Consider the following 57671-nt stretch of genomic DNA (forward strand, 5'->3'; position numbering starts at 1 on the left):
CAGGCTCCTATCAGGTCACAAACCCCGCGCCCGGTGAGGCACAGCGGGGTCACCGGACCGGCCGACAGATCATTGGCCAGACACCACGGTCGGTGGCGTTCCGAGTCAAACCGGACCGGTGACCTCGCCCCCACATCCTCACAGTGGCGTTCGGTGCGTCCAGCGCACCCAATGTGGCGTTCGGTGCGTTGGACGCAACCAACGCCACATTGGGGCGCGTGACCTCAGCCTCGCGGCCAATGTCACGCGGAAGAAACCCGCTGGTCCCAGTAGTCTCCTCATGGAGACATGATGAGAAACAGCCGATCGCCGGAAACCCTCGTCGGGCGGCGAACCGAATGTGAAGCCCTCGACGACCTCCTGGCCGGTGTCCGGGGCGGCCGGAGCGCGGCCGTCCTGGTGCACGGCGAGGCCGGCATCGGCAAGACGGCGCTGCTGGAGTACGTGCGGCGGAACGCGACCGGCTGCGGGATCGGGCGGGCCGCCGGCGTCGAGTCCGAGATGGAGCTCGCCTTCGGCGGGCTGCACCAGCTGTGCGCGCCGTTCCTGGAGCACGCCGACCGGCTGCCCGACCCGCAGCGCGAGGCACTCGGGACGGTGTTCGGCATGACCGCGGCGCCGCCGCCGGACCGGTTCCTGGTCGGGCTGGCGGTACTGAGCCTGCTCGCCGAAGCGGCCGAGGAACGACCGCTCGTCTGCCTCGTCGACGACGCCCAGTGGCTGGACCAGGTCTCGGCCCAGATCCTCGTCTTCGTCGCGCGCCGCCTCCTCGCCGAGCGGGTGGCGCTGGTGTTCGCGATGCGGGACCCGGGCGCCGGTCACGCGCTGACGACCCTGCCGCGGCTCGAGGTGGCGGGTCTGAGCGGCTATGACGCCGGGGTGCTGCTGGACTCGGCGGCCCGGGGACCGCTCGACGAGCGGATCCGGGGCCGGATCCTGGCCGAGGCCCGCGGCAACCCCCTCGCCCTCCTGGAACTGCCGCGGACCCTGACCGCGGCGGAGCTGGCCGGCGGGTTCGGCAGTCCCGACGCCCGGCCCCTCGCCGGCCGGCTGGAGGAGGGATTTCTCCGCCGTGTCCGGTCGTTGCCGGCGGAGACCCAGCGGGTGCTGCTCATCGCCGCCGCCGAGCCGGGCGGCGACGTCACGTTGGTGCGGCGGGCCGCGCAGCGCCTCGGGCTCGCGGCGGACGACGCGGCGGCCCCCGCGGAAGCAGCCGGACTCCTCACTTTGGACACCTGGGTCCGGTTCCGGCACCCCCTGGTCCGGTCGGCGGCCTACCGCGCGGCGCCCACCCGTGACCGCCAGGCCGTGCACCGGGCGCTGTCGGAGGCGACCGACGCCCGGGCCGACCCGGACCGCCGGGCCTGGCACCTGGCCTGCGCCACCCCGGGCCTCGACGAGTCCGTCGCCGCCGAACTGGAACGGTCGGCGGACCAGGCGCGGGCACGCGGCGGCGTCGCGGCCGCGGCGGCATTCCTCGCCCGCGCCGCCCAGCTCACCCCCGACCCGGCCCGCCGGGGTGCCCGATCGCTGGCGGCGGCACAGGCCAAGCACCAGGCCGGGGCCTTCGGCGAGGCGCTCGCGTTGCTCGACGCGGCCGAGCTGAGCCCCCTCGACGACCTCGCCCGCGCCCAGTCGACCTTGCTGCGCGGCCAGGTCGTGTTCGCCTCCCGCAGCGCCAGCGCCGGCCTGCCGGTGCTGCTCGACGCGGCGAAACAGTTCGAACCGCTCGACGCCGGCCTGGCCAGGGAGACCTACCGCGACGCGATCTACGCGGCGCTCACCGCGGGCCGGATGCCGGGCGACGAAGCCATCGAGAAGGTCGCCAGGGCCACGCTCACCATGGCGCCCGCGTTGGACGCGACGCGAACCGGCCTGCTCCTCGAAGGCCTGGCCCGGATGACCGTCGACGGCTACCCGATCGGTGTGCCGCTGGTGCAGGAGGCATTGGCGGCTATCCGCGACGCCGAACTCGCCGACGACGAGGCGCTGGGCTGGCTCCCTCTCGCCTGCCGCCTGGCGCACGCCGCCTGGGAGTTCGACACCTGGTCCGTTCTCTCCGCCAGGCTGGTCGAGTTGGCCCGCGACACGAGTGCGTTGTCCGTGCTGCCGTCAGCGCTGCTGCTGCGGCTGTCGAACCGGGTCTACGCCGGGGATCTCGCCGAGGCGGCCGCGCTCGTGGCCGAAGCCACGGCGATCGGTGAGGCGACCGGCAGCGGTTTCTTCGCCCACTACGGCGTGCTGGTGCTCGAACCGTGGCGCGGCGGCGAAGCCGAGACCCGCCGGGTGATCGACGTCATCACCCACGACATGCTCCTGCGTGGCGAGGGAAAGGTGCTGACCGCGACCGGCTGGGCGGCCGCGGTCCTGCACAACAGCATGGGACATCACGAGGAGGCGTACGCCGCCGCCGGACGCGGTTCGGCGTACCCGCAGGAGCTGGGGCTGTCCATCGGGTCGACGGTCGAGCTGGTCGAGGCCGCGGCACGGACCGGCAGGCCGGCGGACGCGGCCGCGGCGGCCGCCCGGATCGACTTGCTGGCCCGGGCGAGCGGCACGGACTGGGCGCTGGGCACCGCGGCGGGGGTGGCCGCGCAGGTGCGCGACGGGCGCGAGGCCGACGAGCTGTACCGCGAGGCGGTCGAACGGCTCGACCGGGCCGGGGTGCGGATGGAGGCCGCCCGGTTCCGCCTGCTCCACGGCGAGTGGCTGCGTCGCGCGGGCCGCAACCTCGACGCGCGGGAACAGCTCGGCCTCGCCCACGAGCTGCTGAGCGAGATCGGAGCCGAGGCGTTCGCCGAGCGCGCACGACGTGAGTACGAGACGACCGGGGCGACCGTGCGCAAGCCGGCCACCCGGGCGCCGGCGAGCCTGACGCCTCAAGAAGCCCAGATCGCCCGCCTGGCCGGCGAAGGGCTGACCAACCCGGAAATCGGGGCACGGCTGTTCATCAGCCCCCGCACGGTCGAATGGCACCTGAGCACCGTGTTCGCCAAGCTGGGCATCACGTCGCGCCGGCAGTTGCGCACGGCGAACCGGGTCAGCTGACGTCCCGCGCGGTCCAGCCGAGCACGGCCCAGGTCGCGAAAACCACGCCGGTCAGCAGCAGCACCGCGTCGCCCACGACGACGCCGAGCAGCAGCAGCGGCCCCGCCGCCCACCCGGCGTACCGGTGCAGCCGTCTCACCGCGACGCCCCCGAAGGAACCAAGCAGTTCGGCCAGCTCCGGGTCGTCGGCCTCCACGTTCTTCTCGATGGCCCGCAGCGCCCGGTGCTCCTGGCGGTTCAGCGCACTCATCGCAGTGTCCTTTCCGGACGGACGACGGCGACCGGGCAGGGTGCGTGGTGCAGCACTGACTGACTGACCGAGCCGAGCGCGGTCGCGCCGCCCCGGCCGTGCGATCCGACGACCACCAGCCGGGCCGCGGCGGCGGTGGCCTGCTCGATCACCGCGTGGGCGGGCCGGTCCCGCACCACGACCCGCTGCACCACGACATCGGGGTACTTCTCACTCCAGCCCGCCAGCCATTCGGCGAGCAGCGGGTGCTCGCCGGTTTCGACGTCGTCCCAGCTCAGCAACGGCACCAGGCCGCCGTCGAGCGCGCTGCTGGACCAGGCGTGCACCGCGATCAACAGTGCTTCACGCAGATCCGCTGCCTCGAAGGCGAACGCCAGTGCCGCCTCGCTGAGCTGCGAGCCGTCGACGCCGACCACCACCGGGCCGTCGTTGCCGGACGGCTGCTCCCCGCGCACGACGACGACCGGGCACTCCGCGTGCGCGGTCAGTCCGGCGACTCTGCCGAGGCCGCGGTCACTGACGACGAGCAGCGCGGCGCGGCGCGACGCGGCGATCAGCAGCGGTACCGCTTCATGAGCGCGGGTCATCACCTCCAGCGGGGCGCCGCGGCGCGCGGCTTCGCGTGCGGCCCACCGGGCGGCGCCGGCGGCCGATGACGATCCGTCGACGCCGACGACGATAGGCGGGTTTTCTTCTGGCCGATGTCTCATCTCACGCTCCTGTCCCGAGTCGACAACCAGGACCGGACCGAGGACCGGGTTTGTGACATCAGCGGCTGGCAGCCGCCTCGCGGAGTTGCTTGCGCGAGTCGACGCCGAGCTTGGTGAACACCTTGCGCAGGTGCCATTCGACGGTGCGGGGGCTGATGAACAGCTCGGCGCCGATCTCCGCGTTCGTCTTCCCCGCTCCGGCGAGGCGGGCGATCTGGGTTTCCTGTGCCGTGAGGACGACCCGCGCCTCGGCCGTGCGCCGGTGCACCGACTCGCCGGTGGCCAGGAGTTCGCGGCGAGCGCGTTCGGCGAAGGCCTCGGCGCCGAATCGGCGCAGCATCTCGTGGGCGGTGTGCAGGTGTTCGCGCGCGTCGCGGCGCCGGTTCTCGCGCCGGAGCCACTCGCCGTACACCAGGTGGGTGCGCGCGAGATCGACGGCGACCCGGCTGTGGCCGAGGCGCTCGATGGACTCGCGGTAGAGCCGGTCCGCGGTTGCGCCGTCGCTCAGCAGCGCTCTCGACCGGGCCAGCACGCCGAGAGCCCAGTCGGTGCCGCTCGCGGTGGCGCGTTCCTCTAGCCGGTCGAGCGCGGCCGCGGCCGCTTCCGGGGCATCGGCACGGCTGCCCGCTTCGACCAGTTCGGCGAGGGAGAACCCGAAGATCCCCAGGTCTTCGTGCTCACACGCCTGTTCAGCGCTGGACAGGGCGGCCTGGTACTGACCGAAACTGTTGTACAGCAACGCGTTGAAGTAGTGCCGGGCGGCGATCGTTCGCCCCTCTTTCCAGGTGCTCGCCCACTCGACTCCGGCCTTGAGCACCGCCGGGTTCCCCGCATCGCCACGCCACGCTGCGAGCAGAAGCCGGGCGTAGGCGAGGTACGAGTTGCCGGTCACCTTCAGGATCGCGTTGTTCTCCTCGACGAGAGCCGCGGCCGCCTCGAACTCTCCGGCGTGCACATGCACGACCCCGCGGTAGTTGAGGGCCAGGGGCAGGAAGTTGAGCGCGCCGTTTTCGCGTGCCCCGCGGACGGCGTGGGTGGCCAGTTCGTGCCACGTCTCGTCGTCCCACATGTCCGCGGCCGCCAGCCAGGCCAGCCAGTGCCAGCGCATGGTCTCGTCCGGTTGGTTCCCGGCCTCCCGCCGGAACGTCACCAGGGCGCGGTGCACGGACGGAGCACCCTGGACGTAGCCCTCGACGAGCCGCGCGGCCAGGCCGTCGAGCAGGGTGTCCACCAGCCGAGGTGGCGGCGGTCCCGGCGGAATGGCCCGGGCGGCCTCCGCGATCTTCCGCAGTGCTCCGGGTTCGCCCAGCCGGCCGGCGGAAACCGCTGATCCGATGGCTTCGAGGTACGCCTCACGCGCTCGTCCGTCGTCGACCCCGGCCAGCTGCCCGGCCGCGTCGAGCAACAGCGGCATGGCTTCGCCACCGCGTCGGCGCGCGAACGCGATCCGGCCGCGGAGCCAAGCCAGCAAGCCGTGCTGGAGCTCGTCCAGCGGTCCGAGCTCCGCGGCGGCGATGAGCTCCAGAGCCGCGTCGGGATCACCGGCCTCGAAGGTGGCCTCGGCCGCGGCCACCGCTCTCGCCCCGCGCCTGGCCGGATCGGGCGTCAGGCCCGTCGCGCGCCGCAGGAACGCGGCTGCCGCCGCCACCCCGCCGCGAGCCTGGGCCTGGCCGGCGCACCGCTCCAGCTCCTCCGCCAACTCCTCGTCCGGCTCGGCCGCCGCCTGGGCGCGGTGCCAGGCCCGGCGTTCCGCGTCGGATCCGGGATCGGTCGCCTCGGCGAGCGCGCGATGCACCTCTCGGCGTTCGAAGGGGTCCGCCGCGCGGTACACCGCCGAGCGGACCAGCGGATGCCGGAACCGCACCCGCCTTCCGAATTCGATCAGCCCGGTCGCCTCGGCCGCTCCTGCCGCGTCCGCGCCGACGGCGAGCCGCTCGGCCGCCCGCCGCAGCAGCGCCACGTCGCCCACCGGCTCGGCGGCCGCCGCCAGCAGCAGCCGTCGCGTCTCAGCCGGAAGCGACACGACGCGGCGCAGGAAGCTCTGCTCGATCTGGCTCGCCAGCGGCCCCGCGTCCGGGCGCCCGAACCCGCCGGCCAGCTCCCCCGCCGTCAACCCGCGCGGCAGCTCCAGCAGGGCCAGCGGATTGCCGCGGGCCTCGGCGACGATCCGGTCCCGGACACGCTCGTCGACCCGGCCCAGGAGGACCGAGTCCAGCAGCGCCCGCGCGTCGTCGTCGCGCAGGCCCCCGACCACCAACTCTCGCAACCCGACCAGCGGATCGTCGCCGGGGCCGAGCGTCTGTGCGCGGACCGCGAACACCATCGTCACCCGCTCGGCCAGCAGCCGGCGCGCGACGAAGGCCAGCGTCTGCGCGGACACCCGGTCGAGCCACTGGGCGTCGTCCACCACGCAGACGAGGGGTTCGTCCTCCGCGACCTCGGCCAGCAGGCTGAGCACCGCCAACCCGACCAGGAACCGGTCCGGCGCGCTTCCCGAGCTCAGTCCGAACGCGACCGAGAGCGCGGCCCGCTGCGCGGCCGGAAGCCGATCGAGCACCTCCAGCATCGGCGCACACAGCTGGTGTACCCCGGCGAACGCCAGCTCCATCTGCGACTCGACGCCGGCGGCGCGCGCGATCCGGCAGCCGGCCGCGTTCTCCACGAGGTGGTCCACCAGCGCGGACTTGCCGATTCCCGCCTCGCCACGCAGGACGAGCACCTGGCTCCGGCCCGACCGGGCGTCCGCGAGCAGCCGATCCAGCACCGCACACTCGTCACGCCGCCCACGCAGCCCGCGCCGGGGATCGCCGCTCGACATCACCACCAGGCGAACTGTAATGCCCTGACGGGCCTTGATCAGGGGGCCGGGAAACTCACCCGGTACAGATCGTGGAGGTCGACCATCCCGACCAGCCCGTAATCGTCGACGACCGGCAGGTGGTGGACCCCCTGGGACACCATCAGCCTGGCCGCGTCCTCGGCGGCGGCATCGGCTCGCACGGGCACCAGCTTCCTCCTGGCGACCTCGCTGACCCGGGTGTTCTCCAGGTCCCGGCGGTGCGCTACCGCCCTGGTGATCTCGGCGTCGGTGATCATGGCGACCGGCTCGTGGGTGTCGTCCGACACCACCACGAGCGCGGGGTCGTGCCGGTGTTCGATCACGTAGGCGGCCGCGGCGAGGTGGGCGCCCGGTTCGATCGTCGTCGGCGGCCTCATGACTTGCCCCACGGTCTGGAGCCGGGTGTGCGTGCTCATGACGAGTCCGATCCTTGGCGGTGGAGGGGGTCACGGGGAGGACCGGCGAGCGACCGGATTCGTGACACGCACCCTGGTCGTGCTACCCCCGGGACTCACCCGGGGCGGAGATCGAGGCCGCCGGCGCGAACGTGTGCTTCTACCCGGGAGGTGACCATCCGCTTCCCGACCCGCCGACGCCGGTCGGGCTGGTGGCGGCGCTCGCCGGCGCGACCGTCGAGCTGCTGCCCGCTGTGCTCGCCGACCTGAGCCGCGTCCGGCCCCAGCTGATCGTCCACGACAGCGCCTGCCCGTGGGGCGCGGTCGCCGCCCGCGAACTCGGGGTGCCGGCGGCGTCGTCGTTCACCACCTTCGCGTTCAACCGGCAGGTACCCAGCCCCACCCGCGGCTCGTGGGACCTGCTGGCGCAGGCCCGGCCCCGCATCCTCGAAAGCTACCTGCGGGCACGCGCCGAGTTGCGCCGTGGTCGAGGTCAAGAAACTGTTCAACCTGGCCACCCGGGATTGGCACTCAACCGAGCACTACCTGTACTGGTCATGGTGGCGCCGCCGTCATCAAGGCCGCGCCCGCTGGTACCACCACCGAGCCAGGCTCACCTGATCAAATCTCGAAGAACGGCTGCCCTGGCAGCCGGGCGGTTCGTGGTGCTCGCAGATGCTTGCTCAGCTTCTCCCTGCTTCGGTCGCCCCGGAACGTGCGTGCGCTTGCGGTAGCGAGACATCATATGTCTTGTAACCGGAGAGATGCCCGGGCTGCATCCTTGCCATCGAATGCCGGTCAGTTATGAGCTGTTCGGCGGCATTTGGTCCCGCCCGCGATTCCGGGTATGGACACCGGCGAGGTCAACAGTCGAAAATCCATCACATGTTCTGATCCTCCTGCGGTCAGGACATGACGAAGTGCGACGAGGGACAGCCGGCGGACAAAGGAGTTTGCGTGATGGACCTGCCCGTCGACCGCAGGCGCTTCCTCACCGCCGCCGCGCTGACCGCCGGGGCCGCCGCACTGCCCCGAGGATTGCTGTCCGGCGCGGCAGCGGCGGCCGTACCGCCACAGATCACCCTGCCCGAGCGAGGCATCTACGACACCAGCCCCGCCACGTCATGGACGGACGGTTTCCTGACCGGCAACGGCGAGTACGGCGCCACCCTGTACGGCGTGCCGACGCTGGAGAAGGTGATCTTCAATTACCACCGGCTCGTCCTGCCCAACGGCTCCCGATCGCTGACCCCGCCGGTGATTTCGGGACGTCTGCAGGGTGTCCGGGACAAGGCGCTCGCCGGTGACTACGCCGGGGCGAACCGGGACTTCGCGGCCGGCTGGTCGCTGCGCTGGACCCAGACCTACCACCCGGCGTACGAGCTCCGGATCGCGACGCCGGCCATGACCACGGCCAACGACTACAGCCGCGTGACCGACTTCCGCACCGGCGAGGTCACCGCCGGCTGGACCGACGGCAACGGCACGTGGACCCGCCGGGCGTTCGTCTCCCGCGCCGACCGCGTGATCGTCCACGAACTGACGCCGGCGCCCGGCCGGACGATCGACGCGACGCTGAGCGTCAACACCGCGTTGGACGGAGTGCCCGGCAGCGTGGGCTTCACGACCCGGGCCACCGTCAGCAACGGTTCCGGCTACCTGAACCTGCGCGGCACCTACCCCGCCGGGCAAGGCGCGTTCGGCTACGAAGGCGTCACGCGCGTCGTCCCGGCCGGGGGCACCGTCTCCGCAAGTGGGGCCACCATTGTCGTGTCCGGAGCGACGCGGCTGCTGCTGCTCACCAAGCTCGACCGGTACGAGACACCGAACGCGTGGGATTCCCAGCCGCTGCACGCGGCGCTGGCCGCGGTCGGCACCGACTACGCCGCGCTGCTTGCCCGGCACACCGTGATCCACACCGCCTGGTACGACCGCTCCCGGCTGGACCTCAACGTCTCCGCCGCCGACCGGGCACTGCCGGTCAGCCAGCTGATCACCCGGCAGAACAACAACCGGAGCGTCATCGACATCGCGCTGCTGGAGCGGCTCTACGACTCGGGGCGGTACCTGTTCATCAGTTCCAGTGGGGTCCTGCCGCCGCGGCTGACGGGGATCTGGACCGGCACGTGGACCGGCGCCTGGGCCGACGACTTCACCACCGACGCCAACATCAACCTCCAGGTGGCCGGCGGCAACATCCTGGACACCCCGGAGGCCATGCAGGGCTACTTCACCCTCATCCTCGGTCAGCTCGCCCAGTGGCGCACCAACGCGCGAAACCTTTATGGCGCCCGCGGTTTCCTCGCCCCGTCCCGTACCGACGGCGAGTACGGGCACATGCTCCACTTCGACAGCGGCTTCCCCGGCCAGACTTGGACCGGCGGCGCCGACTGGCTGCTCTACCCGCTCGTCGAGTACTGGGAGGTCGCCGGCGACCAGGCGTTCCTGCGGGACAAGCTGGGCCCCGCGCTGATGGAACTGGCACTGTTCTATGAGGACTTCCTGACCCGGACCGACGGAGGCGGCAAAGTCGTGTTCGTCCCGTCGTTCTCGATGGAGAACGCGCCCGGCAACACCGGCGTGCTGCTGTCCATCAACGCCACCGGCGACATCATGGCCGGCAAGCACGCTCTCCAAGCCGCCATTTCCGCGGCCAACGCGCTCGGCGTGGAGCAGGGCAGCGGCCAGGGCGTCCAGCGCTGGACGGCGTTGCTCGGGAAACTGCCCGCGTACCGGATCAACGGGGACAACGCCCTGGCGGAGTGGTCCTGGCCGAGCCTCAACGACAACTACAACCACCGGCACGTCCAGCACCTGTACGGCGCCTGGCCGCTGCACGAGATCAACCCCGAGACCCGGCCCGAGCTGGTCGCACCCGCGCTGCGGGCGCTGGAACTGCGCGGCGACGAGAACCTTTCCGCGCACGGGAGCCTGCACAGGGCGCTGGCCGCCGCCCGGCTGAAGGACGGCGGGAAGGTCTACGCGAACCTCCGCAAGATCATCGGCAACACCATGATCTTCCGGTCGCTGATGACGTCGCACAACCCGAACCTGCAGACCTACAACGCCGACGCCGCCCACGCGATACCCGGTGTGCTGGCCGAGGCGTTGCTCTACTCCCGGCCGGGCGTGCTGGAGATCCTCCCGGCCCTGCCCGGGCAACTGGCCAAGGGCTCGATCACCGGCGTGCGGGCGCGTGGCCGGATCCGGGTCCACAGTCTCGGCTGGGACCTGTCCGCCCGGGCGGCCACGCTGTCCGTGACGTCGGCGATCGACCAGGACGTCACGCTGATCAGCCGCCGGGGCATGGCGTCCGTGACGACGACGGCGCCCGTCGCCACATCGCCGCTGGGCGTCAACGCAAGAGTTGTTTCCCTGACCGCGAACCAGCACACCGACATCACCGTCTCCCTCTCCCAGCCCCAGCAAAGCGGGTACGTGCGGCTGGTCAACCGGCGCAGCGGCAAGGTTCTCGACGTCACCGGCAGCGGAACGGCCGACGGCGTCAAAGTCGTCCAGTGGACCTGGTCCGGTGGCGCCAACCAGCAGTGGCAGCGTCTGTCCAATCCGGACGGCTCGGTCCGCCTGGTCAACCGCAACAGCGGCCGGCTCCTCGACAGCCCGGCCGGAGCCGGGCAGGGCACCCAGCTGGACCAGTCGCAGGACACCGGCAGCGACAACCAGTGGTGGAAGCTCGCCGACACCGGTGACGGCTACTACCGGCTCGTCAACGTCCGCACCGGCCTCTGCGCGGACGTGGACGGCGGCTCGGCCGGCGACGGCGCCCGCGTGATCGCCTGGGCCGTCAACACGGGCACCAACCAGCAGTGGCAGATCGTCGACGCCTAACCCGGTCACCCTTTCCCGCCAGACCGGACAAGAAGCCCACCATGCACGCATCGCCACGCCGCATCCGGCGGTCGGGCATCGTCGCCGCGACGGCGATGATCCTGCTCGGCGGCGTCGCGGCGGTCACCACCACCGCGGCCGTCGCCGCCACCGTCGACACCAGCGCCTGGTCCATGTCGTGGACCGACACTGCCGCCTAGCCGGTTCGCCGAATCGTGCACGGATTCGCGCGCTGCGGGCACCCCTCAGCCGTTGCGCGCAGCCGGCCGCCGGTCCCGGACGGACAGCCGGCCGTCGAAGCCGCGTGGCAGCGGGACCGGGCCGATCGCCATCGTCGGCGTGGCCGCCTCCGGCAGTTCGATCCGGAAGGTGGTACACAACAGGCGGCACAGCAGCACCAGTTGGCACAGGCCGAGCCCGGCGCCAACGCAGGCGGTCGGCGCCCAGCCGAACGGCACGTAATGCCGGCCGTGGGGTGCGCCGGACAGCCACCGGTCAGGGTCGAACACGTCCGGATCCCGCCAGTGTCTCGGGTCCTGGTGCACCATCGCGGGACTGAGCACGAAGTGCTGGCCGACCGCGAGGTCGTGCCCCGCCACCCGGATCGGGGTGCGGACGCTGCGGGTCAGCATCGTCGGGGAGGTCCAGCGCCGCAGCACTTCCTTCACGAAGCGGTGGGCCACCGGCGCGCACCGGGTACCGGAGCGGTACAGCTCGGCGGTGCGCACCGAGGCGAACTCGGCGGCGAGGCGGTCTGCCCAGTCCGGCCGGTTGACCAGTTCGTACATCACGCAGCCCGCGGCCGCGCCAGGCGGGCCGGCGATCGCGGTCAGCACGGCGGTGACGGCGTCGACGGCCCGGTCCATGCCGAGCTCGCCGAGCAGGCCGGCGGTGATCGGCTGCGTGAGGTCCGCCCGCGCCGCACCGGCGTCTCGGGCCCGGCGGCGCAGTTCGCGGCGGACCACCAGCCCGGCCTTGACCTGGATCGACACGGGCCGCCAGGATCGCCACCACGGCGGGTCCTCCTCGGCCTCCCCCATCAGCCTGGCGAGTTTCGCGATCGCGTCCTCGCTGATCTTCGCGCGGTCTGCCGGAGAGAGGCCGTCGAGCACGATCGGGAGCAGAGAACGGAAACTGACCTCGTGCGCGAGCCATGGCAGGTTCAGCGACACTCCGGTCCGCGCGCGCAGCAGCGAGTCCATCCGGGCGTCCAGTGCCGCCAGGCCGTCTTCGCCGGAGAGCGTGCGCAGCTGCGCCAGCCAGGCCGACCGCACGCGCTTCCAGGAAACCGGGGTGCTCGGCCGGCGCAGCACCAGGTCACGCAGGCGGTCGGGCAAGGTGAGGTCGGCGTAGTTGTCGGCGTTGGCCTGCGCGGCGGCATCGGCGTCGAACACCATGAGCTGCCGCTCGGTCTGCCAGAACACCCCGCCCGCGGCCGCGCTCGGCCCGCGCAGGTCGCGCAGCACATCCGTGTCCATCGGTACTCCGGGTCGCTGTGGACGGGGAGCGGGCCGGACGCGGCCCGCTCCCGCCGGCCGGTCAGATGTTGTGGTAGAAGTACCAGCGATACTTGCTGTCGGACCTGCGGATGTTCAGCGCGGACAGGGCGGCGCGGAAGATCTTCGACACTGGGTTCACCTCCCCTCGGGCCGGGCAACCGGATCCAGCCGCAGGTGGAACCGCGGTGGCGCGAGCGCCGCCGAGACCTGGGGCCGAGGCGATGGGGCGGCGACGCCGAGCCGGTAGGCCGAGGTGATCAGCCCGACCAGCGTCTCGGTCACCTGCGTCGCGACACCGGCGCCGGCGCAGGCGTGCGGTCCCCAGCCGAACGGGATGAACGCCTCCTGGCCCGCGCCCGAAGCCCACCGATCCGGCCGGAACTCGTCCGGTTCGCTCCAATACGCGGGCTCCCGGTGCACGAGATAGCTGCAAACAACGACCTCGTCGGCCGGCTTCGCGGTGACCGCGGCGAGCCGGTGCTCCCGGCTGGCGATCCGGCCGAACTGCCACGCCACCGGCCAGAGCCGCAGAGCTTCGCGCACCACCCACGCGGGGTGCGCCGGCCCGGTGCCCGCCGTACCCACGAGGTAGAGCGACCAGCCGAGCAGGAAACCGACCGAACCGGCGACCGCGAACAGGCAGGAGAGGAACACCTCGGCGAGGTCGGCAGCCCGGGTGCGCCAGGTGGCCGCGTAGGCGACGACGTCCAGCAGGTCGGCGGGCTCACCCAGGCGACGGGCCCGCCGGGCAACGAGTTCCGCGCCCAGGATCCGGGCGACGCGGACGCGGTACCGGTGGCGGGCGAGCCGGGAGTAACGGTCGCGCGCCCCGGCCAGCACCGCGCGTTCGACGACCTGGTCCACTGTCTCGCGCAACGCGGCCGAAGGGGTGGCACCGATCAGTGCCGGGCGGAAATGTTCGTACACAAGGCGGTTTCCCGCGTCCGGCCAGACACTCCCCGATGCCAGACCGGCGACGAGCGCGGGGAGTTCGTCCGCGTGGTCGCGGGTGTACCGCCGCAGCAGCACCCGTGCCGCCCGCCCGATTTCGACCTGCGCGGACCGCGGTGCGAACGTTCCCGTCCTGATCCGGAAGAAATCGGAATGTTCCAGGAAATGTCCTTTGTCGTTCGCCAGTATTGCTTTCGCGAGAACCGGATCGGAAACATAGATCTCACCCCGGCGCCTGATGAACACCGCGCCGCGATCGCGACGGAGTTTCCCGATTGTGGCGAGCGGATCAGCATCCGGACCGAGCGCTGTCATGCGCACTCTCCTCGAAGAAACCCAGCGGGAGACAGCCTAGCTAACCGCCGCCGCGAAGAGGCTGTCAATACTCCGTCGCGGTGGCTGCCGAACGGCCTCCGAGCACATTCCGGCATTCAGTTGCGGTTATTCTCGGCCGAATGGCAGGAGCCGCGGACCTGCGCGACACCCGCGCCCAAGGCGGTCATCCCGACGTCCAGCAGGCCCCGTCGACATCGCCGCGATCAGTTTGCGCTGAATCTTCATCTCGTCCGCCTTTCCGGGTTGCCACTCGCACGACTGCTCGGTGGTCCGAGGCGGCGGCAACGACCAAGTGACGCTTCTTCCCGCTCACCCGCGCCTCCACGCCGGCTGTTTCGGCGATGCGGGCGAGGGTGATGCGGCTGACGCACGGCCTCGCAACATTGTCTGAGCCGGCCAGTCCCCGAAGCTCCTCAGACCCCGTCCCGAACTGCCGGGCCGCCAGACGTGGAGTTGCGTCCGTTCACTGCAGGATTCCGGCGGTGGGGTCCTGGTCGTCGAGAAGCGCCTGTCGCAACGGCTCGCGCCAGGCGGCGAGCTCCAGGTCGAAGGCGCCGAAGTCCGTGCCGAACTCCCAGTAGGCCCAGCTCATGCCGAGGCGCTCGGCTTCGGCTCGTACGAAGGCCGTCCACCGCGCGCGGGACGACATGTCAGCCTCGGAGAAGGCGCCGAACTCGCCGATGAACAGGGGAAGCCGCTGTTTCCGTCCCCACGCCGCGACCTTGGCCAGATCATCGCGTACGGCGTTCTCGTCGGCGGTGTCCCCCCACGTGCGGCCGAGCCATCGCTCCGCCCCCGGAACCCATCCGGCGCCCTGATGGGTGAACTCGAACGGTGCGTAATAGTGGATCGTGGCGATCAGGTGGTCGTCGTCGGGCACGGCGAGTGCGGGCAGCGCGTCGGGGCTGTTCATCTCGGCAGGCCCGATGATCACGGTGCGCTCGGGGTCGGCATCACGCACGACGGCGAGTGCCTCCGCCAGGACGGCGTTCCATCGGTCCGCCGTGAGGTGACCGCGTGGCTCGTTGAGCAATTCGAAGCAGAGCCGTCCGGAGTGGCCGGCGTAGCGTGACGCGATTTGCCGCCAGAGCGCGAGGAAGCGTGGCAGGTGCTCGTCCGGCGCGGTGCAGAGCTCGTGGTAGTGGTGGACGTTCACCACCACCTGCAGACCACGGCCGAGTGCCGCGCCCACGCCCGCGTCGACGCGCTGGAAGAACGCCGGATCGATCGAATACGGCGTGGCGGCCTCCGCGTGTGCCGACCACCGGACCGGCAGGCGGACGGTGTCGAAACCGGCCTTGGCCACCTCGTCGAAGTGCCGCTCATCGAGCGCCAGCTCCGGACCGTCACCCAACGCGTCGAGCGCGTTGCCGAAATTGATTCCTCGCCCGAGCCACCCGTTCACCATGCCTCCCGGCGTCACTTGAGACGATAGGCCCGGATGATCGTCTGGTCCACGGTGTTGCCCGCCGTGCCGAGCGCGCGGCGTCGTGTTGCCGGGCGCGACGCTCTGGCTGCTGATGACCCGCCTGGCGCCCGCTCGGCCTGCTGCTCGCACTCAACGGTGCGGTGCAGTTCCTCGACGCGACCATCGGGGTGGCGCACCACCAACTCGCGCAGACGGTAGGCCCGCTCTGTTTCGCGATCGCGAAACTGGTCGCCGCACGATCCATCATTTCCCATGGATCCCGGCTCACCGATCCGGCAGCGGGCCGACGGTGAGTTCCGAACTTCCGCTCATGCCGCTTTGGTCGCGCACGGTAGCGTCATCCGCTCATCGGCGTAAGGCGTTCTGTGTCAAGCTGTTCGGCCCAGTCCGCCCACTGCCGGGTCATCTGTGCCAGTCCGACCCGGTATGCCTGGGTCAGGCCGACGATGTGCGCCCGGTCGGGGTAGGGCTCGCCGCCGGTCGTGTAGTCGTGGGTGATCATGGCGGCGCCATTTCGTAGGGCGTGTGCGGGCGCAGACCCAGGATGCCGTAGGACACCGTGGTGAGTTTCTTGGTCCGGTCGGCCAAATCCGCCTCCTCCCACCTTGCCAGATACTCCGTTTCGGAGTAAAGGCATACTCTGAAACGGAGTATCTACTGCGAGGTGTCCCCATGTCTCAGACACCACCCATCCCCGCCACCGAGTGGTCTTCCCTGGGCCGACCCGCCCTGGTCCTGTCGATGATCGCCGCCGCGGTGTTCGGCCTGCTGGCCGGCTGCGGCGCGGGGTTACGCGGGTTCAGACTCGGCGAACCCTTCCACTTCGGTGAGGCGTTCACCGCCCTGGCTTGGATATCCAGCACCCTCGCACCCGCACTGGCCGGGATCTTCATCGGCCTTGTCGTGCTCGTGGGCGGCATCGCCCTCATCGCCCCGAGAATCCGGTCGGCCCCCCCGGCCCCTCGAGTCCATCCTCAAGGCCGTCATGGTCATCGCGTTGTACGCACTGGCCCCCGTCGTGCTGCTGTCCATCGGGCCGTTCGTGGCCTGGCCGATCTTCTGGTTCGAGTCGGGGTTCGGCACCTGTGTCCCTCCCACCTGCGGAGCCGTTCAGGCTGTCCCCTGACACGGCCGGAACCACGGCAGATCCTGACATGCCGATGAGCGTGCGCCTGTACCATTGCTTCCCTTGAGTCAAGGGGGAAGCCGATGGATCTCACGGGTCGGCGGGCAGCAGTCACGACGCTCTTCGAGACCCACAGCAAGGCGACGTTTCCGAGCCGGTGGCGGGGTTTCGACGTGGAAGGCTTCGACATGGTGATGCTTGATGCGGACCCAGCCGGTTGTGTCTCCGTCTGGCTGGAGCAACAAGGTCTCCTGGACGACGGGAGATGGGACGTCCTCGCCGAATGCGAACAGCGACTCATTCGGGTTATCCCCGAGCTGGACGCCTGTGGTCGCGAGTACTACCAACGACTTCTGGACATGACGGTATTGATGCTGGAGTCGAACCCCTCACAGCGGCGACGCCGGTGACCTCACCATCGCTCGGCGTCGCAGGACCCATTCGCGGTCAGTCGAACGCCCGTTCATGCCGCGATGTCCTCCGTGAACAGGCAGCCCGGCTGCTCACTATCGAGGACCACGAGACTGGCCCCGCTTCGGGCGCTGATGATGCCCACGGCGGTGATGCCTCCTCGACCGTCGTAGGCGAACACCGGGCCGCCGCCGTCACCAGGGTTGCACGCGGGGCCGCCGCCGTCGGCAGGTGTCGCCGTCCACATCCCGCACGTCCTGACATTTTCCAAGTTCGTCACACAACCCGGGTGCCCGTTGATCGTCACCAGCCGCTTCCCGGTGAACGAGCCATCGACCCACACAACCCACACCTCGCACCCGACGCACGAGTTCTGCGCGTCGTGGACGGGCAACACCTCGGCGGGTCCGCCCGCAGGGTGGCGTCGACCCAGACCACGCCGTCGTAGTCCTGGACGTCGCTGCCCACCAACTCGTTTGTCCAGTGCGTTGTTCTCGTACCGTCGGAACTTCACCTGACCGAAATCGGCGTATCCCGTACCGGCGTTGTCGGTGCCGGGGAACCACCGGGTTACCGACACCCCTGCGCCGTCGGCGAAACAGTGCCCTGCGGTGATGCCGTACCGGATCCCGTGGAAGTTCGTCAGGCTGAAGCCGTACGTGCAGGTACCGGTCTGATTGCCGATCCGGTCGCCGCCGTAGTACGGCGAGCTGTCGTTGAAGCGGCCGGACGCTGGCTGCACCTTCGCCTGCTTGGTCACCCGCACCGCCGACCCGCCGCCGTCAGCCCTGGGGTGACGACGTCCGCGCTGACCTCGACGCTGTTGGTGTCCGGGTTCACGCCCACCCCGACCTGAGTCCCGTCGGCTGACGTCAGGGAGTTGTCGTTCTGGACGGCAGCGCGTATCCGGTCCGGCCGGTGGGTTCCCGGGTTGAACACCGCACTGCCGATCGCACTCGGGCCGCTGGTCATGATGTACCCGGTGCCGGCGAAGGTCCGCTACGACCGGCTCCGGCACGGCCACCCGTGACCGGCGGATGCTGTGGCCGTCGCTGGGGGCCGCGCCGGGGTTCGTGGCCCGGCGCGGGCCTCCTACGCGTTGACCGGGACGCCGAACCATTGCCGGGTGGCGTTTCGCAGCTCGTCCTGGTCGGGGTGTGTCTCGGACGACGCCCACGCCACGTAGGAGTCCGGGCGGAGCAGGAGCGCGGTGACGTCGGTGGTGGCCGTGGCGCGGACGGTCTCGACGCCGTCGGCGTGCAGGTCGCCGTCCTCGGTGAGGTCGATCAGCAGCGGTTTCCCCCGGCGGACCAGTTCGGCGAGGCGGATCGTGCTGTCGGGAGTGTGCAGGTCGAGATCGGGTGCGGGCCAGCCGGCCAGGGGGTGGGCGTCGTCGGCGACCGGGTAGCGGACGTCCGCGCCGGCGACGAGCTGGGCGAGGGCGCGCACGACGTCCGGTTGGGTGAGCAGCTCGCCGAATATCCGGCGCAGGCCGGTGATGTCGTCGCCGGGGGCGAGCAACGCGGCCTGGGTCTGGGAGTAGGTGATGGCGCGGTCGGCGATCGGGCGTCGTTCGGTCTCGTAGGTGTCGAGGACGTCGGCGGTGCCGTTGATCGCGGCCGCGAGCTTCCAGCCCAGGTTGATCGCGTCCTGCATGCCGAGGTTGAGGCCGGTGCCGCCGGCGGCGAAGACGTGCGCCGCGTCGCCGACGAGGAATACCCGGCCGTCCCGGTATCGGTCGGCGACCCGGGTGTTGCCGCCGTTGATCCTGCGCAGCACGTGCGGGCCGGCGCCGGGTGGCGGGCCGAGCGGGACGTCGGTGCCGAGCACGCGGTTGACGCTGGCCTGCATCTCCTTGAGGGTCATGGGCGTGTCGGTTTCCGGTTCGTCCCACTCGACTGTGGCGATCAGTGGTGGGAGGCCGGGCAACGGGGCGTAGGAGAACCCGCCGCGTGTGGTGCGGACGGGCAGGAACGGCAGGACCGGGCCGTGGCCGGGCACGTTCAGCGCGCCGGTCGCGGGATCGAGCCAATCGGGCGGCACGGTGGCGTGCACGGTACGGCTGGTGGTCCGGTCGTAGGTGACGCCGGGGAACTCGATGCCGGAAGCCTTGCGCACCAAGCTGTGCGCGCTGTCCGCGCCGACGACGTAGCCGGCCCGCAGCTCGTAGGTTTCCGTGTCGGGGCCGCGGACGGTGAGGGTGACGCCGTCGGCGTCCTGGGTGAGGCTGGTGAGTTCGTGGCCGCGGCGGATCTCGGCGCCGAGTTCCGTGGCGCGTTCTTCAAGGATCTGCACGGTCTTCAGCTCCGGGACCGGAAGGTTGTGGATGGGACTGTCCTCGAGGAGGCTGAGGTTGAGTGGCATCGCGGCGAACATGAAGTAGCTGCTGTTGGCCTGCGGCGGGCCGGGGCGGCCGCTGAGCCGCTCGAACAGGCCGCGGCGGTCGATCATGCGGACGACCTGCCCGACGAGGCCGTTGGACCGGGGTTGCGTGCTGGGCTCGGTCAAGCGTTCCAGCACGATCGGGCGGACGCCGCCGAGCGCGAGTTCGCACGCGAGCATCATGCCGTTGGGTCCGCCGCCGATGATGACTGCGTCCATGGTTGTCTCTCCTCTGTTTTCGGGCATGCCGAGTAGCCCGTCGAGCGGGCTTTTGTTGGTGTGGCGGGATTAGCGCGGTTCGGGCAGTCCGGCCCGGATCCGGTCGAAGACCTCGTGGAGCAGGGCCACGAGCGATCGGGTGGGGTCGCGCGTCCAGTGCGCCATCGCGGTGCCGAGCCCGGTGCTGACCACCCCGGCGACGATCTGCGGGTACAGGTCGTCGGTGGCGTTGGTGTGGGTGCGCTCGGCGATGGCGACGGTCAGCTCGTCCTGTGCCGCGGCGTGTGCGCGGAACACCTCGTGCTGCACGTCGGGCTCGGCGAGCAGTTTCTGTAGTGCCGGGAAGTACCGGTCGTCCGGTGGGCCGGCACTGCCGGGCGGCGGCTCGAACTGCGCGACGACTGCGTGGATGAGTGCGTCCCAGAGTGGTTCGTCGGCGGGGCGGTCCCGCAGTAGCTCGGCGATGCGTCGGCCTCGTTCGATGTGCGCGGCGACGATGGCTTCGGCCTTGCTGGTGAAGTAGTTGCGGAAGGTACGTCCGGAGACGTTCGCCGCCGCGGCGATGTCGTCCACCGACACGTTGTCGAATCCGCGCTCGAGCACGAGCGCGATGGCGGCGTGACTCAACGCGAGACGGGTCTCCCGCTTCTTACGTTCGCGCAGCCCGCCATCCTCTGTCGCCATGACAGCCACCCTAGCCAAACTTTCCAACTTTGCAAACTTTCCAGCATGGAAAATTTTGGCCGCGTCGACCTGGCGGCGACACTCGCCGAACTCGCCCGGCGCGGGCCGGCGGTCCGTATCCACCTCCCGACGAGGCCGGTCACGGTGCCCGGCAGCGCACCGAACCTGAGGCACCCGCTCACCAACTCCTCGACAACGCGGAACGCCACAAACGAAATCACGTAGCTGCCCCGGGCGACCCCGCCCCTCAGCGGCCGAGCCGGGCGACCACAGCGTCGAGCGCGAGGCCGACCGCGTATTCGTACTCGGCAGCGGCGTCGAACCGGGCAAGGTGGGGCGCCGCGTCGGCGACCGAGGGCAGGCCGCTGCCTTCCAGGGTCGCTTGGCGCTGGGCGATTCCCGCGACGTCGGTGGTGCCGTAGGTCGGCACGGCGTCGACCTCCCGCAGCAAGGAGCCGATGAGGGTCGCCACGAGCGCTCGGAGGAGGTGGACAGCCTCCTCGGCGGGACAGCCGGCGGCGCGTAGAACGGTCAGGACCGCCTCGATCGGGACGAGCCCCTCGAACGAGCCAAGCTGCCGGGTCAGCACCAGCGAGGCCGCCTCGGGGTGGGCCAGCGCCCGCTCGCGGAAGGCGTGGGCGATCGCCCGCAGGTCGGCGCGCAGATCGCCGGTGGGCTCCGGCAGGGTAATGGTTCCCAGGAGGTGTTCGGCGACCGCGTCGAGGAGGCCGTCCTTGCCCTCGACGTGGTTGTAGAGGCTCTTGGCGTCGACGCCGAGAACCCGCCCGACGGCGCGCATGCTGACCGCGGCGACACCCTCCGCGTCGATGACCCGCAGGGTCGCCTGGACGATCGCCTCGCGGGAGAGCCGGCTCTCGCCCTTGGCTGGGCGGCCCCGGCGCGCGGTGCTGGTGCTCATGGCGTTCATCGTGCCGGACACCCTTGCCGAAATCCACACCGTGGGTATAACGTGCCGTACCTAAATCCACACCGTGGATAAAGGAGTCGCGACCACGTCCACCCACGGGCACCTCACCCACCGCTGACCCCACAGGAGTCCTCCGATGTCCCGCTTCACCCTGCCACCCGAAGACGTGCTGCGCGCCCGCGAAAAGCTCGTCCTGGACCACTTCCGGGACGAGGTCCGCCAGGACTGGGACGCGACCCTCTCGACGTTCCCGCACCCGCACTACGAACTCATCGCGCAGATGACGGTCCACGATGGCGACCGCGAAGTCCGCGGGTACTACCACGACACCCGTGTGGCCTTCCCCGACCAGGACCACGAAATCATCGCCTTCCGCCACGCCCACGATGCCGTCATCGTCGAGTTCTGGCTCACGGGCACCCACCTCGGCCCGCTCGGCAAGATCCCGCCGACCGGCTCGAAGCACCGCACCCGGATGACCGCGTACTTCCTGTTCGACGCCGACGAAAACCTGATCGCCGAGCGCATCTACTTCGACCAGCTCACGATCCTCAAGCAGCTGATCGGTGGCCTGGACAAGAAGAAGCCCGCCGACCTGCTCACGCTCGGCCGCGCCGTGGCCGGGGCACTCACCATGGCCGGCGGCGGACCCGACCCACGCCTGACCCGCACCACCGCACCCGATCTCGACGGCTGACCGGGGAGCGCACGACGCGGGGCCACCTGCGCGGCACCGAGCCCTGCGCGACAGCACAGTGCCCCGTGAAACCGCTTTCCGAGCACCGGAACGGCGATACAATGCGGGGCGCCCGGACAAAGGAGTTCGCATGGTGAAAGCGTTCAGCCGTCGCACGGTGCTGGTCACCGGCGCGGGCGTCACCGCAGGCCTTGCATTGCCCGGCGTCGCCCACGCCTCTCGGACCGCCAGCACGGGCTTCACCCTCAACGCCGAAACGCTCGACGGCGGCGAACAGATCACCTCGCTCACCGTCGAGACCGCCCGGATCGGGCCGATCGACCCCGCGAGCCTGACCACCGGCACGTTCAGCGTGCACGCAAGGGCCACCAGCCCGATCGACACCGGCGGGCAAGACATCGGCTACGACCTCGACCGGCCCGTCACCGCCGGGCGGCTCGACCGCCACGGCGACATCGTGCTCGAGCTGAGCCACGCCGAAGGCCAGACCGGCGGTAACACCCTCGGCTACCTCGACGGCAAAGCCCGCAACGTCCGGCTCGACCTGGTCTACACCATCAAGCAGAACGCCCCCATCCGCCTGCGGCACGGCCAGTTGATCACCCTCACCGGGTTCACGCAAGGCCGGCTGACCAACCCCGAAGCCGACGCCTTCACCTACCACACCTCACGTTCGGGGATGAAGTACCGGCTGTACTCCCCCGCGTCACGCCACGGCCGCCGCCCTTTGATCGTCTGGCTCCACGGCGGCGGCGAAGGCGCTTCGCTGCCCGATGACTACTACGACAACGAGACCACGCTGCGCGCCAACCGGGGTGCGCTGGGCTTCGCCACCCGGCAAGCGCAATCGATCTTCGACGGCGCTTACGTCGTCGTCCCGCAAAGCACCTCCGCCTGGATGGACGACGGTCCCCGCTTCGCCCCGCTCATCCACGAAATCATCCGCGACGTGATCCGCACACGCCCCGTCGATCCCGGACGCGTCCTGGTCGCCGGCTGCAGCAACGGCGGCTACATGAGCCTCAAGATGACCACTGTCTACCCCAGGACGTTCGCCGCTTCGGTACCGATTTGCGGAGTCGTCACCGCCCGGAAACCCGGCGGCCCACCGTTGATCCCGGACGCCGAGCTGACCGCGATCAGCACACCCACGTGGCTGGTCGCGTCCCGCGACGACGACACGGTGGACCCGCAGGCCAACACCGTTCACGCGCACGAGCTCATCCCCCGCTCGACGGTGACGCTCTACGACCACGTCAGCTGGAACGGCCATCAGTTCCCGGGCCACTGGTCGTGGATCTACGTGGCCCGCAACGACCCGAGCACCGGCGGCACCCACGTCTGGCAGTGGATGGCGCGGCAGCACCGGTGAAGCGGGTCCCGCCGGTGCAAGGGCGGCCGACCACCGGCTTCCGGCCCCAAGATCCACAAGCAGCGACACGCGGCGGAGTGCGGCATCAGCAGGCGCAAATCCCGAACGGGCGGAAACCTCAAGCGCCGGCGTGAAGACAGGCCGAGTGTTGCCGCGGATCCGGAAGTCCACGGTCGCGGTGTGGAGCACGCTCACCCCGCCGGCGTTCGTTGGCGTCCTGGCGCTGCTCGGCTTCCACGTCGACACCGCCTCGGCCGCGCTGATCATCGGCGTCGGCGCCGTGGTGCCCGCACCGGCCGCGATGTACCGGGCCGAGGCCGACGAACCGACCCCGCCCACGGCCCCGCCAGACGCTCCTGCCGTCGCTCCAGTTTCGGGTCCTCGGCGCGTACGTGCTCGCAGAACAGCAGCCGCCCGCCGGGCCGCAGCACCCGCACGAGCTCGGCCAGCACGCGGTCGACGTCGGGCACCGTGCCGAGCACCATTGGCAGCGCGTCGGCGGCGGCTTGCACCGGCCGCACACCGGTGCGGCCTCGCACGCGCTTTCGAGCCGCCGGTACATCGCCGGGACGGGCTCGCTCAGCACCACCTCCGCCGTCCCCGGGTCCCGAAGGGGGACCTCACAACACTGTCCGTGTTCGGGCCAGGCAGGGCGCACGCGGCGATCAGGCCGGGGCGCGGCGCGCGAATTCCGGTGCCCGTTCGGGCCGGAACCCCACTCCGACGAGGTACGTGGGCACGACCTGCAGAACCGGGAATCGCCGCACCGCGGCCAGCAGCGGCCCCGGTGGGCCGGCCAACGTCCCCGTCCGAAGCGGGCCCGCGAGGTCCGCGTGCATGACCCGCTGCAACGCCTGGGCCAGCACAGTCGCGGGCAGCCGGCGCTTGCGGACCCGCGCGAGGTCCTTACCGCCGACCGTGCCGCGACGGAGCGGTCCGGCGAGCAGGGTCGCGGCCGCCACCGCGTCCTGGGTCGCCAGGTTGACGCCCACACCGCCGACCGGTGACATCGCGTGCGCGGCATCGCCGATGCACAGCAACCCCTCCGTGTGCCAGCGGCGAAGCCGGTTCAGCCGCACGTCGAGGTGTTTGACGTCGTCCATCGAAACCAGCTCGCCGACCCGGTCGGCATATTCCGGGAGGAGCTCGGCGACATCGTCCCGGAACGCCCCGATCCCGCGGTCGCGCAACTGCCCGTCGATTCCCTTGGGCGCCACGTAACCGATCTGGAAATAGCTCTGCCTCGGAATGACCACCGTGAAGCGTCCCCGCCCGGCCTTGCGGGTCAGCACACCGCTCTGCTCGCCCTGACGGCGCGAGAGCGCGAACCACCACGTGTCGAAGGGGACATCGAACTCGCTCACCCGTAAGCCGGACGCCGCCCGCAGGACCGACTTCCGGCCGTCGCACGCGACCGTGAGATCGGCCCGGATCTCCCCTTCGACGTGCTCGCCGGTACCGGTCGCCGCGCGGTACCGGACGCCGGCGACACGGCCGTGCGCCCGGACCAGCGACATTGCCTCGGTCTCCATCCTCAGCCGGAACGTCGGCTCCTCCCGGCCGGCGTCGGCGAGCAGATCGAGCAGATCCCACTGGGGAACGATCGTCATGTACGGATGCCGGACACCGAACCGGCCCAGCATCCCGAAGTCCCCGATCCGCTGCACCCCGCCCCGCTCATCCGGCAACACCACCTCGGTGACCCGGGAGCGCGGCAGCGCCGCGAACCGGTCGCCCAAACCGAGGGCGTCGAGCAGGTCCAGGGTCGCGGGGTGGACCGTGTCACCCCGGAAGTCGTCCAGGAAGTCACGGTGCTTCTCCAGCACCGTGACTTCGACACCGGCACGTGCCAGCAGCAACCCGAGCATCATCCCGGCCGGCCCACCCCCGACCACGCAACACGTCGTCCGCTCCACCAAGACCGTCCCCCATCCCGCCGTCCACCGGTCAGCGTGCGCTCCTGGCGATAATTTTCCCGCCGACGCAACGCCTTCCGGCAGGCCGGGTAATCGTAGCCCTCGTCCGCGTGCAGCTTGCGTGGCCGGCGACGAGGCCTGCCGACAGGCCCTTGACCGGGACCACGGCATCGACGATCGTCTCCAGTTCCAGGTGGTCGTCGCGGTCGTGGATCAGCGATCGAGGTCTTCCGAACCAGTCACCTGGGGAACGTCTCACCCGCGACCGAGGCAGGCTCGACGGCCGCGCACCGGGCGTTCAGCTTCGGCGTCTTCACCGTGGCCAGGTAAGTGTCCACCGCTGTGTCGACGCAAGCGGAACGGCCGTAGACACCGTGTCCCCACCCTTCGTAGGTCAACAGCATCGTGGTGCCGCGGGTCTGCCGATGAGCGTTGGCCGCCCACGAGTACGCGGTCGCGGGGTCGTACAACGCGTTCACCATCAGGATCTTCGGCGCGTTGTCGATGTCCAGGCGGTGCTGCCGGTTGTTCACCGGATCCGGCCACCCGAGGCACGCGGTGATCGAACTGTGCGCCCGGCCACCGCCGCGCATGTGCGGTGACACTCCCCGCTCAGCCGCGACGAGTGCGCGGTACTCGGTGAAGTCGCGGACCGGCAGGTGCCAGTCCTCGCAGAAGACCGACGGGAACACGTTGTCGACGACCTCGTCCGCGGCGAACGCCGACACCTGCGTGGGCTGCCGCGCGTCCAGGTCGGCGACGAACTGCGCCAGCGGTCCCCAAGCCGGGCGGTGGAACGCGCCGAGCGCGCTGGTGACGATGTCTTGCGCGGTGAGGGTCTTCGACGGGTCGCCGGGATGCCGCACCTCGCCACGGTCGGCTTTGGCGAGCAGACCGTCCCACACCTCGGTGACATCCTTGCCGTGCAGGGCGCAGGACGTGGTCCGGTCACACCACTTCGCCCACTCGGTGAACGCGCCCTCGGCCGCTTTCGCCTCGGTCACGGCGAAACTCGTCGTTCCGAGGCTGTGGTCCATGTTGCTGTCGAGCACCATGGCCCGGATCTTGTCGCCGTACCGCTCGGCGTACTGCTGACCCATCAGCGTGCCGTACGACAGACCGTAGTAGTTGATCTTCTTCTCGCCGAGCGACCGGCGGATGGCGTCCATGTCCTGGATGGTCGCGCCGGTGTCGGTGTGGTCGAAGATCGGTCCGCTGCGCTCGCGGCAGTCTTCTCGCAACTCCCGGTTGTACGAGACCAGGTCGTCGAATTCCGCCTCGGTCTTCGGGTACGTCGACGGCTGTCGCTGTACCAGATCCGTCGAGCACCTCACCGGCTGTGTACGCCGGACTCCGCGCGGATCGAAACCGACGATGTCGAAGCGCGCCCGCACGTCCGCGCTGAACGATTCCTGGCGAAAAATCGTGTAGTCGACCCCGGAGTTGCCCGGCCCGCCAGGGTTGATCAGCAGAACGCCGATCCTTCCAGCCGGGTCGGTCGCCTTGCGGCGCGCCACCGCCAGGTCGAACTCTCCCACCGAGGGCTTTTGGTGGTCGATCGGCAGTCGCAAGGTCCCGCACTCCGCGGTGAGGTCTTCGATGCACGGTTCCCAGTCGATGGCCGCCACCTCCCGAGCGGTCTGGCCGACGCCGGTGTCCGCTGGTCGAGCACTCGCCGCACCAGCGGTGAGCACCAGCGCCGAACCGGTGAGAACCACCCCGATGGCCCGCGCGACAGGTCGCAAGAGTTCCTCCAACGTGTTGAGTGGCGACAACCGTCCCAGACCCACCCTGAGATCGACCTCAGGTAGGAGGGCGCGATTCGACACCCGTGTTCCCAGCTCAATCGAGCAGCCGCATGATCCGCCGCTGGTCGTCGGGGCTCACGGGCACCCGGCCACCAGCAGGAGGTTCCGGTACTCGACGGGCCGCGGCTGGAGCTGATATGCAGTCGTTCGGCGATCTCCGGATTGCCCAGCCCGTCGGCGATGGCCCGCGCGGTGTCGAGCTCGCGTCTGGTCAAAGTGGACAGCGGACTTACGGCGAGTGCTGGACGACCGTGGCCCGTGGCGGCGGCGATCATCCATGCCGTGGCCGCCGGGGACAGCACGGGATTGCCCTCGGCGACCACGCGCACCGCGTCGATGATGCGCGCCGGTGGGGTGTCCTTGAACACGACGTTCCCGATGGCGTAGCGGACAAGGCGAGTCTGGAAGTAGCTGCGGACGATGTGCGGTTGGCGTTGGCGGCGACGTAGGAAGCGGCGGTCCGGTGGCGCGCGGTCATGCGCTCGTCCTCGCCGGTCGTGCCCGGGTGGGGTACCAGCCGCTGACCGCGCCACGGAAGTCGGTCCGGTCGGCGGCGACCGCGGAGTTCGCGGTCGCCGCCTGGGGATCAGGTGCGGGTCCACCTCTGGTTGGTGCCGCCGTGGCAGTCCCAGATGATGACCTTCGTCCCGTTGGCGGTGGCGCCGCCGTTGACGTCCAGGCACTTGCCCGACGCCACCGCCGTCACGCTGCCGTCGGAGTTGACGCGGAACTGCTGGTTGCCCTGGCCGTTGCAGTCCCACAATGTCACGGCGGCGCCGTTGGCCGTGCCCTGGTTGTAGACGTCCAGGCACTTCGCGTCGTCGTAGGCGCGCAGCTCACCGGCCGCGGTCGTGGTGAAGCGCTGGTTGGTCTGGCTGGTGCAGTCCCAGATCTGGGCCAGGGCGCCGTTGGTCGGCGTGCTGCCGGGGATGTCCAGGCAGCGGCCGGAGCTCTGGCTCACCAAGGAGAACGACGTCGGCGCGGGGCCCCCGCCACCGCTGACGACGTACACCGCGGTGCCGTGCGCCGGGACGCTGGCCGAGATGGCGCCGGACGTGGTGGTCGTGCCGTTGGTCCAGGCGTCGCGCAGCGTGAACGAGCTGCCCGACAGGCCGATCGCGCTCGCCGTGGTCGAGACGGTGGTCGTGCCGCCGCCCTGGTTGAACAGGGCGACCGCGACGTTGCCGTTGGCCAGCTGCTTGGCCAGGACGCGCCGGGTGCCGTCGTTGGAGACCTGCCTGGCCTGCAGTCCGAGGCTGTCCTGGTTGATGGCGATGAGGTTCGCGTTCTTCAGGATGGTCGAAGTGGCGGCGTCCATGTTGCGCGGGTCGTTGCCCGCGATGAGGGGCGAGGCCATGACGGCCCACAGGGCGAAGTGGCTGCGCATCTCGGTGTCGTTCATGCCGCCGCGCCCGACTTCCATCATGTCCGGGTCGTTGAACCCGCCGGGCTTGGCGTAGGACGCCAGGGGCACGGTGACGTTGACGATGTTCTGGATGCCCATCGGGTAGCCGTTGGTCTGCCCGGTGTCCCACTTGTTGGTGATGTCTTCGGTGGTGCGCCACATGTTCGCCACGTCTCCCCAGTTGCGCCGGGGCCCGGTCTTGTCGTGGATGCTGTTGGAGTTGATGCTGTAGACGATCGGGCGGCCGGTGGCGCGCAGCGCGTCGCGCATCTTGGCGAACGTGCGCACCTGGTCGTCGATCGTGCCGCTGGGCGAGCACCAGTCGTACTTGAGGAAGTCCACGCCCCAGGCCGCGAACTGGCGGGCGTCCTGCTCCTCGTGGCCCAGCGCCCCGGTCGAACCGGCGTAGGAGTTGAAGTACTGGGCGCACGTCTCGGCCAACGGCGCCTGGTAGATCCCGAACTTGAGGCCCTTGCCGTGGATGTAGTCGCCGAGCGCCTTCATGCCGCTGGGAAACCGGCTCGGGTCGCCTTGGAGGTTGCCCGCCGAGTCCCGGTTCGGGTTCATCCAGCAGTCGTCCACCACGACGTACTCGTAGCCCGCGGCACGCATGCCGGAGTTGACCAGCGTATCGGCCATCTGCCTGATCAACGCCTCGTTGATGTTGCAGCCGAACGTGTTCCACGAGTTCCACCCCATCGGTGGCGTGCGTGCCACACCGTTCTCCAACGCCTCCGCGGACGACGTATGCAGTACCGCCGTCATCGCGGACAGCAGCAGCACGCCTGCCGCTAACAGCGTTGCCGCCCTGCGAGGACGGGGAAGTCGTGTTGCTGTCACCCTGATCTCACTCCTCGGTGCGTACGGCTTTCCGGCTGCCATCCGTGCTGCCGCACGGCCGGGCACAGCGCTGCCCGTTGCTCCGGAATTCCGGATTCGACAAATTCGCCGGCGGGCTGTGACGCGGCGGCTTCCGTCAGCGGCGCAGGCTTCGGCGGAGACAGTGTGGCACTCATTGTTCACGCTCACAAGAGCGTCTCTGCAAGAAGGTATGCGGCAATCCGGGTGAACCACCGTTCGGGACGGAGTCCTCGTTTAGGGCTTTAGCACTGCTTCTATCTGCGGTTACGTGGTTCCTTCCCAACTGTTCGATGGTTCGACGCCAGGTAAAACTTGTTTAGCGCTAACATTCAGCACGGGAAGAAGCGTTGACTGCCAGGCCTCTGCACGACTACATCGGCTCGTATTTTTATAAGATCACCATCGGGTAGCCGGAGCGCGCTCCGGGCCCACCCGCAATCGATGTCACCGTCTTCGGGATCCTTGGGTTTCGTTCCGGTGTTTCGGTCGGAGCGTTCGTGGACCTTGAAGCGCGGCCAAGCTCGGCACCGGGCGCATCCGCGGCGCGGCCGTTGTGGGTCACATCGACCGAGTCGGCTTGGTCCGAGACGAGCGCACCTCCGCTACTGAAAGCGGAGTTCGAATACAGACACAATCGACACCCGAATCGGTAGCCCCTCACTGACGAAACCAACAGGTCAGAGGTTGCGCAGGGGCTACCGATGCTCCGGCCTTTGTGGAGCTGGCGGTGCTACAACTGGCGCCCGTGCCGGAACGCAACGACGTCCAGCGCCTCGGCGCCTTGCTCGCCGGAGTCGGCGGAACCGGGCTTGAAAACACGCTGACCTCGCCGGGACTGGCCACTCCTCGCACGGTGCTCGGAGAGACGCATGCCATGAGAGCCACGCCAATGACACCGGCAGGCAGCCGCTGTGAGCGAGCGACTCGCCGAGCACCTGGATCAGAGCCTGGCCGGACCCGGTCCTGCCGCCCAGGCTTAAGTAGCCGCCGAGCGCGCCTCGGCAAGCGGCACTCGGTCGCCCGACGCGGGGACCGGCTGCGCGGCTGACACAGGGTCGTAGGTGCGGGTTCCGGCTGCACGGCGCAGCTTGACTTGATGTTATTCGACTGCCTCCAGACCCGGAGTCGTGCACCAATCGTACGTTTGTTCCGCTGTCCGGACGCACCTGCTGAGCCGTTCCACGCAAGCGACGCCGATCACGGGCCCGGCGGTCGGCACGCCCGAACCGCCGGAGCCCCTCATTCCCGAGTTGGCGGAAACCGGCGACGAAGCACCGTCCTGACCGGACGAATGCCCCGGATCGCCGTGCGCTATCCGGGGCCGGCCGCGCCATTCCGGGACTCGTGGCGGAGTGCCATGGCGCGGAGCACCATCTCCATGGTGAAGCGGGCCTTCGGGTCGTGGAGGCGGTCTCCGAAGACCTGCTCGAGCTGGCGCAAGCGGTAGCGGACCGTCTGCGGGTGCACCACCAGCTCGGCCGCGATCTTCGGGATCTTGCCGCCGTGGCCGAGCCAGGACAGCAAGGTCTCGGCCAGCCTCAGCTGGGTGGCCTCCGAGAACCCGGCCAGCGGGCCGAACTGGTGGCGGGCGAGCTGGTCGACCAGGTCTTCGTCCGACAGCAGCCACAGCGTGGTCAAGTGCTCGGCGCACCAGGTGATCCGGGCCGCGGGCAGAACCCCGCGGGCCACGAGCCGTTCCGCGGCGCGGGCCCAGCGCAGCGAGTTCGCCGCCTTGTCCAGCGGTGTCGGCGGGCCCACCACGATCCGGACTCCGAGGTCCGATGCGATGCGGTGCAGCCGGTCCTGGTCGATCGGGGCCGGCAGGAGCAGGTGCGGTTGCGGCAGCTCCAGATTGCTCAGGACGTCCGTCCCCCACGAAGTCACCGGTGTGCGGCTCACGTGGGCGTGCGGCTCGACCGACACCGCGGCCACGGTGTCCGGTGGCGCCCAACCGACGGCCTGGGCGGAGTCGGTGATCACCTCGACGGGGACGGCCGGCCGCTCGAGGACGAGCTGCAGCAACCGCCGGCGCAGGCCTTCGCGGGCGCCCTCCATCTCGGCCTGCGCCTCGCGGTAGCCCTGGAAGGACATTTTCGCGAGCTCGTCGGCGTAGCCGAACAGCATCTCGCCCAGCCGTCCCATGGCCATCGACGACAGGTGGTGGCGCTGCCCGAGCCGCATGATGCCCTGCCAGGCGACCCGGGTGCCCACCCGGTACGCGGCGTGGAGGTCGTCGAGGGTGCGGCCTTCGCGCGCTTCGCCGGCACCCAGCCGCCGGCACGTCTCGTGCAGCTTGTCCCGCGCGGTCGCCGGGTCCTCGACCAGATCCACGAAAAGCTTGACAGCACAGTCGACGCCCTGCCGCGTGACGTGGGTGTACCGGCCCTCGCCCGGTCTGGCGTAGACCGGAACCGCCCGCCAGACCTCGCGGACGATCTGCTCGACCAGCCTGGGCAGCGCCGGCCGCATGAACTCGGCGAGCTCGCGGGCCTGACCGCGTCTACGGAGCTCGTCTTCCTCGCCGTCATCGGCCGGACGCCGGACGGCTGTGGCGGCAAGCTGATGACCGTTTTGCCGGGGTGTCAAGCGTTCCTCCACCCGTCGTTCTGGCATTCCACGCTTTACCCGGAAGTAAAACAGTGGTCACGGATCACAGTAAACCGCCAAGGGATGGCATCGCTCCCTCGACCGATCAAGACCGTGCCCCGGTCACGGGGCAACCGCCGGTTTTCGCAGTGCGGCCAGGGCGCTGTCGAGGTGCCTGGCGATCACCTCGACGTTCGGAGCGTCCAGAAGCGACAGGTGGTGCCCGGGGACGACGACGAGATCGAGGTCCGGGCAGACCGCGTCCCAGCCCCTCGCCGGATCGGTCCGGTCGAATCGCGGATCCCGCAGCCCACCCGGCACCGGCGAAGCGGCGCTGTAGAAGAGCGTACGGCCGGGATAGACCGACGGCTCGTAGCGTTCGAGCAGCCGGGCGTCCAGGTAGGACGCTCGCTGGTGCGCCAGGATCGCCCCGCTCACCCCGGGATCGATCAGCCCGGACCGGCGGAGCGCGGCGACCAGGAGGTCCGCTTGCGCCGGTTCGTCCAGTTCGGCGAGTTCCTCGTAGGGAAGGTTCACCTCGCCCCCGTAGGCGGTCCGGAGGAACTCCTGGTAGCGGGTCAGCCGAACCCGCTGGACGTCGGCCTCCGCATCGGCGGGCAGGGGCAGGATCGGGTCCACGAGCGCGAGCAGTTCGACGTCCTCGCCGGCGGCGGTCAGCTGTTGCGCCGCTTCGAAGGCCAGGAAGCCGCCGAACGACCACCCGGCCAGCCGGTACGGACCGTGGGGCTGCATCCGCCGCAGTTCGGCCAGGTGGCACTCGGCCCGTTGCTCCACTGTGGACGTGTCGGCCACGCGATCGAAGCCGTAGGCGGGGACGTCCGGATCCAGGAGATCGACGAGCTGGCGGAACACCCCGGTGTCGCCGCCGCCGGGGTGGAAGAAGAACACCGGGGACCGGGCACCCGAGTCCCGCAGCACCCGGACCGGACCGGTGACCCGGTCGCACTCCCGCACCACCGCGGCCATCAGCTCGACCGTCGGCCCGGCGAACAGCCGGTCTTTCGTGAGCGCGGTTCCGGTGCGCGCGGAGATCAGCTCGGTGATCCGCCCGGCCTGGCGGTCGTCGCCGCCGAGCGCCGAAAACCGCTGGGTCACCCCCACCGGCACACCCAGCACTTCCTGCCACGCGGCGGTGACCAGCCGCTCGGCGGCGTCTCGCGGTGGCACGACGACGGTCACCGCGTCCGGCCGCGGTCCCGCGCCGGCGATCCCCAGTTCGGTGTACAGGTGCTTCCGCAGGTCGGCCAGCGTCGCCCCGCGCAGGATCGTCGCCAGCGGCAGGGGCACGCCGAAGTCGTGGTCCACGGCGTTCCGGATGCGGACCGCCAGCAGCGAGTCCACGCCGAGACCGACGAGCGGCACGTCGTCGACGAGCGACGGCAGTTCCAGCACCGACGCCACGCGCTCCGCAAGCTGCCGGCCGATCAGCTCCCGCGCTTCGGCGGGGGCGCGATCTCCCCACGACACCGCCCCCGGTCCCGCGCTCTCGCCGGGAGGCCGGCCGAGTATTCCGGCGAAGAACGGGACCGAGACCAGATCCGGGAACTGGGTGGCGAGACGGCGGGTGTTCAGCCGCACGGCGCCGAACCCGGACGCGCCGGCACTGACGACGTCGGCCAGCAGGCCGAGCCCTTCCCCGGGCTGGATGGGACGCATCCACGGGACCTCGATCCCGGCGGCGGCGCCGACGCCGGCCCAGGTGCCCCAGTTCACCGTCGTGGCGGGGAGGCCGGCGGCCCGGCGCAGGGCCACCAGCGCGTCGACGTAGGCGTTGGCCGAGGCGTACGCCGGCTGCCCGGGCAGCCCGTGCAACGCGGTGGCGGACGAGAAGGCCAGCCACCAGTCCAGTGCCCGCCCCTCGCTCGCCCGGTGCAGCCGCCAGGCGCCGACGGCCTTCGCCCGCCAGGTCCGGTCGAGGACGTCCTCGTCGAGCCGCTCGACCGTGCGGTCGTCGAAAACCGCGGCGGCGTGAGCGATACCGCGCAGGTCGCCCGCGGCCTCGACCAGCCGTTCGGCGACGCCCGGCTCCGCGATGTCCCCCGGCACGACCACGACCTCGGTGCCCGCCGACTGGAGCTGCTCGATCACCGCGGTCGCCTCGGGGCCCGGCCCGGACCGTCCGTTGAGGACGATGCGGCCGGCACCGCGCTCGGCGAGGTCGCGGGCCAGGAGCAGGCCGAGGCCGCCGAGCCCGCCGGTGATCACGTACCCGGCCCCTCGGCGAACGAAGGGGATCTCGCCCGCCGAGGGGGCGGTGGCGCGCTCCATGCGCGCCGCGTACCGGCAACCGGTGCGCCACGCCACCTCGTCGTCGTCCGCGTCGGCACCGACCTCGACTGCCACCTGGGAAAGGCCGTCCGGGTCGAGGTCCAGCAGCGTCGCCCGGACGGCCGGCTGCTCGAAGGCGAGCACCCGGACCAGGCCGCGCAGCGCTGCGGGGCCGGGTTGCCCGGCCTCGCCGGGCCGGACGGCCGCGGCGGCGAGGGTGACCAGCCACAGCCGCGGCGGGCGGCCGGGCAGCGCCGTCAGCTCACGAACGCAGTCGACGGCCGTCAGCACCGCGCGCTGCCCGGCCTCCGGAGCACCCGACGTGTCCCCGGGAACCAGCAGCACCACGGCGGACGGCCGGTGCCGGACCAGCAGCTCGCGGTCCAGCGACGAGACCACGACCGCGCGGGCCCCGGCGCGCTCCAGCGCGGCGATCGCCTTGTTCGCGAACGGGTTGCGCCGGCCCGCGACCACGAGCACCCGGTCCGCCCGGCCGGCGGCGGGCGGGTCGGTGGCCCGCCAGACCCGGGTGAGCAGCGCGTCGCGCAGGTCCGGCGTGCGCGGCACCGGCCGCATGACGACACCGGCGATTTCGAGCACCGGCCGGCCGGTGCCGTCGACCAGGCACAGGCTGCCCGCACCGCCGGCATCGACCCGCAGTCTCGCGAGCACCCCGGTGCGCACGTCCCCGCGGACCCGGACGGCACCGAACGTCACCGGCACGTACCGATCGTCGTCCGCAGTGGACAAGGTGGCCGCGAATCCCTGCAGGCAGGCGTCGACCAGCACGGGGTGCACGAGGTAGCCGGCACGCGGTGCCGCGTCGGGCAGTCCGATGTGGACTGTTGCGTCCGTGCTCGTCCCGCGGACGCCGGTGACGCCCCGGAACGCCGGACCGTAGCCGATCCCCAGCGCGCGCAGCCGGTCGTAGAGCTCGGCGGCGGCCATCGGCACGGCCTCGTCCCCGCCGGTCGCGTCCGGCGGCGGCAGCGTCCCGGGATCGGTGACCACGTGGGCGTCGGCATAGCGCGTCCAGGTACCGGCCGGTTCCTTGGCCTGGACCGTGAACCGGTGTGCCGCACCGGCTCCGCCCTCGAGGGTGACCGTGACCGGAGTGCTCCCGGCGAGCGGCAATGGCTGGTACAGCACCAGATCCGTCAATCCCAGCCGGTCCGCCGGGACGTCCAGTGCCGCCGAGGCAGCCGCGAACGCCATCTCCAGGTAGCAGGCGGCCGGCAGCACGGGCGTGCCGTCGACCCGGTGGTCGGCGAGCCAGGGCAGCCGCCCGGTGCCGAGGTCGGGCCGCCAGAGGTGGATCGTGCCACCAGGGTGCTCGATGTGCTTGCCCAGCAAGGGATGCTCGCCGGGAGCTACCGGCGGCGTGACCGGCGGCGCCCAGTACCGGGTGTGGTGCCACGTGGTGAGGGGCAGATCGACCAGCTCACCCGCCGTCCGCGCCGGCAGGTGCCCGTGCGCCAGCAGCGCCCCGAGCGCCGCGTGGAATTCGCGGCGCTCGTCGTCGGAGCGTCGCAGGGTGGCCAGCGTGACCGCCTCGCGGTCCGTCGCGGCGGCCGTCTCGGCGATGGCGTGCCCCAGTAGCGGATGGGGCGCGACCTCGACGAAAGTCCGGTACCCGTCGGCCAGGGCGGCCTCGACCGCGGCGAAGAACCGGACCGGCTGGCGCACGTTGGCCGCCCAGTAGCCGGCGTCCGCGACGGCGAGGGTGCGCGGGTCGTCGAGCGCGGTCCAGTACACCCGGGTCTCCGGCGTCACCGGCAGCAGGTCCCCCAGGTCGGCCCGGACGGCATCGGCGGCCGTCGCGACGAGCCGGCAGTGGCCGGCGACCGTGGAGTTGACCAGCCTGGCCAGCAGGCCACGCGCTTCGACGACCGCCGCCAGGGCCCGGACCGGGTCGGCCGGCCCGGCGACGACGGTCATCCCCGGCGAGTTGAAGGCCGCGATGTCGACCTCGGGGTGGTCGGCGAGCAGGAGCTCCACTTCGGACGCGGGCAGCTCGAGCACGGCCATCGCCCCGGTGCCCGCGGTCTTTGCGAGCTCCCGGGCCCGCCGCCGGGCCAGCCGGGTGCCGTCCTCCAGCGAGAGCGCGCCGGCGGTGACCGCCGCGGCCACCTCGCCGAGCGAATGCCCGATCACCGCGGCCGGCCAGGCCCCGTGGTGTGACCACAGCCGGGCGAGCGCCACCTGCACGGCGAACACGACGACCTGGAGCTGTTCGAAGGACTCCGGTTCGGCGCCGCGCTGCAGGGCGCCCCGGACCGAATCGCCGGATTCTTCCCACAGGGTCTCGTCGATCTCGTCGATCGCCGCGGCGAACGCCGGCTCCTCGGCGAGCAGCCGCCGTCCCATGCCCGCCCACTGGGAGCCGAGCCCGGAGAACACCCACACCGCCCCCGGACCGGAACGATCGCTCCGGCCGATCGAGACCCCGGCCGGCGTCTGGCCGGCGGCCACCGCCCGCAGCCCGGCCGCCAGCTCCCCGGTCGTGCCCGCCGTGACGACGGCGCGGCACCGGCCACTCGCCCGCCGGGCCATGCTGTGCTCCACATCGGACAGTGGGGTGTACTTTCCCGGCCCGCTCAGCCAATCGGCCAGCCGTCCGGCGGCTTCCCGCAGCCGTGGCTCCGACGGCGCGGCCACGAGGAACTGGCCGGGCCGGTCCGCCGGCTCGTGGCCGCCGGCCGGCACCACCGCCTGCTCGACCACGACGTGGGCGTTGGTCCCGCCGAAGCCGAAGGCGGACACCCCGGCCAGCGCCGGACGCCCGGTGACCGGCCACGGACGGCGCTCCGGCACGACGGCGAGCCCGAGGTCGCCGAACGGGATGTGCGGGCTGGGGTTCGTGAAGTTCAGGCTGGCGGGGATCTCCCGGTTGACCAGGGACAGGACGACCTTGATCAAGCCGGTGATCCCGGCAGCGGCTTCCAGGTGACCGAGGTTCGTCTTGACCGAACCGGTGAGCAGCGGACGATCCGCGGGCCGCCAGGTGCCCAGCACGCTGCCCAGCGCACTCGCCTCGATCGGATCGCCCAGCGGTGTCCCGGTTCCGTGCGCCTCGACGTAGTCGACCTCGGTCGGGTCGACGTCGGCCGCGACACACGCCGCCACCAGCAATTCCTGCTGGGCGTGCGGCCGGGGCGCGGTCAAGCCGTTCGACCGGCCGTCGGAGTTCACCGCCGAGCCCCGCAGGACGGCCAGCACCCGGTCGCCCGCGCGCACCGCGGCCGGCAGCGGCTTCAGCACGACGACCCCGATGCCTTCACCGCGCCCGATCCCGTCGGCCGCCGCATCGAACGCCTTGCACCGGCCGTCGGGTGCGGTGACGCCCAGCCGGTCGAAACCCGCCGTGATTTCGGGCCCGAGCACCAGGTTCGCCCCGGCCGCGACCGCGAGCTCGCACTCGCCCGCCCGCAGGCTCTGCATGGCCAGGTGGACCGCCACCAGCGACGACGAGCACGCGGTGTCCACCGCGACGCTGGGGCCGCGCAGGTCGAACGCGTACGACAGCCGGTTCGCCGCCACCGCCATCGAGGCGCCGGTGGCCGTCCAGGCGTCGATGCGGCTCACGTCGGCGAGGGTCAGCCGGCTGTACTCGGTGCCGCCGACCCCGGCGAACACCCCGGTCGCGCTGCCCCGCAGCCGCTCCGGCGCCAGCCCGGCGTGCTCGAACGCCTCCCAGGCGACTTCCAGCAGCAGGCGCTGCTGGGGGTCCATCACGCGGGCTTCCCGCGGCGTGATGCCGAAGAACTCGGCGTCGAACCCGGCGATGTCGTCGAGGAAACCGCCGTGCCGCGCGGTGCCGGAGAGCACCTCGGCCTCTTCCGGGGAGTCGTGCCCGAACTGCGGCCACCGATCGGCGGGGACCTCGACGATCCCCGCACGCCCCTCGCGCAGCAGGTCCCAGAACGCGCCGGGGCCGTGGACTCCCCCGGGCAGCCGGCACCCGATGCCGATCACCGCGACGGGCGCTCCCGCTCCCGGGACACCGCACGGCACGGCGGAGGCGGCGAACCCGGCCTGCTCGCCGGCCAGCGCCTGTGCGAGCAGGCGGATCGTCGGGTACTCCCAGAGCAGCGCCACCGGAACGTCGTTGCGCAGCAGGTTCTCGAGGTCGCCGGCCAGCTCCAGCGCTTCCCGCGAACCGAGGCCGTGGTCACGCAGCGGCCGGTCCACGTCGACCGACGCGGGTTCCACCGCGCACAGGTCCGCGATCGCCGCGACCAGCCAGTGTTCCAGCTCCGACGGCGTCATCGAGCGCACCGGCCACCGGTCGCGAGGACGCCGTCGAGGTAGCGGTCCCGCGCCTCCGAACGGGCGATCTTCCCGCTGGACGTGCGCGGCACGCTGCCCGGCTGGACCAGAACGAAGTCGGCCAGCCGCAGGTCGTGGTGCCGCGACACGGCCGCCCGCACGGCCCGCTCGACCTCGGCGATGTCCGGCTCGCGGTCGCCGGTCCGGACCCGTTCGGCGACCACGACCGGTACCTCGCGGCCGTTCTTCTCGACGCTGAAGGCGGCCAGGCGGTCGCGCTGGATGGCGTGGTGCGCGTCCTGCACGGTCGCTTCGATGTCGTGCGGGTGGTGGTTCCGGCCGTCGACGACGATCAGGTCCTTCAGCCGGGCGGTGACGAACAGCTCGCCTTCGTGGATCACCCCGAGATCGCCGGTGCGCAGCCAGCCGTCGGCGGGGACACCGGCCTCCGCTGTGGCGAGCATGCCGTCGAAAGTGCTTTCGGACTCGGCGGCCCGCCCCCAGTACGCCGAAGCGACGTTGGGGCCGTGGATCCAGATTTCCCCGACTTCGCCGTCCGGGAGCACGAGCCCGAGATCGGGGTCGACGATGCGGAGGTGCTGTCCGGCCGGGCGGCCGACGGACACCATCGTGACCGTTCGCTCGCCCGGTCCGGCCGCGGGCACGGCCGTGCCCTTGCTCAGCTGGTCCCGGTCGAACGCCACCGCGCGCGGCGGGGTGCCGGCCGGTGTCGTGGTCACGAACACCGTGGCCTCCGCCAGGCCGTAGGAGGGCCGGTGCGCGGTCGCCGCGAACCCGGTCCCCGCGGTGCCGGACAGGAATCCGGCGACGGTGGCGTCCCGCACCGGCTCGCTGCCGTTGATCGCCACCTCGACTCCGCTCAGGTCGAGGCGGGCGCGCTCCTCGGCGGTCAGTTTCGCGGCCGCGTACTCGAACGCGAAGTTGGGCGCCGCGGTCAGGACTCGCGGGTGGCTCGCCAGCATCCGCAGCCAGCGCACCGGGCGCCGGGTGAACGCCGACGGCGTGGTGAACACGGTCCGGCAGCCCAGCACCACCGGCAGGCAGATGAGCTGGAGCAGCCCCATGTCGTGGAAGAAGGGCAGCCAGCCGACGCTGGTGGTCGAGGCGTCCAGGCCGAAAGCCGCCTGGGCCTGCCTGATGTTGGCCAGCAGCGCGCGGTGGGTGATGACCGCGCCCGCCGGGCGCCGGGTCGACCCCGAGGTGTACTGCAGGTAGGCGGGTTGCTCCTGGTCGATGCGCACCGGCAGGAACTCGTCGGCGGACCGGGTGCCGATCCGGTCCACGACCAGGACGCGCCGCGGTTCCGGCACCTCGCCGCCGTGCTGCAGCTGCCGGACCGCGGGCAGCGCCGACGATGAGGTGAGCCACACCCGGGGCGCGCAGTCGGTGAGCGCACCGACGAGGCGGCGCAGGTGCGTGGGCCCGCCGGGCTCGACCAGCGGGACCGCGGTCAGGCCGGCGTACAACGCGGCGAGGAACCCGGCGACGTAGTCCAGGTTCTGGGGGCACAGGACGGCCACGCGATCACCCGGCTCGGCCAGCCGGTCGAGCCGGACCGCGATGGCCCGTGCCCGGCGGTCGAGCTCGAGCCAGCTCACGGTGCTCGGCACCCCGTCGGTGCTGCTGCCGAAGTCGAGGAACGTGAAAGCCGGATCTTCGAACCGCGCGCCCCCGGCGTGCCGAGCAAGCGAAACCGTCACCGGTTCGAAGGCGAATTCGGGCACATTTACTTCGACAGGCATGACTATCCCTACCGTGCGATTCACGAATAACGGCGACGCCGGGGTTCCGGAAATCCGCGCCTCCCGGCAGGCTAGCGACGCCTGCTCGCCGCGGACAAGATCGGATCCGGAAATCCCGAAACGAGTTCGGCGATTCTGCTCGCCCAGGACAGGAGGCGCTTCCCCGATTGTCACGGGATTACAGCACCGGCCGTCCACGACCTGAACGCCGTCAGGAAGAAACCCCACGACCGGATCAGCTCACGCCGCCAGGACGGCCAGTAGTGCGTGCCGGGGCCGAAACTGGTGTGCGGCGGGCGGCCCAGCTCGGCAAGCCGGGCCGCGAGATCTCGCGAGCCGGGCGCGATCAGCCGTTCGAGCAGGCGATCACCCGGCGCCGGCTGGTCCCCCGGTACCCGCACCCCGGTGCCCGCGGACAGGTAGAGCGGCGTGGCGGCGAGCCCGCGCGCGAGCAGGTACGGATTCCGCTTGGCCCAGCGGGTGCGTTCCGCGTGCCGCGGGCCCCACATCGCGTCGATCCGTTCTCCGACGCTGCGCAGGTAGAGCCGCAGCAACGTCGGGACACCGCGTCTCGTCGTGTGCACCAGGCCGCTGTAGGACGCGGCCGCGGCGAACATGCCGGGATTCCGCGCCGCGTATACCAAAGCTCCGTAGCCGCCCATGGACACCCCGCCGATCGCCCGGGCCGGTCCGGCGCCGTAGCGCTGCTCCAGCAGGGGCCGGACCTCGTCGAGGTGGAACCGGGGCCAGTCCGGCACCGAGCCGCTCCGGTCGGCCCGCCGCCAGTCCGTGTAGAACCCCGCTCGCCCACCCTCGGGCAGGACCACGAGCACCCCGGAGGTCCGGGCCAGCCGCACGATGTCGGTGTGCTCGGTCCAGCAGGCCGGGCCGTCGTCGCCGCCGTGCAGCAGGTAGAGCGTCGGCCAGTGCCGGTCCGGCCGGGGCGTCCACCCCGCGGGCGTGAGGAGCCGGACCTCCGCCGTCCGGCCCAGCGCGGCGGACCGCACGCGGAGTTCCACCCGGCCGGGCTCGGGAAATCGTTCGGTTTCGACCGCGATTCCGCATTCGGGTTTCATCCGTCCACTCTCTTGATTCTCCGGCAATTCTACCTCTATCGTGAGCAACCGTCTTCGCACCGACGGGAGTACTGATGGACAATTCCCGCAGCGGACCCACCCGGCACCCGTGGTCGACGTTGACCGCCGTGTGCCTGGCCGGAATGCTGGTCGGCCTGGACGGAACCGCCCTCACCGTCGCCGGCCCGGAAATGGGCCGTTCGGCGGGTGCGTCGTTCGGCGAACTGCAGTGGATCGCGAACGCCTATCTGGTCGCACTGGCGCTCGCGCTGGTGCCGGCGGGCAGGCTCGCCGACCGGGCCGGGCGCCGGAAGGTCTTCCTCGCCGGGGTCGGCGGCTTCGGACTGGCTTCGGCGCTCGTCGCGACCGGCACGACGAGCGAGCTCCTGATCGCCTTCCGCGGCCTGCAGGGTCTCTGCGCCGCGCTGCTGCAGCCCGCGGCGCTCGCCCTCGTCAGGTCGGCGTTCGGCCGGGCCCGGCTCGAGCTCGCGCTGGGGATCTGGGGTGCGACGTCGGCGGCCGCCATCGCTGCCGGGCCGATCATCGCCGGTGCCGTCGTGCACGCCTTCGGCTGGCCTGCGGTGTTCCTCATGAACGTGCCCGTCGCGCTGGTGGTGGTCGTCGTGACCGGTTACCGGGTGACCGAATCGCGGGCGCCCGGACCGCCGGGGCGGCCGGCCGAGCTACTGCGTACCCCGGGCGTCGCGATCGGCGCGGCGTTGACGGCGGTGGCGTTCTTCGCGCTGTTCGGGTTGTTGTTCTGCCTCACCCTGTACCTCCAGAACCTGCGTGGTCTCGATCCGGTGCACACCGGCGAATGGCTGCTTCCGGTGACGTGCTCGGTGGTGCTCGGCGCGCCACTCGGCGGTGCCCTGGTCGCGCGGTTCGGCCCCCGCGGGCCGGCCGCCGGCGGTTTCGCGCTGCTCGCGGCCGGGATCACCGGGCTGCTGGTCCTCGGCACCGACACCGCGTGGGCCGCCACGGTGCCGGCGACCGTGGTGACGGGCCTGGGCACCGGCGTCGCGCTCATCGCCGCGACGCAGGTGATCGTGGCGGGCGCACCGGAGTCCATGTCCGCGCAGGCGTCCGCGCTCCAGCAGGTGGCGACGCAGCTCGGTGGCGCCGTGGGGATCGCGGTGCTCAGTGCCGTGCTGTCCTGGCGGGTGGCGGCCGAGCTGCCCCGGGGCGGCCCGGTGGACGAGGCCGCGCAGGGCCGTGGGCCGGCTTTCGTGCCCGGTCTCCACGCCGCGGTGCTCGTCGCGGCGGCGGTGATCGCGCTCGGCGCGGTGCTCGCGCTGCGGATCCGCCCGGGTTCAGCCGGCATGGCGGCCGATCCGGCCGGGCCACCAGCCACGCCGTCCCAAGTGGACGGCGAGGGCGGGCACCAGTAGCGAGCGCACCACCAGCGTGTCCAGCAGCACGCCGAAGGCGACCAGGAACGCGATCTGGGCCATGAACAGGATCGGCAGCACCGCCAGTGCGGCGAACGTCGCGGCCAGGACGACACCGGCCGAGGTGATCACCGGGCCGGTCAGCTTCAGCGCCCTGGTCGTCCCGGCGCCCGGACCGTCCACGAAGGACTCCTCGCGGGCGCGCGTCATCAGGAAGATGTTGTAGTCCACGCCGAGGGTCACCAGGAAGACGAACGCGTAGAGCGGCAGTGACGGGTCGGCCCCCGGCAGGTGGAGCACGTCGTCGAACACCAGGGCCCCGGTGCCGAGGGTTGCCAGGTACGACAGCACGACGGTCGCCACGAGGACCAGCGGCAGGAGCACGGCCCGCAGCAGGAACACCAGCACGAGCAGGACCACGCCGAGCACGGCCGGGATCACCACCACGCGGTCGCGCTCGGCGGCTTCGCGGATCTCGGCCTGGATCGCCACCTGCCCGCCCACCAGGGCGTCCGCCCCAGGCACGGCGGCGACGGCGGCGCGGATGTCCCGGACGATTCCCGGTTCGGCCGCTTCCGGCACGTTCACCGCGGCGTCGAGTTCGACCAGCCCGTCCGCCTGCCCGGCACCGGGATTCACCGCTGTCACGCCGGGAACCGCGCGGATCCTCGCGGTCACCTCCGCCGCTCGCTCCCGCCGCGCGATGACCACGACCGGGCTGCGTTCGGCCCCCGGGAAGTGCGCGGCGACGACCTCCTGCCCGGACACCGCGTCGGTGGGGCCGAGGAACACGTCCGCAGGCTCGACGCCGTCCGCGCGCAGCAGCGGCACGAACGCGGCCAGCCCGGCGAGCACGAGCGCCGTGCCGGCCCAGACGAGCTTGGGCCGGCGACCTACCAGCCGGGCGACGCGCTCCCAGCGCGTCCGCCGTGGACGCCGGCGCGCCGGCCAGAAGGCGGCCCGCCCGAGCAGCAGCAGCGCCGCCGGGAGGAACGTCAGCGACGACACCAGCGCCGAAACGATCCCGATGGCCGCGACCGGGCCGAGACCGCGGTTCGACGACAACGCGCTCAGCAGCAGGCAGCACAGGCCGAGCACCACGGTCCCGGCGGAGGCCACGATGGACTCCCCCACGCGGAACGCCGCTCGCAGTGCGCTCCGGTGGTCCGGCCGGACCGTGAGCTCCTCCTGGTACCGGGCGATGAACAGCAGCGCGTAGTCGGTGCAGGCACCGAAGACGAGGATGAACAGGATGCCCTGCCCCTGACCGCTGAGGGTGAGCACACCCCGCGCGGCGAGCGGGTACACGACGCTCGAGGCGGCGATCAGCGCGAGGCCCGCGGAGGCCAGTACCACCAGCGGAAGCAGCGGGCTGCGGTACACGGCGACCAGCACGGCCACGACGAGCAGGGCCGTCACGAGGAGCAGCGTCCGGTCCACCCCGGAGAATACGGCCCCGAGATCCGCGGTGAACCCGGCCGGCCCGGTGACCTGGGCCGCAAGGCCCGGTGGCAGACCGGCCTCGACGACGTCCCGCACGCGCTGCACGGTCCGTCCGGCCGCGAAGCCGTCCTCCGCCACGACCGGGGCGACGACCAGCGCGGCCTTGCCGTCGGCCGAGAAAACCGGCGGGGCGGCGGGACCCGCGAGCCCGGCCAGACCGGTCAGGTTCCGGCTCGTCCCGGCCGTGACAGCCCGGTCGCCGGCGCTCAGCCCGGCCGCCCGGCTGAACACCACCCAGGCCGGCTGGACCGGACCGCCCGAAAGCCGTTCCTGCAGCCGTGCCACCTCGGTGGCCTCGGCCGAGGCGGGCAGGAACGAGACGCCGTCGTTGTGCTGGACCTCGTCGAGCCGGCCGGGAAGACCGCCGGCCAGCACCCCGGCCACCAGCCAGCCGATCACCACCAGCGCCGGAACCAGCCACCGGCGGGCCCGGGTGCCGCTGCCCGGATCGACCCCGGACCGGACCGCCATCGACACAACCACCTCCGGTGCTTCCCCTGCGGAACACCTAAGTGGTGGCCGGTGGCGCCGGACAAGAGCGGACACCGGGAAAGCGCCGGAATTGAGTGTCCACAACAGACTTTCTGTCACCGGGGAACAGCCGCCCGGCGGTTGCCCCGGCGGTCCCTTGCCCGGCCGGGACACCGGTGCAACGCTCACCTCCGCCCGGCGGCCCGACTCTGCCGGGCCTTCCCCTCGCCATCGAGGTTCTCCTTTCCGAGCAAAGGTGTTGATAGCCCATGAGCTCAGTCTTCGGCAGCGCAGCCCGGCTGCTCACCGTCTTCACCACGGTCGTTCTCGCCGGACTCGGCGTCGTCGTCGCCGCGCCGGCCGCCTCCGCCGCCACCTGCGAGGACATCGACGTGTCGGTGGCCCGTGGCACCTTCGAACCCGGCGCACTCGGCTGGTTCGTGGGCGACCCGGTCTACTCGGCGGTACAAGGCCGGCTGCAACCGCTCTCGACGAGCAGCTACCGGGTGAACTACCCGGCGGACCTCGGCCAGCCCGCCTCCGTCCAGCAGGGCAACCGCGACCTGGTCAACCACGTCACGAGCCAGGCTGCGGCCTGCCCCCGGCAGCGCTTCGTCCTGGTCGGCTACTCACAAGGCGCCAACGTGGTCGACAACTCGATCGGCGTCAGCAGCGAAGGAGTGGTCGTCGGCGGCCCGATCGTCGCAACGATCCCGGCCTCGATCGCGCCGCGCATCGCCGCGATCCTGCTGTTCGGCAACCCCATCCGGGCGGACGGCCGGAGCGTCACGGGCCTGTACGAAAGCCGCACCAAGGACTACTGCGCCGACGGCGACTCGATCTGCCAGTTCCTCGGCACGAACCCCCTGGCCCACTTCAGCTACGGCGACAACGCCGCCGACGCGGCCGAATTCGTGGCCGGCAAGGTCTGAGCCGCGGTCCCTTGTGGATCCACGCCCGCGGGCGGCTCCCTCCGGTCGGCGGTGAACTCACCACCGCGGCGGAACGTCATCCGTGGCGTGAACCTCAAGCGAAGGTCGTTCCCGCACCTGGCCAGCGTCACGACGGCCGGGCTGGCCGCCGCTGCGTGCTCATCGGCACCACGGGCCGCGGGGGCCCCGTCAAGGCGGCGGCCGGGCGCGTTCCGGTCGCCGCGCGCAGCGGGGGGTGTCCCTATCTGGTTGTCAAGGCGCAGCGGGGGCGGGAGTGGGTTGGGGTGGCGGCAGTGGGAGGGCTGGTGCCTCCTGCATAGCCCGATCGCCCCCGGCTTGCCGAAATTCGTCTACTTCGACGACTACGACTCGATGCCGGGTAAGGCGTTCATCCCCGACCTCATCCGCCGCCGCGGCCAGGGCAGTTTGCCCCGCGGCGAACTAGCGCTGGTAAGCCTCCTGCGGATCGCTGGCTCCGAACTGGAGGACTTCCTGGCCCAGCACAACCACGAGCGCCTGATCCGCAGGCAGGAAACTGCCAACGCCAGCATCTCCCGCGAGGTGTTCAAGTACTGGCGGCAAAGCACCGACCTCGTGGTGAAGCTGGAAGTGCTCTCCCCGGAGACCAGCGCTGCCGCCTCCTTGAACGAGGGCCCGATCATGCAGATCCGGGTGTTCAACAACCGCCACGGCGTGGCGGTGCCCTTCGACGAGCGCTCCCGCGGGTTCGTGTGGTTCATCTCCTTCCTGGCGTACTTCACCGACCTGGACGACACCGCCAAGCAGCAGCTGATCCTGCTGCTCGACGAGCCCGGTCTGTCGCTGCACGGCCGGGCCCAGGAGGACTTGCTGCGCATGATCGACGACCGGCTCGCGCCCAAGCACCAGGTGCTCTACACCACGCACTCGCCGTTCATGGTCACCGCCGACCAGCTGCACCGGCTGCACACCGTCATCGACCATGACGAAATCGGCACCAAGGTCTCGGCGGAGGTGTTCAAGGTCGACGAGGACACCGCGTTCCCCTCTACGCGGCGATGGGGATCGGCATGACCGGGCTCCGAAGGGGCGTTCGTCGGGTACAGCAGCACGCCGATCCCGATGCCGCCGCCGCAGGTTCGGGCGGACGATCGCTTCACGGCGTTCCGGCGAGTACTACGAGGGCCCGGGGTGAGGTCTTCGTCGCCGTTGGCGGGTGTGCTGCCGGCCATGATGGTGTCGGAGCCGGCCGCTTCCTGGCCAGCGTTCGCAGACGTCCGCGTCGACGCTGCGGCGCCGCTAGGAACTCACACCACCGCTCAAACGTCCTGTTCTGCCGATGTGCGTACTTGAGTGGCTCGTCGTGCATGCCACTGTCGGTGTTGCGGTTGGATCGACATCATGGCCGCACTTCCCATCCGTGATCGCAGGGGCAACACCCTGATCGGCTTTCGCTTCGCCACAGAACAGGAGCTGGCACGCCTGGTCGAGCAGGTAACCGTGCCCGCATCGCTGGTGGTCGTCGGCCACGCGGACACCGTCCTGATGATCTTCGACAGCTGGCGGAAGCAGTGGGAGCTTCCTGGAGGAGCGCGAGAGCCAGGCGAGACCACGCGTGAAGGAGCCGTGCGGGAGTTGCGCGAGGAGACCGGCATCCACGTGCCGGACCTGGCCTTCGTTGCCGTGGCCGAGTTCGATCTCACGAAGCCGGAGCGCCGGGAACTGCTTGCTGTCTATCGGGTTCAGCTTCAGGTCGCGCCACTGCTGACCGTGAACGACGAAGCGCTGGACTTCCGCTGGTGGCCGCCATCGGAACCGGTGAGCGAGGACATGAGCCCGCTGGACGCGCAGATCGCCAAGCTCGTGGTCGGCTCCTCGGCGACCTGAGAACTGGCCGCGCTCTTCTGCCGCGATTGCCAGCGGATCGATATCCGCTCGTGGTTCCCCTCTGTGTCAAGCAGACGAGGAGGCCACTGTCCTATCCTTGTGATTGGCAGGTTCGGGAAGTGACTGATCCGAAGTGCTGACCACGGGGTTCAGGTCGGCCGCGCTGGAGTCAGGAGTCGCCCCCGAATGTCCTCCCGAGCCTGCCGCTACGCGCTCTGCGTCGCGGACCATCCGGCGGTAGACGACGTCGGACAGGCGGCGTTTCAGGCACCGCATCGCTTCCATGCTGGTCTTGCCGTCGGCCAGTCTGCGCTGGTAGTAGGCGCGGCCGGGGGTGTCGTGACGGAGCTGTACGTGCGCTGGATGCAGGAGGTCCGACGGTTCAAACCCTCCACCGTGTCACGCAGGATGTCAGTGGTCACCGGCTTCTACCGCACCTGCGTCATCGACACCGTGCTCGAGCACTCGCCAGCGGAATACGTCCGGCGCCCGACGAGTCACCAATCCTCGGCCTGTCACACCTGCAGTTCAAGCCCTGCTGACCGCGGCGCGGGAATCGGTCAACCCGTTCGACTACGCGCTGGTGGCGATGCTCGGTTTACTCGGCCTCCGGGTGTTCGAGGCCGCGGCAAAGTCGTGCTGGCGCCCTTGCCGCCGGCGGTCGGACGGGCGATCGACCGAGCGGTTGGAGACCGCGAGCACGGTCCGGTCCTGCTCAACCGACGAGGCGTGCGCATGGACCGACACTGCGCCACCCGCCGACTGCGCAGGCTGGCCGAGTCCTCGGTCGTGCGGCTGCCGCGAATGCACCCGCACATGCTTCGCCACACCTTCGTCACCACAATGCTCGACGCCGGCGTCGACCTCCGCGACGTCCAGATCGCAGCCCGCCACGCCGACCCACGAACGACCATGCGCTACGACCGCGCCCGAAAGAACCTCGACCGACACCCCAACTACATCCTGGCGGCGTACATGGCATCCGCGACCTGACACCCAACGCACTGTCTTGCCGAGGAGAGAGCTCGGGCTCCGAGTTTGGTCACGGGGTCGCGATGATCTGGTTTTCCCAGGCCCAGGTGACTATTTCGACGCGGTTTCGCAGGCCGAGCTTCTGCTGGATGCCGGTCAGGTGGCTTTTGACGGTGCTGAGGGAGATGAACAGCTCCGCGGCGATTTCCTGGTTGGTACGGCCCTGCGCGAGAGCGCGGACCACCTCGATCTCCCGCTCGGACAGCGACTTCGTGGCACCGGCCCTGCGGGGCGCGGTGGCGGTGACGTGGCGCAACAGCCGCAGGGTGATGGACGGGGAGATCAGCGCGTCTCCGGCGTGGGCCGCGCGGACGGCTTCGACCAGGAGCCCGGCGCCCGCGTCTTTGAGGAGGAAGCCGACGGCGCCGCCGCGCAACGCGCCGTACACGTACTCGTCCAGATCGAAGGTGGTGACCATGACGACCCGCACCGGGTCGGCGATCCCCGGCCCGGCCAGTGCGCGGGTGACCTCGATGCCGTCCAGGCGGGGCATCCGGACGTCCACGAGGCACACGTCCGGGCGCAGCTGCCGGGCCAGCGCCACAGCTTCGACGCCGTCCACCGCTTCGGCCACCACGGCGATGTCGGGTTGGTCCTCCAGGATGAGCCGCAAGCCGCGGCGAACCATGGCCTGGTCGTCGGCCAGCAGAACGGTGATGGTCATCGGCGTGTCCTCGCCGGGACCGGCAGGGTGGCCCGCACTGACCAGCCGGTACCGGGACGAGGGCCGGCCGAGAACGTGCCGTCGAGTGCTTCGACGCGTTCGCGAAGTCCGACCAGTCCGTACCCGCCGCGGTGCCGGGTGGGCGCGGGTGGACCGTCGTCGACGACCCCGACGGTGACGCGCTCGTGGTCTTCGCCGACGCACACGGTGACCGAGCGGGCGTGCGGGGCGTGCCGGGAGACGTTGGTCAGCGATTCCTGGACGACTCGGTAGACGGTGCTGATGACCTCCGGTGGCCACACCGACTTCCTTTCCGGCAACTGAAGGCTGACCGGGGGGCCGTGCCGGGTGAAGCGCTCCACGAGGTCGCCGAGCTGCTCGGGCCCGGGCGAGCCGGGGGCGGCGTCGTCGGTGTCGCGCAACAGCCCGACGACCCGGCGCATCGCAGCCAGCGCGTCGGAGCCGGCGGACTCGATGTCGGTCAACGAGCCCTCGAGCTGCTCCGGGTGCTTGCGGTGGGTGATCCGGGCCGCCTGGGTCTGCAGCACGACCCCGGTGATGTGGTGGGCGACGACGTCGTGCAGCTCCCGAGCCAGCTCGAGGCGTTCATCCCGGCGCACCTTCTCGAGGATCGCCTGCCGGCGGGTACCGCGCAGCCGGCGGAGCAGCCCCGTCGCGACAGCGGCCGACCAACCCACACCGTTGACGGTCACCACCAGCGACAGCGAGGAAGGACCGTGCACGGTGAGCAGGCTGCCCGCGGCCACCGCCAGGCCGGCGGCCGCGACGACGGTCGCCGGTCGCGGGGGCAGTGTCCTGATCGCGGCGGCCACCAGCACGGACAACGCGAGGGCCATCGCGGGACCGGGCTGGCTCGGCAGCTGGGCCGACCGCGCGACCAGAACGGCCACCGCCGCGACCGTCAAACCCGCGACAGCCGCACGTGCCCGGTCGCGGCGGCGCAGCACGGCTATGACACACACCACCGCCCCCGCAGCGAGATTGAACTGCCAGTAGTTCCCGCCCCAGCTGGCGGCGACCCGGACGGCCTCGAAGACGAGTACCGCTGCGAACACGACGCCGAGCCCGACATCGGCCGCAATCTTGACCAGCCGCCCCCACCCGTTCACCCGGACAGGTTAGGACACCGCGGCCGTCCGCAGCACCGGTCAAAAGTACGACTACGCACCCCGCAAACCGTTCTTTGAGCCGATGGCGCCGCCCGGCCCCGCGCACAAGATGACAGCCCATGACCACCGAAGACTCCTTGCTCGACCGGCGACGGATCGTGGCGCTCGACGTCATCCGCGGGTTCGCGCTGTGCGGGATCCTGCTCGCCAATGTCCAGCCGATCGCCAACGCCGGCGCGGTCGTCATCTCGCAGGCACCCCCCGATCCCGCCGACGGTGACGGATCGGCCTGGCTCGGGCTGCTCGTGGAGCAGCGCTTCTTCCCGATCTTCGCCCTGCTGTTCGGAATCGGGTTCTCGCTGCTGCTACGCGCGTCGGCAGACCGCACCACCCGCCCGCGGCTGCTCCTGCTGCGCCGGCTGCTGGCCCTGCTCGTCGTCGGCATCGCGCACTTCACGCTGTTGTGGAACGGCGACATCCTCTCCACCTATGCCGTCATCGGCATCGTGGCTCTGCTGCCCTCCACCTGGCTGCCGCGCGCGGCAGTCGCCGGGCTCAGCGCCGCGTTCCTGGTGACGTCGCTGGTGATCGGCGACGGCAGGTTCACCCTCGTCGCCGGGCTGTTCCTGCTGGGCTCGGCCCTCGTCCGATACGGCGTGATCGACCGGATCGAACAGGCCGCCCCGCGCACCACCCTGGTGGGTCTCGTTTTCGCCGTCGCAGCCGCGCCCGCCCTGCGGTGGCAGGCCGGGTTGCACGCCACCGAACGCGACTTCCAAACCGCCCTCGCCCTGGCCGGGCTGCTGCTCGCCGGGGTCTACGTGTGCGGCCTGCTGCTCCTGCTGCGAACCCCGCTCCGGGCGGCTCTGCAGACGGTGTTCGCGCCACTCGGCCGAATGGCGCTGACCAACTACCTCACCGCCACCGTGCTCGTCCTGTCGACCCGGCACCTGCTGGGCAGCGCTCCGCAGACCTGGCCCGCCCTCACCGTGGTCGCGATCGCAGGCACCATCCTCACCGTCCAGTGGGCATGGTCCACGCTCTGGCTACGCCGATACCGCCAAGGCCCGCTCGAATGGCTCTGGCGCTGGGCAACCTGGGCGCGCCGTCCGCCCCTGCGACGGGCCGACCCGAGCCAGCCCACCGTCGAAGACGTGCCGCACCGATGACCCCGACACGACATCGACGACGAACCGGCCTGCCGGCAGCCGGCCCCGAGGTAAGTCAGACCGCGGCGCGAGATCCTCCCTGACAACTTCCGGCGTCGGTCCTTCGAGGACCGGCGTCCCGGCAGACGCGCTGTCATGCCGCGTTGAGCGCGCCCGGTCGATCGCGATCGGGGCCAGCCGCGCCGATCGTGCAGATGGACGACGTGACGGTGATCCTCTCCGTACCGCAGACCGAGTCCGTAGCCGGCTTGCGGCTGCGCCCATGGCGGCTGGACGGCCTGTCGGCGGCTGGCAACCTCCCTGGCCGACGAAGCCGAAGCCCGGCAGTGGCTGGACGAACAGCGCGCAGGCTGCCGAGTACGCCAGCGCCTGGACTGACGCTCTGGCGCGAGCGCGGGCACCCTCATGATCGGATTCTTCGGAGGGCGTCAGCCGCGGCCGCGCGCGTAACGTACTGTTGGGTGGGGTTTTCGACGGGGAGGCCAGCGTGACTGGTCGCCAGCGTACCGATGCCGATCGGCTCGACGTGCGAAACGGGATGCACCGTGCCCTGAGGGAGGCGTTCGGCACCGCAGGTGTCGAATTCTCATCGTGCCACGTCGATGACCCCGGCGACGGCGTTCTCGTGCTGGTACCGCCTGAGGTGCCGAAGGCCACGTTGGTGGACCTCCTGCCAAGAGCGCTGGCTGACGCGCTCGCCCGGCATAACGAAGCCGCGGGGCCTGGCACGGCTAGACGGATGCGGATGGCCGTGCACGCAGGCGAGGTCACTTCCGTTGTGGTCGGCCGGCCCGACGACGACTGGGCCAGCGCGCCCACGCCATCGCGCAGGCCGCGACCGGCATGACCGTGGAGGAGATCCTCGGTTTCCTCGCCGACCACCTGGTCCGCTACAAGATCCCCCGGTCGGTCGAGTTCACCGACCGGCCGCTGCGGGACGACCGAGGGAGGTGCACCGCAGCAAGCCGCGCGACGCCGTCATCGAAAGGCTGAAGGCCCGCGCCTGAGACCGCCGCCGAGCACATCCGTCACGAGCCGCGGGGCAACAATCGAGGTGGACTGCCGGGCGGCGAATCTTCCGCCTTCATCGCTGTCCTCCGAGGACGGGTACCGCGCGCGAAGCGGGCCGAACTGGCCAAGGTTGATCAGCGAACTCGGTCTCGGCGGCACTGACCGGCCGATCCCCGACTCGCCGTGCGCGGTGTCCATCGCGGTACGAACCCGGCGGACGTCGCTCGCTTATGATCATCCGCGGCACTGCCTCGCCGATCAGCCAGCCGAACCCACGGAAACGAGTACCGGTCGAATGAACGCCCTGTTCTTCGCGATCACCGCGGCCCTCATCGTCCGCTCGCTGGCGGCCGCCCGCCTCGACCGGTGGAACCTCGGCGCTCCGGTCGTCCTCGTGCTCGCGGGCGTCGTCGTCGGCGTCCTCAACGAGGACTCCATCAACGCCGTGCTGAACACCCACGCGGTGCAGCAGGTGGCGGAGTTCATCCTCGCCGTGCTGCTGTTCACCGACGCCACCGAGGTGCGCGGCGGGCGGCTCTGGGGCACCGCGCCGTGGTCGGTCGCCCGGGTCCTGCTGCTCGCCCTCCCCCTGAGCCTTGCGCTCGCGATGGCGTTCGGCTGGGTCCTGTTCCCCGGCTTCTCCTGGCCGGTGCTGCTGCTGATCGCCGGCGTCGTCATGCCGATCGACTTCGCCCCCGCCGAGCGGCTGGTCCGCGACCGCGGAGTACCGATGCACGCCCGCAATGTGCTGAACGTCGAGAGCGGCTACAACGACGGAATCGTCTCCCCGATCTTCCTCTTCGCCCTGATTCTCGCTGGCGACCACAACCAGGAGCGCACGCCGCTCGGTGCGCTGGGCACCGTGGTGCCCTTCGCGCTCAAGGCGCTCGTCGCCGGCGTGGTGCTCGGGACACTGCTGGCGGTGCTCATGGACCAGGCTCACCGGCGCGGCTGGATGACCGACCAGGCCGCCCGCATCGTCGTCATGCTGGCGCCGCTGCTCACCTACACGACGACCGTGGCCATCGACGGCAACGGGTTCGTCGCCTCGTTCGTCTGCGGGACCGCCTTCCGGTACGTCCACCGGCACTTGAAAGCCCGGCAGCTTCGCCGTGCTCCGGCCGGCCGGAGCACGGCCAGCGCCCACTCCCTCACCATGGACTTCCAGCTGCTCGAGGACTTCACCTCGGTGCTGACCATGACCATGTGGTTCATGGTGGGCGTCGCGGCGGTGCTCATGGTCTCGCTCGGGGTTTCCTGGCAGGTCGTCCTGTTCTGCGCGGCCGCGCTCACCGTGCTCCGGCTCGTCCCGGTGTTCCTCTCGCTGATCGGCTCGAAGTTCCCCGCACGGGAGCGCCTGCTTCTCGGCGCGCTCGGGCCGCGGGGCACGACGACGATCGTGTTCGGGCTGCTGGCGTTCAACCGCCTCCCGGACGGCGGCACCGCCGACACGATCCTGACCATCACGGTGGTGTGCGTCCTGGGCAGCGTGCTGCTGCACGGCGTCGGTGCCAGGCCCGTGACACGCCTCCTGCTCCGCGCAGAATGAGCGGTCTCTCCCGGCCGGCCGGGGCGCAGCAACGCAGTCGTCAACCGATGGATGTGCTCCCGTGGGTCGGGTCGAGCGCGAGCTGTCCGGTGTCGTAGTCGAACAACTCGGCGTACCGGCCCCAGTCGATGGCGGTGTCGAGCTGCTGCCGCGCATCCCCGGTGGAGAAAGCCGCGGCGGAGCACGTCGGCGCTGGCGGCCAGTGCCTTGTAGACAGTGCGGATCCGGGGGGTGCGCGGTCGCGGACCTGTTCGGCGAAGATCTTCTTGCTTTCCTGGATGCGTTCGGCTACTCGTGCCGACGATGGTCATCGAGGAACTTGACGCCGGGATGGCTGGAGCCGGTGATCCGCGTCGACCCGGTAATGGGCCCGGCCAGAGGTGGACCGGCAGGTCGTAGGCCACCCCCGGCACGACGGCGGCGAGCCGCTCGTCGCCGTGGCGGTGGCTCGCCTTCAGCCACCCCTGCGTGATGCGCGTGGCCGTGCCGTCCGACACGATGACCGTGAAGTTGCCGTCGGTCGCCGTGAACGCCGCGCGGACCCGATGCCATCTGCTCAGCCCTGCGCGCACGGCAAGCAAGCAAGCACAGTACGTCGTCGACGCGGCCCGCCGACCGCGTCGAGGCAACGCGGCGTTGACAGCCCTTCCAAGATGGTCGACAATCGACAAACGACGATCCGACAGAGGAGGAACCAGTGAAGTTCGAAAGCAAGCCGAAGTTCGTCACGTTCGACATGAACGGGACATTGATCCACTTCCGCATCAACGAGGTGATCCGCCGGGTCCTGGGCGACCGGCTCCCCGCCGAGATCGCCGACGACTTCCTGCGGACGGGCAACGAGTTCCGGTTCGACGAGACCCTGGGCGACTACAAGCCGTTTCACCAGATCATCGCTCACTCGCTGGAGCGCACCCTGCGCCACTTCGGCCTGGAGTACCGCGCCGGTGACGCTGAGGCGGTGTACGAACAGATCCCCACGTTCACCCCCTACCCCGGTGTCACCGAGGCCCTGAACCGCCTGGCCGAGGAGATTCCGCTGGTCATCGTGACGAACACCGATGACGTCCACGCGCCGAGCCTCGTGGAGAACCTCAAGGCCCCGTTCGAGGTCGTCATCACCGCCGAGCAGATGGGCTGCTACAAGCCGCGGCTGCACGCGTGGCGGTACACGCTGGACAAGCTCGGCGCGACGCCCGACGAGATCGCGTGGGTCTCGGCGAGCCCGAAGTACGACCTCCGCTCCGCGACCGTCATGGGCTTCGAGAACAAGGTGTACATGGACCGCGGCTTCGAGCCGGACCACCCGTGGCTCGGCTGCAAGCGGATCACCGACATCGCCGACCTTCCCGTCCTCTTCGGTCTGCCGCGCCCCTGAAGAGCAGGAGAGCAGCGATGAAGTTCACCCCTTATTGGCTCGACACCGCGCCACCGGGCCCCTCCCGGTCGCGGACCGAGCTCGGTGGGCGTGTCGACGTCGCGATCGTCGGTGCGGGCCTGACCGGCCTCTCGGCGGCCCTGCACCTGGCGCGGAAGGGCGCCAACGTCCAGGTCTTCGAGAGGGAGACGGTCGGCTGGGGTGCGTCCGGCCGCAACGGCGGCATGGCCACCACCGGACTGTCGATCGGCTTCCGCGACGCGGTCAGCCGGTACGGCCTGGAGACCGCGAAGGCCTACCTGCTGGCCTACCACGACGCCGTCGACACCGTCGAGAAGCTCATCGGCGACGAGGGCATCGACTGTGATTTCGTCCGCACCGGCAAGCTGAACCTCGCGTCCAAGCCGGCCCACGTCGACGGCCTGTGCAAGACCGCCGAGATGCTGTCCGGGATCGGCGTCGAGGCGCGAGTGGTGAGCAGGAACGAGCTCAGTGCGGAAATCGGCTCCGACTGCTTCCACGGCGCGATGGTCGATTCCACGAGCGCGGGTCTGCACGTCGGCAAGTTCGCCAGGGGACTCGCCGAGGCAGCGGTGCGGGCCGGCGCCACGATCCACGAGAAGGCACCGGTCGAGCAGGTCCGGCGGCTGAACGGAACGCGGCACGAACTTGTCACACCGCGGGGCACCGTGCAGGCGGACCAGGTGCTCGTGGCGACCAGCGGCTACACCGGCCGGCCGTTCCGCTGGCAGCAGGTCAGGATCGCGCCCGTCGGCAGCTTCATCATCGTGACCGAGCCGCTGGGCGAGGGCGTCTGCGACGAGCTGCTGCCGACGAGGCGGATGGCGTCGACGTCGAAGAACCTGTTGAACTACTTCAGGATCACCCCGGATCACCGGCTGCTGTTCGGCGGCCGTGCCCGGTTCACCATGTCCAACCCGCAGTCGGACGAGAAGTGCGGGCGCATCCTGCAGAAGGCGATGACCGAGGTCTTCCCGCAGCTCGCGAACGCACGGGTCGACTACTGCTGGGGCGGTTTGGTCGACATGAGCATGGACCGCATGGTGCACGCCGGTGAGCGCGACGGGTTGTTCTACTCGCTCGGCTACTCCGGTTACGGCGTGCAGATGGCCACGCACATGGGCAAGCAGATGGCCGAGTACCTGAGCGGGACGACGAGCGCGAACCCTTGGCGCGACTTGAAGTTCACCCGCATCCCCGGGCACTTCGGACCGCCCTGGTTCCTGCCTTTCGCAGGCGCCTACTACAAGTTCAAGGACCTCATGAAGTGAGCGGGCCGCGTCGTCCCGCACCACGTTCCCAGTCTGAAGAAGGACCGCCGACGAAATCCTCTTCATGGACGACGGAATCGCCGTCGAACGCGGCGACGCCCGCGAATTACTCGCCGACCCACAAGAAAAACGAACCCAAGAGTTCCTGGAAAGGGTGCTGTGACTGTGCTCGAAAGTGCTGTGAAGGCAACGGAGCGGCTCCAGGCTCTCGGTCTGGAGCTGCCCGCCCTCGGATTCGGTGCGAGTCCGCACTTCGTGAACCACCGCGCGGTGGACTCGAGCATCTACATCTCGGGCCAGTTGCCGTACCGGGACGGCGTGCTGCTGGGCCAGGGCATCGTCGGCCGGGACGTCGACGTGCCGACGGCGCGCGACCTCGCCCGTCAGACCGCGCTCAACGCACTCGCCATCGCCGCGGACGCGGTGGGAGACCTGGACCGGGTCCGGATCGTGCAGATGCTGGTCTTCGTGGCCAGCACACCGGATCTGGGCGAGCAGTCGCGCGTCGCCGACGCGGCCAGTGACCTCCTCGTCGACGTGCTCGGTGAGAACGGGCGGCACGCGCGCACCGCGATCGGTGTCGCGGGGCTGCCGCGCAACAGTCCGGTCGAGATCCAGATGGTCTGCACCGCGGTGTAGGAGAGGAGTGCAACGTGAGCCGGCTCCAGCAAGCGCTCGCCGCCTTGGCCGGGCGGATCGACACCCCGGCGCCGATCGTGCTGGTCGACGTCATGCAGGACAACATCGACCGCATGCAGGCCTTCGCCGGCCAGCACGGTCTCCACGTCCGGCCGCACGTCAAGACGCACAAGTGCGTCGAGATCGGCAGGCGCCAGCTCGCGGCGGGAGCGGTCGGCATCACCGCGGGCAACGTCGGTGAGGCCGAGGTCTTCGCCGCGGCCGGATTCGACGACATCTTCCTCGCCTACCCGGTCTGGCCCTCGGGGACCAAGGGCGCGCGGCTGCGCAGGCTGACCGAGTCCGTCCGGCTGCGGGTCGGAGTGGACAACGTCGCGGCGATCGACGCACTCGCCGACGCGATGGCGGGCGAACCGGAGCGGCTGGAGGTCGTGATCGAGGTGGACTGCGGCGCCCGTCGCTCCGGGGCACCGCCCGAGCTCGCGGGCGACCTCGCGCTGGCCGCCGGCCGACGCGGTCTGGTGCCGGTGGGCATCTTCACGTATC

46 protein-coding genes and 3 pseudogenes (1 of these 49 running past the window's edge) are annotated in these 57671 nt (G+C 70.9%); 20 read left to right on the forward strand and 29 right to left on the reverse strand.

What is annotated here, in order from left to right:
* The first annotated feature begins 291 nt into the window (after window positions 1-291).
* On the forward strand, window positions 292-3048 hold the full coding sequence (locus AB0M82_RS35350; protein WP_364731547.1) for an AAA family ATPase: 2757 nt from the start codon (window positions 292-294) through the stop codon (window positions 3046-3048).
* Here the strand turns inward: AB0M82_RS35350 and AB0M82_RS35355 are convergent.
* From AB0M82_RS35355 to AB0M82_RS35375, 5 genes are all read right to left on the reverse strand, one after another.
* Complete coding sequence (locus AB0M82_RS35355) at window positions 3041-3298, reverse strand: DUF3040 domain-containing protein (protein WP_364731550.1); 258 nt, start codon at window positions 3296-3298, stop codon at window positions 3041-3043. The two genes, AB0M82_RS35350 and AB0M82_RS35355, sit on opposite strands and share 8 nt — an antisense overlap.
* Window positions 3295-4008, reverse strand: coding sequence for a universal stress protein (locus AB0M82_RS35360; RefSeq protein WP_364731553.1), 714 nt, complete (start codon window positions 4006-4008; stop codon window positions 3295-3297). The genes AB0M82_RS35355 and AB0M82_RS35360 overlap by 4 nt, the downstream gene beginning before the upstream one ends.
* 58 nt (window positions 4009-4066) lie before the next feature.
* Window positions 4067-6826, reverse strand: a complete 2760-nt coding sequence (locus tag AB0M82_RS35365; protein ID WP_364731679.1) for an AAA family ATPase — start codon at window positions 6824-6826, stop codon at window positions 4067-4069.
* A gap of 38 nt (window positions 6827-6864) precedes the next feature.
* A complete protein-coding gene (locus AB0M82_RS35370) occupies window positions 6865-7263 on the reverse strand; it encodes a CBS domain-containing protein (RefSeq protein WP_364731556.1) in 399 nt (132 codons plus the stop codon).
* 139 nt (window positions 7264-7402) lie between these two features.
* Window positions 7403-7609: a hypothetical protein gene (locus AB0M82_RS35375; RefSeq protein WP_364731559.1), complete on the reverse strand. Its 207-nt coding sequence runs from the start codon at window positions 7607-7609 to the stop codon at window positions 7403-7405.
* 593 nt (window positions 7610-8202) lie between these two features.
* Here AB0M82_RS35375 and AB0M82_RS35380 point away from each other — a divergent pair.
* The gene (locus tag AB0M82_RS35380; protein WP_364731682.1) at window positions 8203-11091 is read left to right on the forward strand and encodes an RICIN domain-containing protein; all 2889 of its coding nucleotides are present in this window, start codon (window positions 8203-8205) and stop codon (window positions 11089-11091) included.
* Between the two features lie 41 nt (window positions 11092-11132).
* Window positions 11133-11291: a hypothetical protein gene (locus tag AB0M82_RS35385; RefSeq protein WP_364731561.1), complete on the forward strand. Its 159-nt coding sequence runs from the start codon at window positions 11133-11135 to the stop codon at window positions 11289-11291.
* Between the two features lie 45 nt (window positions 11292-11336).
* Here the strand turns inward: AB0M82_RS35385 and AB0M82_RS35390 are convergent, their stop codons facing one another.
* The 5 genes from AB0M82_RS35390 to AB0M82_RS35410 all read right to left on the reverse strand — a co-directional run bounded on the left by AB0M82_RS35390 (window position 11337) and on the right by AB0M82_RS35410 (window position 15808).
* Window positions 11337-12569 carry a cytochrome P450 gene (locus AB0M82_RS35390; protein ID WP_364731564.1) on the reverse strand — a complete coding sequence of 411 codons (1233 nt, stop codon included), beginning with the start codon at window positions 12567-12569 and terminating at the stop codon, window positions 11337-11339.
* A gap of 156 nt (window positions 12570-12725) precedes the next feature.
* Window positions 12726-13856, reverse strand: coding sequence for a cytochrome P450 (locus AB0M82_RS35395; RefSeq protein WP_364731566.1), 1131 nt, complete (start codon window positions 13854-13856; stop codon window positions 12726-12728).
* 484 nt (window positions 13857-14340) lie between these two features.
* Complete coding sequence (locus AB0M82_RS35400; RefSeq protein WP_364731568.1) at window positions 14341-15285, reverse strand: glycoside hydrolase family 5 protein; 945 nt, start codon at window positions 15283-15285, stop codon at window positions 14341-14343.
* Between the two features lie 11 nt (window positions 15286-15296).
* Complete coding sequence (locus AB0M82_RS35405) at window positions 15297-15560, reverse strand: hypothetical protein (protein WP_364731570.1); 264 nt, start codon at window positions 15558-15560, stop codon at window positions 15297-15299.
* A gap of 83 nt (window positions 15561-15643) precedes the next feature.
* The gene (locus AB0M82_RS35410; RefSeq protein WP_364731572.1) at window positions 15644-15808 is read right to left on the reverse strand and encodes a hypothetical protein; all 165 of its coding nucleotides are present in this window, start codon (window positions 15806-15808) and stop codon (window positions 15644-15646) included.
* A gap of 483 nt (window positions 15809-16291) precedes the next feature.
* Between AB0M82_RS35410 and AB0M82_RS35415 the strand changes: the two genes are divergently transcribed.
* Entirely contained in the window at window positions 16292-16432 is a 141-nt protein-coding gene (locus AB0M82_RS35415) for a hypothetical protein (RefSeq protein WP_364731575.1), read from the forward strand.
* Between the two features lie 83 nt (window positions 16433-16515).
* Window positions 16516-16842, forward strand: a complete 327-nt coding sequence (locus tag AB0M82_RS35420) for a hypothetical protein (RefSeq protein WP_364731577.1) — start codon at window positions 16516-16518, stop codon at window positions 16840-16842.
* Between the two features lie 53 nt (window positions 16843-16895).
* Here the strand turns inward: AB0M82_RS35420 and AB0M82_RS35425 are convergent, their stop codons facing one another.
* The 4 genes from AB0M82_RS35425 to AB0M82_RS35440 form a co-directional block, all read right to left on the reverse strand.
* Complete coding sequence (locus tag AB0M82_RS35425) at window positions 16896-17585, reverse strand: hypothetical protein (protein ID WP_364731579.1); 690 nt, start codon at window positions 17583-17585, stop codon at window positions 16896-16898.
* A gap of 350 nt (window positions 17586-17935) precedes the next feature.
* Entirely contained in the window at window positions 17936-19444 is a 1509-nt protein-coding gene (locus AB0M82_RS35430) for an FAD-dependent monooxygenase (RefSeq protein ID WP_364731582.1), read from the reverse strand.
* Between the two features lie 69 nt (window positions 19445-19513).
* Window positions 19514-20128: a TetR family transcriptional regulator gene (locus AB0M82_RS35435; RefSeq protein ID WP_364731584.1), complete on the reverse strand. Its 615-nt coding sequence runs from the start codon at window positions 20126-20128 to the stop codon at window positions 19514-19516.
* A gap of 247 nt (window positions 20129-20375) precedes the next feature.
* A complete protein-coding gene (locus AB0M82_RS35440) occupies window positions 20376-21047 on the reverse strand; it encodes a TetR/AcrR family transcriptional regulator C-terminal domain-containing protein (protein ID WP_364731585.1) in 672 nt (223 codons plus the stop codon).
* 145 nt (window positions 21048-21192) lie between these two features.
* Here AB0M82_RS35440 and AB0M82_RS35445 point away from each other — a divergent pair, with 145 nt between their 5' ends.
* Both AB0M82_RS35445 and AB0M82_RS35450 read left to right on the forward strand, forming a co-directional pair.
* Entirely contained in the window at window positions 21193-21753 is a 561-nt protein-coding gene (locus tag AB0M82_RS35445) for an ester cyclase (RefSeq protein WP_364731588.1), read from the forward strand.
* Window positions 21754-21883: 130 nt separating this feature from the next.
* Complete coding sequence (locus tag AB0M82_RS35450) at window positions 21884-23125, forward strand: PHB depolymerase family esterase (RefSeq protein ID WP_364731590.1); 1242 nt, start codon at window positions 21884-21886, stop codon at window positions 23123-23125.
* Window positions 23126-23388: 263 nt separating this feature from the next.
* Here AB0M82_RS35450 and AB0M82_RS35455 read toward each other — a convergent pair whose 3' ends face one another.
* From AB0M82_RS35455 to AB0M82_RS35500, 10 genes and pseudogenes are all read right to left on the reverse strand, one after another.
* Window positions 23389-23637, reverse strand: a complete 249-nt coding sequence (locus AB0M82_RS35455) for a methyltransferase domain-containing protein (protein WP_364731593.1) — start codon at window positions 23635-23637, stop codon at window positions 23389-23391.
* 153 nt (window positions 23638-23790) lie between these two features.
* Complete coding sequence (locus AB0M82_RS35460; protein WP_364731595.1) at window positions 23791-25044, reverse strand: FAD-dependent oxidoreductase; 1254 nt, start codon at window positions 25042-25044, stop codon at window positions 23791-23793.
* A gap of 65 nt (window positions 25045-25109) precedes the next feature.
* Window positions 25110-25216 (reverse strand): annotated as a pseudogene (locus AB0M82_RS35465) (IS5/IS1182 family transposase); the annotation flags it as partial.
* Window positions 25217-25280: 64 nt separating this feature from the next.
* Window positions 25281-26786, reverse strand: coding sequence for an alpha/beta hydrolase (locus tag AB0M82_RS35470; protein WP_364731598.1), 1506 nt, complete (start codon window positions 26784-26786; stop codon window positions 25281-25283).
* 203 nt (window positions 26787-26989) lie between these two features.
* Window positions 26990-27124: pseudogene (locus AB0M82_RS35475) on the reverse strand (DNA-binding response regulator); the annotation flags it as partial.
* A 311-nt stretch (window positions 27125-27435) separates the two neighbouring features.
* Window positions 27436-29094: a lectin gene (locus tag AB0M82_RS35480; protein ID WP_364731600.1), complete on the reverse strand. Its 1659-nt coding sequence runs from the start codon at window positions 29092-29094 to the stop codon at window positions 27436-27438.
* Between the two features lie 1332 nt (window positions 29095-30426).
* Window positions 30427-31701: a helix-turn-helix domain-containing protein gene (locus tag AB0M82_RS35485; protein ID WP_364731602.1), complete on the reverse strand. Its 1275-nt coding sequence runs from the start codon at window positions 31699-31701 to the stop codon at window positions 30427-30429.
* 123 nt (window positions 31702-31824) lie between these two features.
* Complete coding sequence (locus tag AB0M82_RS35490; RefSeq protein WP_364731605.1) at window positions 31825-38259, reverse strand: SDR family NAD(P)-dependent oxidoreductase; 6435 nt, start codon at window positions 38257-38259, stop codon at window positions 31825-31827.
* Complete coding sequence (locus tag AB0M82_RS35495) at window positions 38256-40022, reverse strand: fatty acyl-AMP ligase (RefSeq protein WP_364731606.1); 1767 nt, start codon at window positions 40020-40022, stop codon at window positions 38256-38258. The genes AB0M82_RS35490 and AB0M82_RS35495 overlap by 4 nt, the downstream gene beginning before the upstream one ends.
* A gap of 170 nt (window positions 40023-40192) precedes the next feature.
* Window positions 40193-41098: an alpha/beta hydrolase family protein gene (locus AB0M82_RS35500; protein WP_364731609.1), complete on the reverse strand. Its 906-nt coding sequence runs from the start codon at window positions 41096-41098 to the stop codon at window positions 40193-40195.
* Between the two features lie 74 nt (window positions 41099-41172).
* Here AB0M82_RS35500 and AB0M82_RS35505 point away from each other — a divergent pair, with 74 nt between their 5' ends.
* Window positions 41173-42489 carry an MFS transporter gene (locus tag AB0M82_RS35505; protein ID WP_364731611.1) on the forward strand — a complete coding sequence of 439 codons (1317 nt, stop codon included), beginning with the start codon at window positions 41173-41175 and terminating at the stop codon, window positions 42487-42489.
* Here the strand turns inward: AB0M82_RS35505 and AB0M82_RS35510 are convergent.
* The gene (locus AB0M82_RS35510) at window positions 42412-44463 is read right to left on the reverse strand and encodes an MMPL family transporter (RefSeq protein WP_364731613.1); all 2052 of its coding nucleotides are present in this window, start codon (window positions 44461-44463) and stop codon (window positions 42412-42414) included. The two genes, AB0M82_RS35505 and AB0M82_RS35510, sit on opposite strands and share 78 nt — an antisense overlap.
* Before the next feature lie 269 nt (window positions 44464-44732).
* On the opposite strand from AB0M82_RS35510, the gene AB0M82_RS35515 reads away from it, so the two are divergent.
* The 4 genes from AB0M82_RS35515 (at window position 44733) to AB0M82_RS35530 (ending at window position 48254) form a co-directional block, all read left to right on the forward strand.
* Window positions 44733-45395, forward strand: coding sequence for a cutinase family protein (locus AB0M82_RS35515; RefSeq protein ID WP_364731615.1), 663 nt, complete (start codon window positions 44733-44735; stop codon window positions 45393-45395).
* A 336-nt stretch (window positions 45396-45731) separates the two neighbouring features.
* The gene (locus tag AB0M82_RS35520) at window positions 45732-46448 is read left to right on the forward strand and encodes an AAA family ATPase (protein ID WP_364731618.1); all 717 of its coding nucleotides are present in this window, start codon (window positions 45732-45734) and stop codon (window positions 46446-46448) included.
* Between the two features lie 327 nt (window positions 46449-46775).
* Entirely contained in the window at window positions 46776-47261 is a 486-nt protein-coding gene (locus AB0M82_RS35525) for an NUDIX hydrolase (RefSeq protein ID WP_364731620.1), read from the forward strand.
* A gap of 408 nt (window positions 47262-47669) precedes the next feature.
* Window positions 47670-48254: a tyrosine-type recombinase/integrase gene (locus tag AB0M82_RS35530; RefSeq protein ID WP_364731685.1), complete on the forward strand. Its 585-nt coding sequence runs from the start codon at window positions 47670-47672 to the stop codon at window positions 48252-48254.
* A 49-nt stretch (window positions 48255-48303) separates the two neighbouring features.
* Here AB0M82_RS35530 and AB0M82_RS35535 read toward each other — a convergent pair whose 3' ends face one another.
* Both AB0M82_RS35535 and AB0M82_RS35540 read right to left on the reverse strand, forming a co-directional pair.
* Window positions 48304-48957, reverse strand: a complete 654-nt coding sequence (locus AB0M82_RS35535) for a response regulator transcription factor (protein ID WP_364731622.1) — start codon at window positions 48955-48957, stop codon at window positions 48304-48306.
* Window positions 48954-50087 carry a sensor histidine kinase gene (locus AB0M82_RS35540; RefSeq protein ID WP_364731625.1) on the reverse strand — a complete coding sequence of 378 codons (1134 nt, stop codon included), beginning with the start codon at window positions 50085-50087 and terminating at the stop codon, window positions 48954-48956. The genes AB0M82_RS35535 and AB0M82_RS35540 overlap by 4 nt, the downstream gene beginning before the upstream one ends.
* Before the next feature lie 119 nt (window positions 50088-50206).
* On the opposite strand from AB0M82_RS35540, the gene AB0M82_RS35545 reads away from it, so the two are divergent.
* From AB0M82_RS35545 to AB0M82_RS35560, 4 genes are all read left to right on the forward strand, one after another.
* Window positions 50207-51256: a DUF418 domain-containing protein gene (locus AB0M82_RS35545; RefSeq protein WP_364731627.1), complete on the forward strand. Its 1050-nt coding sequence runs from the start codon at window positions 50207-50209 to the stop codon at window positions 51254-51256.
* 487 nt (window positions 51257-51743) lie between these two features.
* Window positions 51744-52103, forward strand: coding sequence for a hypothetical protein (locus AB0M82_RS35550; protein WP_364731629.1), 360 nt, complete (start codon window positions 51744-51746; stop codon window positions 52101-52103).
* Window positions 52100-52249, forward strand: coding sequence for a hypothetical protein (locus AB0M82_RS35555; protein ID WP_364731631.1), 150 nt, complete (start codon window positions 52100-52102; stop codon window positions 52247-52249). Before AB0M82_RS35550 ends, AB0M82_RS35555 begins: the two co-directional genes overlap by 4 nt.
* A 313-nt stretch (window positions 52250-52562) precedes the next feature.
* Complete coding sequence (locus AB0M82_RS35560) at window positions 52563-53816, forward strand: cation:proton antiporter (protein ID WP_364731633.1); 1254 nt, start codon at window positions 52563-52565, stop codon at window positions 53814-53816.
* Window positions 53817-53856: 40 nt separating this feature from the next.
* Here AB0M82_RS35560 and AB0M82_RS35565 read toward each other — a convergent pair whose 3' ends face one another.
* Together AB0M82_RS35565 and AB0M82_RS35570 are read right to left on the reverse strand one after the other, a co-directional pair.
* Window positions 53857-54096 (reverse strand): AAA-associated domain-containing protein, encoded by a 240-nt coding sequence (locus AB0M82_RS35565; protein ID WP_364731688.1) that lies wholly within the window; start codon window positions 54094-54096, stop codon window positions 53857-53859.
* 103 nt (window positions 54097-54199) lie between these two features.
* Window positions 54200-54388, reverse strand: a pseudogene (locus tag AB0M82_RS35570) (CocE/NonD family hydrolase C-terminal non-catalytic domain-containing protein); the annotation flags it as partial.
* Window positions 54389-54513: 125 nt separating this feature from the next.
* On the opposite strand from AB0M82_RS35570, the gene AB0M82_RS35575 reads away from it, so the two are divergent.
* From AB0M82_RS35575 to AB0M82_RS35590, 4 genes are all read left to right on the forward strand, one after another.
* Window positions 54514-55194 carry a haloacid dehalogenase type II gene (locus tag AB0M82_RS35575; protein WP_364731636.1) on the forward strand — a complete coding sequence of 227 codons (681 nt, stop codon included), beginning with the start codon at window positions 54514-54516 and terminating at the stop codon, window positions 55192-55194.
* 17 nt (window positions 55195-55211) lie between these two features.
* The gene (locus AB0M82_RS35580) at window positions 55212-56486 is read left to right on the forward strand and encodes an FAD-binding oxidoreductase (protein ID WP_364731638.1); all 1275 of its coding nucleotides are present in this window, start codon (window positions 55212-55214) and stop codon (window positions 56484-56486) included.
* Between the two features lie 165 nt (window positions 56487-56651).
* Window positions 56652-57125, forward strand: coding sequence for a RidA family protein (locus AB0M82_RS35585; RefSeq protein ID WP_364731641.1), 474 nt, complete (start codon window positions 56652-56654; stop codon window positions 57123-57125).
* Between the two features lie 14 nt (window positions 57126-57139).
* A protein-coding gene (locus AB0M82_RS35590) for an alanine racemase (protein WP_364731643.1) crosses the window boundary here: on the forward strand, window positions 57140-57671 show its 5' end (the start). It continues 575 nt past the right edge of the window; the window shows 532 of its 1107 coding nt (coding positions 1-532); the start codon lies at window positions 57140-57142; its stop codon lies off the right edge, out of view.

The organism is Amycolatopsis sp. NPDC051128, from assembly GCF_040682715.1.
Classification (GTDB): Bacteria; Actinomycetota; Actinomycetes; order Mycobacteriales; family Pseudonocardiaceae; genus Amycolatopsis.

Coding starts and splice junctions, on each gene's coding strand:
- AB0M82_RS35495 (WP_364731606.1), bottom strand. CDS start 40,022: ATGCCTGTCGAAGTAAATGTGCCCGAATTCGCCTTCGAACCGGTGACG.
- AB0M82_RS35545 (WP_364731627.1), top strand. CDS start 50,207: ATGACCACCGAAGACTCCTTGCTCGACCGGCGACGGATCGTGGCGCTC.
- AB0M82_RS35535 (WP_364731622.1), bottom strand. CDS start 48,957: ATGACCATCACCGTTCTGCTGGCCGACGACCAGGCCATGGTTCGCCGC.
- AB0M82_RS35360 (WP_364731553.1), bottom strand. CDS start 4,008: ATGAGACATCGGCCAGAAGAAAACCCGCCTATCGTCGTCGGCGTCGAC.
- AB0M82_RS35440 (WP_364731585.1), bottom strand. CDS start 21,047: ATGAGCACCAGCACCGCGCGCCGGGGCCGCCCAGCCAAGGGCGAGAGC.
- AB0M82_RS35560 (WP_364731633.1), top strand. CDS start 52,563: ATGAACGCCCTGTTCTTCGCGATCACCGCGGCCCTCATCGTCCGCTCG.
- AB0M82_RS35505 (WP_364731611.1), top strand. CDS start 41,173: ATGGACAATTCCCGCAGCGGACCCACCCGGCACCCGTGGTCGACGTTG.
- AB0M82_RS35500 (WP_364731609.1), bottom strand. CDS start 41,098: ATGAAACCCGAATGCGGAATCGCGGTCGAAACCGAACGATTTCCCGAG.
- AB0M82_RS35390 (WP_364731564.1), bottom strand. CDS start 12,569: ATGGACACGGATGTGCTGCGCGACCTGCGCGGGCCGAGCGCGGCCGCG.
- AB0M82_RS35435 (WP_364731584.1), bottom strand. CDS start 20,128: ATGGCGACAGAGGATGGCGGGCTGCGCGAACGTAAGAAGCGGGAGACC.
- AB0M82_RS35580 (WP_364731638.1), top strand. CDS start 55,212: ATGAAGTTCACCCCTTATTGGCTCGACACCGCGCCACCGGGCCCCTCC.
- AB0M82_RS35490 (WP_364731605.1), bottom strand. CDS start 38,259: ATGACGCCGTCGGAGCTGGAACACTGGCTGGTCGCGGCGATCGCGGAC.
- AB0M82_RS35405 (WP_364731570.1), bottom strand. CDS start 15,560: ATGGGAAATGATGGATCGTGCGGCGACCAGTTTCGCGATCGCGAAACA.
- AB0M82_RS35370 (WP_364731556.1), bottom strand. CDS start 7,263: ATGAGCACGCACACCCGGCTCCAGACCGTGGGGCAAGTCATGAGGCCG.
- AB0M82_RS35350 (WP_364731547.1), top strand. CDS start 292: ATGAGAAACAGCCGATCGCCGGAAACCCTCGTCGGGCGGCGAACCGAA.
- AB0M82_RS35420 (WP_364731577.1), top strand. CDS start 16,516: ATGGATCTCACGGGTCGGCGGGCAGCAGTCACGACGCTCTTCGAGACC.
- AB0M82_RS35445 (WP_364731588.1), top strand. CDS start 21,193: ATGTCCCGCTTCACCCTGCCACCCGAAGACGTGCTGCGCGCCCGCGAA.
- AB0M82_RS35450 (WP_364731590.1), top strand. CDS start 21,884: ATGGTGAAAGCGTTCAGCCGTCGCACGGTGCTGGTCACCGGCGCGGGC.
- AB0M82_RS35525 (WP_364731620.1), top strand. CDS start 46,776: ATGGCCGCACTTCCCATCCGTGATCGCAGGGGCAACACCCTGATCGGC.
- AB0M82_RS35430 (WP_364731582.1), bottom strand. CDS start 19,444: ATGGACGCAGTCATCATCGGCGGCGGACCCAACGGCATGATGCTCGCG.
- AB0M82_RS35555 (WP_364731631.1), top strand. CDS start 52,100: ATGACCGTGGAGGAGATCCTCGGTTTCCTCGCCGACCACCTGGTCCGC.
- AB0M82_RS35415 (WP_364731575.1), top strand. CDS start 16,292: ATGGTCATCGCGTTGTACGCACTGGCCCCCGTCGTGCTGCTGTCCATC.
- AB0M82_RS35400 (WP_364731568.1), bottom strand. CDS start 15,285: ATGGTGAACGGGTGGCTCGGGCGAGGAATCAATTTCGGCAACGCGCTC.
- AB0M82_RS35395 (WP_364731566.1), bottom strand. CDS start 13,856: ATGACAGCGCTCGGTCCGGATGCTGATCCGCTCGCCACAATCGGGAAA.
- AB0M82_RS35380 (WP_364731682.1), top strand. CDS start 8,203: ATGGACCTGCCCGTCGACCGCAGGCGCTTCCTCACCGCCGCCGCGCTG.
- AB0M82_RS35515 (WP_364731615.1), top strand. CDS start 44,733: ATGAGCTCAGTCTTCGGCAGCGCAGCCCGGCTGCTCACCGTCTTCACC.
- AB0M82_RS35385 (WP_364731561.1), top strand. CDS start 11,133: ATGCACGCATCGCCACGCCGCATCCGGCGGTCGGGCATCGTCGCCGCG.
- AB0M82_RS35365 (WP_364731679.1), bottom strand. CDS start 6,826: ATGTCGAGCGGCGATCCCCGGCGCGGGCTGCGTGGGCGGCGTGACGAG.
- AB0M82_RS35355 (WP_364731550.1), bottom strand. CDS start 3,298: ATGAGTGCGCTGAACCGCCAGGAGCACCGGGCGCTGCGGGCCATCGAG.
- AB0M82_RS35410 (WP_364731572.1), bottom strand. CDS start 15,808: ATGATCACCCACGACTACACGACCGGCGGCGAGCCCTACCCCGACCGG.
- AB0M82_RS35510 (WP_364731613.1), bottom strand. CDS start 44,463: ATGGCGGTCCGGTCCGGGGTCGATCCGGGCAGCGGCACCCGGGCCCGC.
- AB0M82_RS35530 (WP_364731685.1), top strand. CDS start 47,670: ATGTCAGTGGTCACCGGCTTCTACCGCACCTGCGTCATCGACACCGTG.